Origin of the sequence: Arthrobacter ginkgonis, from assembly GCF_039540195.1 — a bacterium.
Lineage (GTDB): Bacteria > Actinomycetota > Actinomycetes > Actinomycetales > Micrococcaceae > Zafaria > Zafaria ginkgonis.
Genome location: NZ_BAABEO010000012.1, coordinates 168,796 through 226,466, shown reverse-complemented (window position 1 = coordinate 226,466; position 57,671 = coordinate 168,796). Strand labels below are relative to the sequence as shown.

Sequence of the window (57,671 nt, the reverse complement as noted above, 5' to 3'; positions counted from 1 at the left end):
CCGCAAGCCCGGCGGAGGTGGACCGGTTCGCCGCGGGGGGCGTGGTCCTGCTGGCCCTCGCGGTGGTGGCCTGGTGGCTGCTCGCTTGGGCCGCGGCCGTGGCCTCGGCCCTCCTGCACCGGGCAGGGCGTCCGGCAGCGGCGCGCCGGGTGGGCCGGTTGAGTCCGCGGTCCATCCGGAGGGTGGCAGCCGCCGCGCTGGGGGTCCACCTGGTCCTCGCCCCAGCGGCCCACGCCGATGCTCCGTTCCACGCCCCCGTTCCGGTCCCCGCCGCCGTTCCGGTCCCCGCGGTCGGGGCGGAAGCCGCGGCCGGCGCGAAGTCGACGGAATCGGGGGACGGCGTCCCGGACCCCCGGTGGACGCCGGAACGCCCGGCTACGCCCCTGGAGCGGGTGCTCGGCGGCGGACGGGACGGTGCCGCCCGGGAGGCGGAAGGCGCCGCGCAGGAGGTGGTGGTGCGGGCCGGGGATTCGCTGTGGTCCGTCGCGGCCCGGAGCCTGGGCGGGCACGCCACCGCAGCCGAGATCGCCCGGGAATGGCCCCGCTGGTACCGGGCCAACCGCGCGGCCGTGGGGGAAACCCCGACCTGCTGCTGGTCGGAACCGTCCTGGTCCGGCCCGGCGGCACCCCCAGTCCGGAGCAAATGCGGCAGGAGCAAAAGCGGCACGAGCATCCGCGGCAGTAGGACCTCGATTCACCAACACCCTGTCGTCAAAGGGGCACCGCCAAGACCCTTCAGAGAGGAACCCGCCATGAGCGCTTCGCCCGATGCCTCCCACCCCGAGGCCGGCCCCAACCACCCCACTCCGAACCAAACCCGGCCAAACCACACGGACTCCAACCACACCGGCCAGGCCCGCCCCATTCCGCACGACTCCGGCCCGGCGCACCTCGCCGCACGGCCGGCGGGCCCGCAGGTGCCGCGGACGGCGGTGCGCAGGTTCGCCGACGTCGTGCCGCTGCGCCGCACGGACCCGCCGTCGGCCCGATCGGCGGCCCCGTGGCCGGGTCCCCACCGGGTTCCCGTCCCGGCCGGTCCGGTCCCTGGCTCGGTCCCTGGAGCAGCACCGGCCCCTGGTGCCGGGCAGGCCGAGGCCGACCGGGCGGAACAGCGCCAGGTCGCCCAAGTGGTGCACATGGTGGCCCAGGCCGTGTTCGAGTCGCTGGCAGGGGCGCGGCCGGTCCACCAGCTGGCCCGTTGGCTCGACGCGGAGAACTTCGAGAAGCTGCGCCTGCGCGTGGAACTGACCCGGGCGGCCAGGCCGGCTCGCACCGCCGGTGCCCGCGGACCGGTCGTCCGGCGGACGCGGGTGTGCCGCGTGGCGGAGGGATGCTACGAGGCCGCGGTTGTGGTGGCCGAGCCCGAACGCGTCCGCGCCGCCGCCCTAAGGATCGAGCGGCGGCGCGGACAGTGGAGGGTGTGCGAACTGGAGATCGGCTAGCCGCTGGCGACTAGCCGATCTCCTGCCCCTCGCTTCGTTCGGGGTGGGGCCCTCGGCCGCTAGCGACTAGCGTCCTCCCACCCCTCGCTTCGCTCGGGGCGGGGCCCTCGGCCGCTAGTCTTGCTTGCCCTTCTGGGCGCGGCGCTCGGCGCGGCTGGGCGGGGTGGTGCGCTCGGTGTGGGTCTCGGACTCGCCGTCCTCCGTCGGGGCGGTGTAGCGCAGGGTCGCCGGCTTGGCCGGAGCCTCCAGGCCCGGGGTCTTCAGCGTCGGGGCAAGCGTGGCCGCCCGGCCGTCGGTGACTCCCGGCAGCGAAACCGCGGTCGGGGCGGCGACCTGGACCTCGGCGTTGAACAGGTAGCCGATGCTTTCCTCGCGGATGGATTCCATCATGGTCTGGAACATCAGGTAGCCCTCGCGCTGGTATTCGACCAGCGGGTCGCGCTGCGCCATCGCCCGCAGGCCGATGCCCTCCTTGAGGTAGTCCATCTCGTAGAGGTGTTCCTGCCACTTGCGGCCCAGGACGGAGAGCACCACGCGGCGCTCGAGCTCGCGCATGTTGTCGTGGCCGATCTGCTCCTCGCGGCTTTCGTAGGCCACGCGGGCGTCGGAGAGGATCTCCTCGTGCAGGAACTGGGAGGTCAGCTTGCCCTTGCCACCGGCCTCGGCGACCACTTCGTCAATGGTCAGCGTGATCGGGTAGAGCTGCTTGAGATTGGTCCAGAGCTGCTCCAGGTCCCAGTCGTCGCCGTGGCCCTCCGCGGTGGTTTCCTTCACCATGGCGGTGACGACGTCCTCGAGGAAGTGCTGGACCTTCTCGTGCAGGTCGTCGCCCTCGAGGATCCGGCGGCGGTCCCCGTAGATGGCCTCGCGCTGGCGGTTGAGCACGTCGTCGTACTTGAGCACGTTGCGGCGCTGCTCCGCGTTGGTCGATTCCACCTGGGCCTGGGCGGTCTCGATCGCCTTGGACACCAGCTTGGATTCCAGGGCCATGTCGTCGGGCATCCCCGGGTTGTTCATGATGCGCTGGGCGGCGTTGGCGTTGAAGCGCCGCATCAGCTCGTCCGTCATCGACAGGTAGAAGCGGGACTCGCCCGGGTCGCCCTGGCGGCCGGAGCGGCCGCGCAGCTGGTTGTCGATGCGGCGCGACTCGTGCCGCTCGGTGCCCAGCACGTACAGGCCACCCAGGGCGCGGACCTCTTCGGCCTCGGCCTCGACGGCCTTCTGCGCGGCGGCGAAGACCCCGTCCCAGACGCGCTCGTACTCCTCCGAGTTCTCCTCCGGGTCCAGGCCCTGCCGCTCCATCTCGGCGACGGCGAGGAACTCGGCGTTGCCGCCGAGCATGATGTCGGTGCCGCGGCCGGCCATGTTGGTGGCCACGGTGACCGCGCCCTTCTTGCCGGCCTGGGCCACGATCGCGGCTTCGCGGGCGTGCTGCTTGGCGTTGAGGACCTCGTGCCGCACGCCTTCCTTGGCCAGCTTGCGGGAGAGGTATTCGCTCTTCTCGACGCTGGTGGTGCCGACCAGGACGGGCTGGCCGGAGGCGTGGCGCTCGACGATGTCCTGGACGACGGCGTCGAACTTGGCGATCTCGTTCTTGTAGATCAGGTCCGACTGGTCCTTGCGCTGCATGGGCCGGTTGGTGGGGATCTCCACCACGCCGAGCTTGTAGGTGCCCATGAACTCGGCGGCCTCGGTCTGGGCGGTGCCCGTCATGCCGGAGAGCCTGCCGTACAGGCGGAAGTAGTTCTGCAGGGTGACCGTCGCCATCGTCTGGTTCTCGGCCTTGATCTCGACGCCTTCCTTGGCCTCGATCGCCTGGTGCATGCCCTCGTTGTAGCGGCGGCCGGCGAGCGTGCGGCCGGTGTGCTCGTCCACGATCATGACCTGGCCGTTGATGACGACGTAGTCCTTGTCCTTCTTGAACAGTTCCTTGGCCTTGATGGCGTTGTTCAGGAAGCCGATCAGCGGGGTGTTCGCGGACTCGTACAGGTTGTGGATGCCGAGGTAGTCCTCAACCTTCTCGATGCCGGACTCAAGCACGCCGATGGTGCGCTTCTTCTCGTCGACCTCGTAGTCCTCGGCGGTCTCGAGGCGCTTCACGATGCGGGCGAACTCGGCGTACCAGCGGTTCACGTCGCCGGAAGCCGCCCCGGAGATGATCAGCGGGGTGCGGGCCTCGTCGATGAGGATGGAGTCGACCTCGTCGACGACGGCGAAGTTGTGTCCGCGCTGGACCAGTTCGTCGCTGGACCAGGCCATGTTGTCGCGCAGGTAATCGAAGCCGAACTCGTTGTTGGTCCCGTAGGTGATGTCCGCGTTGTACTGCGCGCGGCGCACCGCGGGCTCCTGGTTGGCCAGGATGCAACCGCTGGTCAGGCCCAGGAAGCGGTACACGCGACCCATGAGGTCCGACTGGTACTCGGCCAGGAAGTCGTTGACCGTGACCACGTGCACACCCTTGCCGGTCAGCGCGTTCAGGTAGACGGGGCTGGTGGCGACCAGGGTCTTGCCCTCACCGGTGCGCATTTCGGCGATGTTGCCCAGGTGCAGCGCCGCGCCGCCCATCATCTGGACGTCGAAGTGGCGCAGGCCCAGGGTGCGGTCGGAGGCCTCGCGCACGGCGGCGAACGCCTCCGGCAGCAGGGCGTCCAGGGTGGTGCCGTCCTGGTAGCGCTGCTTGAACTTGTCCGTCTCGGCCCGCAGTTCGGCGTCGGACAACCCCCGGAACTCGTCCTCGAGGACGTTGATCGCGTCGGAGTATCCGCGCAACAGCTTCAGGGTCTTCTTGTCGCCGGTCCGCAGGATGCGTTCAAGCAGTGATGCCACGTGGGAGCTCCAAATCTCAGGCGCAGGAATTCTGGCTACGTCAGTCTACTGTGACTCACGATCGGTGCCCGGCGTTGGTTCCGCTGCGCGTCGCCGCCGCGGCCGCCAGCGCCGCGGCGAGGTTGCCGTTCGGCTGGACGACGACGCCGTCCAGCCCCAGCCATTCCGCCATCAGCCCCAGTTCGGCGGCCAGTTCGACGGCGGTGTCCGGCTCGGCGTCCGGCTCGGCGAACGCGCCGCGCACCTCGAGGCGGCCCGCACCGCGGTCGGCCCTGAGGTCCACCCGCGCGGCCATGCGGTCGCGGAGCAGGAACGGCAGCACGTAGTAGCCGTGGACCCGCTGCGCGGCGGGCACGTAGATCTCAAGCCGGTAGCGGAACCCGAAGAGGTCCTGGAGCCGGCGCCGTTCGAACACCATCGAGTCGAAGGGACCCAGCAGCGCCCGGCCCGCCGCACGCCGGGGCCTGGCGGCCGCCGGGTGGAGGTAGCGCGGTCCCGGCCAGCCCTCAACGGTGGCCGTCTCCAGGTCCCCGCGGGACACGAGCCGGTCGGCGGCCGCCGTGGCGGCGCGCACCGGGAGCCTGAAGTAGTCCGCCAGGCACCGTGCGGAGGCGATGCCCAGCGCGGCGGAGGCGGCCAGGACCAGGCGTTCGGCGGCCTCGTCCGGGTCCGGCAAGGTGTCGCCGCCGGCGGGCAGGACCCGGCCGATGGGGGCGTACCGGCGTTCGAACTGGGAGGTGCGGCCCACACTGCCGACCTCGCCGGCGGCAAAGAGGATTTCCAGGGCCCGTTTGGCGTGGTTCCAGTTCCAGCCCCAGCCGCTGCCGTCCCTCGGCCCGGCGTGCCCGAGGTGCTCGGCGACCTGGCGGGCGGTCAGCGGAGCGGAGGCTTCGAGGAGGGCGAGGATCGCGTCCCCCAAGGCGCGCTGCAGGGGACCCTCGGCGGCCCACTCCCCCATCCAGCGGCGGCGCTGCCACGCCCGCAGGTCGGCGAAGTGCCCGGGCCTGACGAAGCTGGCTTCGTGGGCCCAGTATTCCACCATGCGGCGCGGGGCCACCTCGGCGAGACGGTCCAGCAGGGCGGTGTCGTAGGGTCCCAGGCGGGAAAACAGGGGCAGGTAGTGGGCCCGGGTGAGCACGTTCACCGCATCGATCTGGAGCAGTTCCAGCCGCGCAAAGGTCCGGCCCACCGACCCGGCTGTTGCCGGGCCGGCGGGCCGTTCCCTGTGCAGTCCCTGGGCCGCGAGCGCGATGCGCCGGGCCTGTGACAGGGTCATCCGCGCACTGCCCGCAGGGGTCATGCGCCCTCGTGCGGCCTAGGCATCGACGGTCTGGTCCTTCCGATAGCCCCGGGTCTCGACCGATTCTTCGGTGCACTCGGAGTCAAGGGTGATGACGCCGTAGGACCAGCCCTTGCGGCGGTAGACGACGGAGTGCTGGCCCGTGGCTTCGTCAACGAAGAGGTAGAACGGGTGGCCGACCATCTCCATGCGGTCGACGGCGTCGTCGAGGCTCATCTGGACGGTGGGGAAGACCTTGCGCCGGATCTCGACCGGGCTGCCGCCCTCCGCGGAGGCAGCGGCCTCCGCCTCTTCCTCGAGCTGGCCCTCCTTGACCGCGACGTGCAGCGGAACGTTGGGGTTGGCGGGCTCAAGCGTCGAGGTGGCCTCGGCGACGCCCGCGGGGGTGCGGGATCCGTGGTGGACCTTCCGGCGGTCGCGGGCTCGGCGCAGCCGCTCCAGGAGCTTGGCGAAGGCGATGTCAAAAGCAGCGAACTTGTCCGGGGCCGCGGCCTCCGCCCGGATTGCCGGGCCCAGCACGACCACCGTGAGCTCGACGGTGAACTGGGTGTCCGCCAGGCGCGCCTTCGATTCCTTGGTGACCTTCACTTCCAGCCACTGGACCTTGGACGCGAGCTGTTCGATCTTCGCCACCTTGTCGTCCGCGTACTCCCGGAACCGGTCCGAAACGGTCAGGCCTCGTCCGCTGAACTTCATCTCCATGGTGTCCTCCTAGATTGCTCGGGTGACACAACAGCGGCCGAAAGGTCCTCCCTCCAGCCGCTGAAGATGGGTGCTTATCCCCTTGGTTGGGGAGCCCATACTTCACCGTATGTCGTTGTCCGCAGGATGCAAGCACCTTCCGCAATGTTTCGCGCTCGCCGTCAGCGAAAGCGCCGTTCCGGGTCGGCGCGTGGGACGGGTGTGGCGGCAGTGCCCCGCGGGGCGGGTGTGGCGGCCACGACCACCACCGCCGCCACGTGGGCTCCGGCGGATTCCAGGGCCCGCCACGCGGCCGCGGCGGTGGCACCGGTGGTGAGGACGTCATCGACCACCACGCAGACCCGGCCGCGCAGCTCGAGGCCCTTGCCGAGACAGAGGGAGCGGCGCAGCTCCAGGCGGGAGGCGCCGCGGGCGCGTGCCCGCCGCCCTCTGGATTTCTGGCCGACCGATTTCTGGCCAACCGTGCGCAGGAACGGGACCCCGGCCACCCGCAGCACAGGGGCAACGTGGAATTGCGGCGGCAACAACCCCCGCCGGGACACCCAGCGCAGCAACACGGCCACGGGCGCGTACCCGCGCCGTGCCTGTGCCGCCGCGGTACTGGGAACGGGCACCACCAGGACCGGGACCGCGGTTCCGGCCAGCGGCGCGGCGGCCTGCAGGGCTCCGGCGAGCGCGGGGCCCAGGACACCGGCGAGGCCGATGCGCTGGGTGTTCTTGAAGGCCAGCAGGGCCGCGGCAAGTTCGTCGCGGTAGGTGCCGGCGGCGACGGCCGGCAGCGGGACCCCGTCATCCAGCAGCGGCAGCGCCTCCGCGGCGTCCTCGGCGCGAAAGGGCCGGACGGTGGCTGCCCGGACGGCGCCGCGGCAGCGCGGGCACAGGACCGTGTCAGGGGCCGTGCAGCCAACGCAGTCGGTCGGGGAGACCAGCGCGAGGCCGGCCCGCAGCGCGGCGGCGGCCCCGGTCCATGGCGCCCAGTTCCAGCACCGGTCCAGCCGATCGGTCCACCACCGTGCTGTCCACCACCGTTCCGTCCCCCGATGTTCGGCCATGCCCCATCGTCCGTCCGCCGCGATCGGCGGCGCCGGTCCGCGGCTGCGAAGTGTGGATGCCCCGCACCGGTCGGAGACCTGTGGGGGCTATCCCGCGTAGGAGAGGTTGCTGGCCTGGCGTCCCTGGGCGCTCCAGGAGTTGCCGACGCGGGAGTAGATGCCCTCGGGCGTTTCCGCGTACACCGGGCGGCGCTCGCCCGGGCCGGCGGAGAGCCCGATCATGCCCTGCAGGGGCAGGAACAGTTCGCTGGTGCCGTCCAGGCCGATGCGTTCGGCGGTAACCGCCTCCTCCGCGTTCGCCCGCATAACGATCACCGAGATGTCCGAATCCCACACGGCCCGCGAAACCGGGACGGCGGTAGGGACCTCCAGCGGATCGGTGAATCCGCGCGGAACCCCGTCGCTGTCCCGGATGATGCCGCCGATGTAGAGCCCGGTATCCCCGCCGATGCGGGCCACGACCGCGACGCGGGCCCCGTCGCGGGAGACCCGCAGCGAGAGCACCTCGGCGTCGTCAAGCCAGCCGGCGGCGACCTCCCGGGCCGGCCCGTCGAGCGCGGTGCTCGCGGGCACCGCCATCACGTGCGAGTGGGATCCGCCGGCAACGGTCCAGGTCCATCCGTACGTGTCGATGCTGGGTGCCACCAGGTCCACGCCACGAACCGGGGTGGAGACGCTGCCGGTTTCGTCCACGGTGAAGAGCCGGGTGCGCCCGCCGTCCAGGAACGCGTACCGGTTGCCGCCGGGACCCATCGCCGGGTCGCGGGGCTTGTGGCCGGAGATGTCCGGCACCCCGCCCACCGGAACGATGCCGTCGCCCTGGTAGTAGACCAGGGCCCCGCCGGCGATCGCGATCTGGGTGTCCGCCACCGCCGGATCCACGATCGCAGCGGTGAAGCCGGGCGCCTGCGCCCCGAGGCCAACCTCGCGCTGGTTCACGGTCATGGTTACGGACGTGACGTTGTTGAGCCGGCTGAGGGTGAGCTCGAGCTGCTGTTGCATCTGCTGGCGGCGCAGGTCGGACGCATCGACGAAGACGCTTTCGGCCAGGTCCACGGTCGCCCTTCCGGCGTCGATGGGCACGGCGGGCCGCGTCAGCGCGGCATCCTCCGGGAAAGCGCTGTAGGCCGCGTTGCGCAGGTAGGGGGCCGGGCCGGCCAGCAGCGATTCGACGATGGTGGCCGCAAGGCCCTGCCGGTTGGCGAACCAGCGGACGTCCGGGACCGCGTAGGCATAGGTGGCATCGTAGAAATACAGGAGATGGGGAGCAAAGAGCACCGAGAAGTTGCCCGTCTCCACCAGGGTCCCGTCGGGGGCCTCGACGATGCGCCATTCGCCGTCGACCTGTTCCAGGCGGACCTCGGCCGAGCGCGTGGAGTTCGCCGGCAGGTCGGTGCGCAGGCCGTGCTCGCCGATCACCGCGGTGGCCTCGACCTGGACGGTGTAGCTGCCCTCCTGGACGTTGTCCACAATGCTGGGTTCGGAGTCGTACACGAGCGTCTGTTCTACCGGGCGCCACTCCCCCGCGAAGGCGGGGGCGAGGTACTCGCGGGCGATCCTGTAGTCGTCCGCGGGCGCGATGCCGGCACGGTAGAAGCCTTCAATGATCTCCTCCGGGGTGGCGCCGTTACGGGGGCCGGGAGGGTTGAAGATGTAGATGCCACCCCCGGAGGAGCCGTTGCCGGGGGCGATCGATCCCACGGGGCCGGAGGTCGGAATGGCCCCGCAACCGGCCAAGACCAATACGACGGCGGCCAGGACGGCGGCCACGGCCAAAAGGACGCTGCCCGGCCGCCCGCTGACGGGCCTAGTCATCGGTTTCCCCTTCCGGTGCGGGGCGGGCCTGGGCTGCTCCGGCGGCCTCCGGTTGCTGCGGCTTCGGGACCACCGCGATAACGCCGGTGGCCGGCGGCACCTCCGACGGGGCCGGGCCGGCCTGGGCCAGCGGAAGCGGGGACGCGGTCAGGGTGCCGCCGCGGTGCCGGGGCAGGGTCAGCCGGAAACACGACCCGTCCCCGGGTTCGCCCCAGGCCTGCAGCCAGCCGCTGTGCAGGCGGGTGTCCTCGGTGGCGATGGACAGCCCCAGCCCGCTGCCGCCGGTGGTGCGGGCGCGGGCCGGGTCCGCGCGCCAGAACCTGTCGAAGACGCGGGAGGCGGCTTCCTCGCTCATGCCGATGCCGTGGTCGCGCACGGTGACGGCGACGCCCTGTTCGTCCGCGCCGATGTTGATGTCGATCGGGTTGCCTTCGCCGTGCTCGATGGCGTTCATCACCAGGTTCCGCACCACCCGTTCGATGCGGCGCGGGTCCATGTCCGCAATGGCGGTGCCTGCCTCGTTGTGGATGCGGATCGCGGAACCGAGCAGGTCCGCGTGGGGCTGGGCCGCCTCGACCGCGCGGCGGACCAGCGGGACCAGGTCCACCGGCTCGGCCTCGAGGACGGCCACGCCCGCGTCGAAGCGGGAGATCTCCAGCAGGTCGTTGAGCAGGGTCTGGAAGCGCTCCACCTGGTTGTAGAGCAGTTCGGCGGAGCGCCGGTTGATCGGGTCGAAGGCCTCGCGCGCATCGTGGAGGACTTCGGCGGCCATGCGCACGGTGGTCAGCGGGGTGCGCAGTTCGTGGGAGACGTCGGAGACGAAGCGCTGCTGCATCATCGACAGCGTCGCCAGCTGGGTGATCTGTTCCTGGAGGCTGGCGGCCATGCGGTTGAACGAGATGCCGAGGCGGGCGATCTCGTCCTCCCCGCGGACCTCCATGCGTTCCTCGAGGTGTCCCGCGGCGAACTTTTCCGAGATGTCCGCGGCGCTGGAGACCGGGCGGACCACGGTGCGGGTGACGTACCAGGCGATGCCGCCGTTGACGATCAGCAGCAGCACGCCGGCGATGGCCATAACGCGGTGGATGAAGTTCAGCGAATCCTGCACCGGCAACAGGTCGTAGACCAGGTACAGGGCGTATTCGCGGCCCGGGGGCAGCGTCACCTTGGTCCCGAACGCCAGTCCGGGACGGTCCGCCCCCTCGCCGGGCAGGGCGATCGACTGCCACTGCACGCCGCTGTTTTCCTGCACGGCCGTGGACAGCTCCTCGGGAATGACGCGGGGGGTGAGCGTGGTGCTGCTGGACGTCGTGCCGACGTAGATGTTCTCCGAGCTGGGCAGCGGGGTCAGCAGGAAGTCGCGCTGGACGCTGGTGCCGTCGCCCTCGACCAGCCGCAGGGTGTCATTGACCAGCGTGACGGTGCTGGCGCGGTCCGTGGTCGCTGCCGATTCGAAGTTCGACTTGACCATGGACAGGGTCCGCACCGATTCGCTCTCCAACTGGCGGAAACGCTCCTGGAAAAGCCCGGCGGCGATCTGGTTGGACAGGAACAGCCCGATGGCCAGCAGCGCCAGGCCGGACAGTAGCGCAGACGAGGCCACGGTGCGCACCTGCAGCGAGCGGCGCCACTTGGACGCGCCGCGCCGCCACCATCCCCGCAGCCGCTCCGCAAGGCGCGGCCCCGCGGCGCCGTCCCCTGCGGGGCCGGACCCCTCAGGGGTGGATACCCGGGGGCCGGATGCGGCGGGGGCGGATCCTGCGGGGCCGGATCCCTCGGGGCTGGACTCCGGGAACGGCAAGGTCAGCCCTGGCCGGCCTTGTAGCCGACGCCGCGCACGGTGAGGACGACCTCGGGATTCTCGGGATCGCGTTCCACCTTGGAGCGCAGCCGCTGGACGTGCACGTTGACCAGCCGGGTGTCGGCGGCGTGGCGGTAGCCCCAGACCTGTTCGAGCAGCAGTTCGCGGGTGAAGACCTGCCACGGCTTGCGGGCCAGGGCCACGAGGAGGTCGAACTCGAGCGGGGTCAGCGAGACGGGGTTGCCCTCACGGGTCACCGAGTGGCCGGCAACGTCGATGGACAGGTCCCCGATGCGCAGCGTTTCCGGGGCGCGCTTCTCCCCGGGACGGAGGCGGGCGCGCACGCGCGCCACCAGCTCGGCGGGCTTGAACGGCTTCGGCACGTAGTCGTCGGCCCCCGACTCGAGGCCGCGGACGACGTCGGCGGTGTCGGATTTGGCGGTGAGCATCACGATCGGGACATCGTCCTCGGCCCGGATGGCCCGGCAGACTTCGATCCCGTCCATGCCCGGGAGCATCAGGTCCAGCAGCACCAGATCGGGCTTGACGTTGCGGAACGTCTCCAGGGCCCGGGCGCCGTCGTAGCAGAACACCGGTTCGAAGTCGTCGTTGCGCAGGACAATGCCGATCATTTCGGCCAGCGCCTCGTCGTCGTCCACGACCAGAATGCGCGCCTTCATGCTTTCCTTTCCCCTTCCGTTGCCGTCGGCACGGAGGTGATCTCCTTACTAACTCTATAGGCAGGACAAACCCGGGACGCGCTGGCACCCCGACGGCGGCCCGGACACCGATCACGCTAGGGTGGAAGAACCACGCGACGTACCGAGGGGGCGCATCGTCTTGTCCGACCATCCGAACACACCAAACGAACCGCCACTAGGGCCGATGTGGACTCCACCCACCCCGCCCGCTTCCCCGGCACCGACCGCGAAGCAGTCTCCCTCCGCCCCCGCGTGGGGCCAGGCTCCCACACCGGCGTGGGGCCAGACTCCGGCACCCGCGTGGGGCCAACCATCCGCGCCCGCCTGGGGCCAGGCCCCGAACCAGCTGCCGCCGGGTTACCTGCCTCCGCCGAAACCGGGCGTCGTTCCGCTGCGCCCGCTGGGCCTGGGCGAACTGTTCGACGGCGCCTTCCAGGCGGTCCGGCGCAACCCCGGCGCGACGCTGGGGCTCTCCGTGCTGGTGCAACTGGTGGTGGGGGTCGTCGTTTCCGTCGCCGGCCTGCCGCTCTTCTCCGTCCTCTACTCCCCCGAGTTCCTCGACCCCGAGGCTCCCGTGGACTCGGTCTTCACCGACGAGCTCGGCGGTTCCGTGCTGGCCTTCGTCCTGGTGTCCCTGGTCGCGGGCCTGCTCTCGGGCTGCCTGATGGTCCTGGTCCAGGGCCTGGTCACGGTACCGGTGCTGCGTGCGGCCCTGAACCGGAAGACCGGGTTCGGTCAAACCTTCACCCTGTCACGGCCGTCTCCCGCCCGTCTGGTCGGGCTGGGCCTGCTCGCCGCCGCCGTCGGCCTGGTGGTGCTCGCGCTCGCCGTCGGCCTGGCCGTTGGCGCCGCGATCGTGGCCGACGGCGCCGGAGCGGCGCTGGCGATCCTGGCCATGGTGGCCGTCGGAGTCCCGCTGGCCGTCTGGATCGGCGTCAAGTTCGTCTTCGCGGCCCATGCCCTCGTCGCCGAGGGCCTCGGGGTCTTTGCCGCCCTGGGCCGGTCCTGGCAGCTCACCGGCGGACGCTGGTGGCGTTCCTTCGGCATCCTCCTGCTGGCCGGAGTGGTGGTCAGCGTCGCCACGAGCCTGATCACCACCCCGCTGGGCTTCGCGGCCGGTATGCTCGGCGCCTTCATCGATCCCGCGGACCCGGAGTCCCTGGCCCGGTACCTCGCCGGACTGGGCGTTGTCTCGACCCTCCTCGGTGCGGTGGCCGGAGGCCTGGGCGCCGGCTACCTGTATGCGGTCACCGCCCTGCTCTACACGGACCTGCGGATCCGCCGCGAGGGCTTCGACCTGGTCCTGCTGCGTGAATTCGAGGCCGGAACCGACCATGGCATCCCGGGCCGGCAGGCCCCGGGGGCCGGGCCCCAAGGGGCGCGCTGACGCATGTCCCCGTCCGCCTTCCGCGTCCTCCCACACTCGCAGGGGGCCTACCAGCCCGACGCCGACGATGCCCGCAACCAGCTGGCCGAGGAACTGGCCCGGGCCGAATACGCCCAGGCCCGGCCCAACCCCCTGCTGGGGTTCCTCCACGACCTCTGGCAGGGATTCCTGTCCTGGTTCGAGGGGCTCAACGGGCTCGGACCGAACCTGGGCACCGCCGTCGTGCTGGCCGCCGCCGTCGCACTGGTCCTGCTCGCGGTGGCCGTGATGCGCCCGCGACTGAACCGCCGCGCGCCGGTTCAGGAACCGGGATTGGGCCTGAGTCCGCGCCTGACAGCCGGCGATTACCGGGCCCGCGCCGAGCGCGCCGCCGCGGGGGGCGACTGGTCGACGGCGTACGTGGAGCGGTTTCGCGCCCTGGTGCTGGCCGCGGAGGAACGCACGCTGCTGGACCCCCAACCCGGGCGCACGGCCTTCGAGGCCACCGGTCGGCTCGGCACCCTCTTCCCCGAACAGGGCGCGGCCCTGGCCCGGGCGGCCACCCTCTTCAACGCCCTGCGCTACGGCGACCACCGCGCCACGTCCGCCGAGCATGCCGTCCTCGCCTCCCTCGACGACGCCCTGGCCGCCGCCCGCCCCTCCGCAGGCCTCGGCTCCCCGCTCCCGGCGGCACCCCGATGAGCGCCCGGCCGGACACCCCGATGGGCACCGCGCCCGCGCGTGCGGTGGCGGACGCCCGCCGCGAAACCGCCCCGGCGCCGGCCACTGCGAAATCCGTCGCGCGCCGCCGCTGGCGCCGCTCCCGCCTCTGGGTGGGCCTGCTCCTGCTGGCGCTGGCCGTGGGGGCGTTCTACGCGGCCACCGCCACCGGCGAGGACCGCACGCCCCTGGGGCCGCGGAACGCGGCACCGGACGGTGCGATGGCGGTGGCCCAGGTGCTGGGCCACAACGGTGTGCAGGTCTCCCCCGTCCCCACCCTGGACGCGGCGCTGGCCGCGCTGGAGGAGGCCGAAGACGGAGCCACGCTGCTGCTCGACGACCGCGACGCGATTCTGGACGCCGACCAGCTTGGCCTCCTGGCCCGGGCCTCCGGCCGCACCGTGCTCATCCAGCCGGGCCAGGCGCAGCTGAAACCGTTCACGGACCGGATCCTGCCCGCCGGCGTCGTGCCGGACGCCGCGGCGCCCGCCGGAGCCGGCTGTGACCTGCCGGTTGCGGCACAGGCGCCCCGCGCGGCCGCCAGCGGGCTGATGTACCGCGCGGACACGGGCTGCTACGGCCAGGAAACCGGGGCCGGGACCGCCTACGGGTACGCCGTGGACGGGACCACCACCGTCTTGGGCAGCACGGATTTCCTGGACAACGCCCACGTCCTGGACCACGGGCACCCGGCCCTGGCGCTGTGGACCCTGGGCGCGGAGCCGACCCTGGTCTGGTACAAGCCGGGCTACTCGGACCTCGCGGTCGCCGAGGCGCCGGCCAGCCCGTTCGAACTGTTGCCGGACTGGGTTGGCCCCGCCACCGGCTGGCTGTTCGTGGCCGCAACGGCCGCGATGCTGTGGAGGGGGCGGCGCCCCGGACCGCTCGTGGAGGAGCCGCTGCCCGTCGTCGTGCCCGCCGCCGAGACCGCGGAAGGCCGCGCCCGGCTGTACCAGGACGGGCGGGCGGTGGGAGCCGCCGTCGAGAGCTTGCGTTCGGCGGCGCTGACCCGGATCGCCACGCGCCTGCGGCTGGGACCCGCGGCCACGGCCGAGGACATCGCCGCCACGCTGGAAACCGCCGGGTACCGCCCCGGGCCGGCGCTGCGCCGGCTGCTGTTCCCCGCCCATGTGCGCACCGAGGCGGACCTCGTGGCGTGGGCCCAAGACCTGCACACCCTCGAAAAGGAGATCGGTATCCCGTGAGCCACTCAGCGAACGACACCGCGTATGGAACGGACCTGCACGCAGCCGCCCGGCAGGCGCTGCTGGACGTCCGCCGCGAAGTGGCCAAGGCCGTCGTCGGCCAGGACGCCACCATCACCGGGCTGCTGATCGCCCTGCTGTCCCAGGGGCACGTGCTGCTGGAGGGGGTGCCCGGCGTGGCGAAGACGCTGCTGGTGCGCAGCCTCAGCGCTGCGCTGAGCCTGGACACCAAGCGTGTGCAGTTCACCCCGGACCTGATGCCGGGCGACGTGACCGGGTCCCTGGTCTACGACGCGAACACCGCCAGCTTCAGCTTCCGCGAGGGCCCGGTCTTCACCAACATCCTGCTGGCCGACGAGATCAACCGGACCCCGCCGAAGACGCAGGCCTCGCTGCTGGAAGCGATGGAGGAACGCCAGGTCAGCGTGGACGGCGTGTCCCGCCCGCTGCCGGAGCCGTTCATCGTGGCGGCCACGCAGAACCCGGTGGAGTACGAGGGCACCTACCCGCTGCCCGAGGCGCAGCTGGACCGTTTCCTGCTCAAGCTGACCATGGAACTGCCCGAGCGCGACGACGAGATCGAGATCATCCGCCGCCATTCGGCGGGGTTCAATCCGCGCGACCTGGCCGCGGCGGGCGTGTCGCCGGTCGCCTCGGCCGCGGACCTGGCGGCCGCCCGCGCCGGGGTGCGCCAGGTGCACGTGGCCCCGGAGGTCATCGGCTACATCGTGGACATCGCCCGGGCAACGCGGTCGGCGCCGAGCTTCCAGCTGGGCGTGTCCCCGCGCGGGGCCACGGCGCTGCTGAACACTTCGCGGGCGTGGGCGTGGCTGTCGGGACGCGACTTCGTCTCCCCCGACGACGTCAAGGTGCTGACCCTGCCCTGCCTGCGCCACCGGGTGGGGTTGCGCCCGGAGGCGGCGATGGACGGCGTGGGCGCCGACGACGTGCTGCGGGCGATCCTCGCCACCGTCCCGGTCCCCCGGTAGGGCGGGCAGGAACGTGGCCCTGACCCGGCGTTTCGTCTGGCTGGCGCTGGCCGCAGTGCTGTCCGTGGTGCTGTTCCCCACCTGGTGGACGGTGCTCTGGACCGCACTGGCCCTGTGCGCCCTGGCCCTGCTGGATGCGCTGCTGGCGCCGTCCCCGCGCACGCTGGTGGTGGAGCGCGAACTGCCGCGCAGCGTCCGTCTGGAGGAATCCGCCCCGTCCCGGCTGCTGCTGGCCAACACCGGACGACGCCGGCTGGCCGGTTCGGTGCACGACGGCTGGCAGCCCTCGGCCGGGTCCGCGACGACGTCGTTCGCACTGGACATCCCGGCGGGCGAACGGCGGGCCTTCACCACGGAGCTGGTGCCGCGCCGCCGCGGGGACCTGCACGCGGTCCATGCGACGGTCCGCAGCCAAGGGCCGTTGGGGCTGGCGGCCCGCCAGCTGACCCTGCCCGCGCCGGGGACGCTGCGCGTGCTGCCGCCGTTCCATTCCAAGCGGCACCTGCCCTCGAAGCTGCAGCGCCTGCGCGAGCTGGACGGACGCGCCGCGATCCAGGTCCGCGGGGCCGGCACGGAATTCGATTCGCTGCGCGACTACGTGCGCGGGGACGACGTGCGCTCGATCGACTGGCGGGCCACCGCCCGCCGCCAAGGCGTGGTGGTGCGTACCTGGCGGCCCGAACGCGACCGCCGGGTGGTCCTGGTCCTGGACACCTCGCGCACTTCCGCGGCCCGGGTGGAGGACGAACCGCGACTGGACACCGGAATGGAGGCGGCCCTGCTGCTGGCGGTGCTGGCCGAGCGCGGCGGGGACCGCGTGGATTTCCTGGCCTTCGACCGGCGGGCACGGGCGCGGGTGGAATCGGTGGCCAAGGGCAGCCTGCTGACGCAAATGGTGGAGGCCATGGCCCCGCTGGAACCTGAACTGGTGGAAGCCGACTGGTCGCGGATTCCGGCCCAGGTGCAATCGATTTCCAGCCATCGGGCCATGGTGGTGCTGCTGACCTCGCTGGATTCCGGTGCCGTCGAGGAGGGGCTGCTGCCGGTGCTTCCGGCACTGGTGGCGCGGCATGTGGTGGTGGTCGCGGCCGTGCGCGACCCGGAGCTGGAGCGGCGCCGGACCTTGCGCGGAACGGCGTCGGAGGTGTATCGGGCGGCCGCTGCCGAGCGGGCCCTGCAGCAGCGCGAGACGCTCAAGGCGGAGCTGCGGAGCATGGGTGCTGAGGTGGTCGACGCGCCTCCGCAGGAGCTGCCGCCGGCGCTGGCCGACGCGTACATCCGGCTCAAGGCGGCCGGACGGCTATAGGTGGGGCTGCGATCCGCGGACCAAACCGATCAACGGCCCCGTGACATCAAGCACTTGGGCGGAGCGCCCACAGGCCGAACCGTGACCGTGATCTGCGGGAACGGCCCCCCATGGAAGCCCCTTTGGCATCAGCAAGCCAAGCGCGTCAGATGCTGACGGGGCGGTAATCGCTGGGGCGGGGCGATAGGTCCGCAAGCTATCCGCTGGAGCGGTTGCCGGTGGCGCGGCCCGCAGCTCCACCGCTCTCCCCTGCTCCTCCTGCGGTCCACCGCCGGCGGCGCCGGCGGGACCGGCACCGACGCCGCCGGCATCCACGGCGAGGGCCACCGGGCGGCCGAACTGAACGGCCACGGGCCCATCGACGACGCCTCCGCCCGGCGCCTCGCCGCCCAAACCCCCACCTGGACCCGGCTCTACGCCACACCCGGCTCCCTGGCCGTGGTCGGCATGGACCACCACCGCTACCGCCCCACCCCCGCCCAACGCCGCGCCCTCTGGGCCGCCGACCAAACCTGCCGCTTCCCCGGCTGCCGGCGCAACGCGCTGGCCTGCGAACCCGACCACGTCCACGAACACCACCACGGCGGACCCACCACGCTGGGCAACCTCGCCAGCCTGTGCCGCAAGCACCACACCTACAAGACCCTCGGCCTCTGGGAAACCCGCATCGGAGCGGACCGCACCCTCGAATTCACCTCACCCGCAGGCCGCACCTACCGCACCGAACCACCCCTGCCCTGGCACACGGACCCGCCCGACCCGCCCGGCAGGCCAAATCCGCACCAACCCCCACTGCGACGGCACGAAGCCCCGACCTCACGAGACGAGCATGGGAACTCCGCACTGTCCGGCGAGCGCCCGCCCAAAACCGACCGCGAACCCGGGGCCGCGCTCCGCCGCACCGGATGGGACTCCCCCGACACCGACGACGGCAGTGGCGAGACGCCACCGTTCTGAACCCACCATGGTCCGACCACACGATTCCGGCACAGCCCTCCCTTAGCGGGGCAACTGACGCTGGGTTTGGACCCCGGGTGGGGGCTACTGGGCTTGGGCCTCTAAGGTTTAACCTCTGGAGTTGTGCTTCTACGCTTCGGCCAGGACCTGGTTCAGCGCATCCACCGTCTGACTCAGGGTGGTGAGCACCTTCCGCAGCGCCTCCGGGGAGGTTTCGGCGAAGCCAGTGGTGGGCAACAGGGTCAGCGCCCCCAGGGACGCATCGCCCAACCCGAGCTGACGCCACGGCCGGAGCACACGCTCAACGGCCTTGACGACGCCCGGCGGCGTCTTCCCGGGATCCAGCAGGCCCAGCCACAGTTCCAGCCCGCCCTCAACGAGCCCTGCACTGCGCTCCCAGCCGCGGGTGTCCAGTGCCGTCACGGGCAGGTAGACGCCGTCCGCACCGGCGGAGGCCACGTCGTCGCACACTTCGGGCACCCCGACCGGTCCGACGCCGGGGGCCAGCACCACGGTGGTTGCGCCAGCTCCACGCAGGGCCTCGACAACCTCGGACCAGGCCCGAACAGCTTCGTGGCGCGGGACCGAGCGCAGACTGCGGTAGCCGCTGACGGTCGGAATCGTTCCGGCCAGGACGTCGGCCAGTTCGGGTTCCTCGACAACGACGGTCACGTGGGGCCGTCCGCTGGTGCGCAGGACGTCCGCAACGTGCCGCGCCGCGCCGGAAGCGAGGGAGTGGACCAGGTCGCGCCGGGCTCCGTGATCGATCAGCGCCCGTTCGCCGTTGTGCAGGTGCAGGTTCGCTGCGAGGGAGAACGGCCCGCGCAGCTGGATCTTCAGCGCGTCGCCGGGGCGCTCTTCGGTGCCAATGACGTCCGCCTGCACGCCGAGGTCGGTGGACAGGGCCGAGACCGCGCGACGGTGGTCCAATCCGGGGCGGTCGACGAGGCGCCAGCCGAACGACTGCACGTCCACGTACAGGTCCTCCAGCATGCCCGCGGTGCGGCCGACGGCGTCGGATCCGACGCCGCGCCCGGGGAGTTCCACCAGATGGGGCAGGTTCGGTTCGCCGAGTTCGCCCCGGACGATCCGCACCGGCTCAATGGGGTCCACACCCGGCATCGGACCGTGCGCCGTCGCCTGGACCCGTGCCGGGATGGCTGCTTTTACGCCCGCCGTGGTGTTGGCCTGGGCGTCGAGGCTCAGGACTGCCTGCTCTGATGCGCTGCAGCCGGTGCGGCGACCTCGCCGTTGGCGTGGGATTCGGAGATGGCCTGGTGGTGGCGGATGACCTCGTCGATGATGAAGTTCAGGAACTTTTCGGCGAAGACCGGGTCGAGGTGGGCTTCGCGGGCCAGCCGGTGGAGGCGCTGGATCTGCTCGGCCTCGCGTCCCGGATCGCTCGGCGGCAGCTTGTGGCGGGCCTTGAGGTACCCGACCCGCTGGGTGGCCTTGAACCGTTCGGCGAGCAGGTAGACCAGCGTCGCGTCGAAGTTGTCGATGCTGCTCCGGATTCCCAGCAACTCTTCCATGACGGCGGGATCGACCTCGCCGGTGAGGGAGCTGGCGGTCGGGTCGAATTCGGGGCCCGTCTCCGGGGCCGTTTCCATCTGATCGCTCATGATGACCAAGTCTACTGGCCGAGGGACCCGCGCCGAGCGAAGCGAGGGGTGGGAGGCGGGTGGACGCTACTGGCCGAGGGACCCGCGCCGAGCGAAGCGAGGGGTGGGAGGCGGGTGGACGCTACTGGCCGATGGACCCGCGCCGAGCGAGCGGGTCCCCGGTGGGGCTGTGTCAGTCCGTGGTGCCGCGCAGGGCCTCCCGCCGTCGGGCCTGTTCCTCGGGGTCGGGGACGGGCAGCGAGGCGATGAGCCTGCGCGTGTAGGGGTGCTGCGGGTCGCCCATGACGCGGCTGCCGACGCCTTCCTCGACAAGCCTGCCGCGCAGCAGCACGCCCACCCAATGGGAGAGCATGTCCACAACGGCCAGGTCGTGGCTGATGAACAGCGCGGCGAACCCCAGTTGCTGCTGGAGTTCGCGGAACAGTTCAAGCACCTTGGCCTGGACGGACACGTCGAGGGCTGAGGTGGGTTCGTCGGCGATTAGCAGGCGGGGGTGCAGCGCCAGTGACCGGGCCAGGGAGGCCCGCTGCCGCTGTCCGCCGGAGAGTTCGTGCGGGAAGCGGTCGGCGTATGCGGCGGGCAGCTGCACCGATTCGAGGAGTTCCCCGACCCTGCGGCGGATGGCGGCGGCATCGCCCTGCCGGTGCACGAACAGGGGTTCGGCGACACAGTCTCCGATGGTCAGCTGCGGGTTGAAGCTGGCCGCGGGGTCCTGGAAGACGAATCCGATGTCCTTGCGCAGCGGCTTGAAGGTTCGCTCATGGAACCCGTGCATCTCGTAGCCGAACACCTTCAGGGACCCGCCGGTCACCCGGTTCAGGCCGGCGATCGCCCGTCCGATCGTGGTCTTGCCCGAACCGGACTCCCCCACCAGCCCGTACACCTCCCCGGCCGCGATGCTCAGGCTGACACCGTCCACGGCCTTGAACCCCGGGGCCCCGAGGCGCCCCGGGAACTCGATGCTCAGCCGGTCCGCTTCCACCAGCAGTTCCTGCCCGGAGCGGTCCCGCTCCGTCATTCCCGCCGAGGCGGAATGACGGCCCAGGTGGGGCACGGCCGCGAGCAGGTCCTGCGTGTACTGCTCGCGCGGATGGGCAAAGAGCTCGCCGACCGGCGCCTCCTCCACGACGTCCCCGCGGTACATCACCATAACGCGGTCCGCGAGGTCGGCGACCACCCCCATGTTGTGGGTGATCAGGACGATCGCGGTGTTGTACGTGTCCCGCAGTTCGCGCAGCAGGTCCAGGATCTCCGCCTGCACCGTCACGTCCAGGGCGGTGGTGGGCTCGTCGGCCACGATCAGCGCCGGGTTCAGCGCCAATGCCGACGCGATCACCACGCGCTGTTTCTGCCCGCCGGAGAACTGGTGCGGGTAGTAGTCGACCCGATGCTCCGGGTCCGGGATGCCGACCTTGCGCAGCGCCTCGATGGCCCGGGTGCGGGCCTCCTTCTTCGAGACCTTGCCGTGGGCCCGGATGCCTTCGGCGATCTGCCACCCCACCGTGAAGACGGGGTTCAGCGCGGTCGATGGCTCCTGGAAAATCATCGCCACGTCCGGCCCGCGCAGGGCGCGCAGGTCGGCGCCGCTCAGCGCCACCACGTTGTGCCCGCTGACCAGCACCGCGCCCGTGCTGCTTGCGGTCTCGGCGAGCAGGCCCAGCACGGCCCGCGCCGTCACGGTCTTGCCGGACCCGGATTCGCCGACGATTGCGACCACCTCCCCGGGAGCAACGCTCAGGCTGACGTCGCGGACGGCCGCCACGTCGCCGGCGTCCGTCGCGAAGGTGACCGCCAGGTTCCTGATGTCCAGGACCGGACCGCCGGTCCGGTCCGCGTTCGCTTCCGTTGCCGCGCTCATGCCGCCGTTTCCTTCCCGGCCGCACCGGCCGCCGTCGTGCCGTGCCGGCCGGCCTTTGACCGGCCGGCCTTGCGCCGCCCGCGCAGCCGCGGGTCGGCGAGGTCGTTCATCGATTCGCCCAGCAGCGTCAGGCCCATCACGGTGAGCACGATCGCCATGCCGGGGTAGATGCCGGTCCACCAGATGCCGCTGGTGGCGTCGGACAGCGCACGGTTGAGGTCGTACCCCCATTCGGCCGCCGCCGTGGGTTCGATGCCGAAGCCCAGGAAGCCGAGGCCGGCGAGGGTGAGGACGGCCTCGGAGGCGTTGAGCGTGAAGATCAGCGGCAGCGTGCGCGTGGCGTTGCGGAAGATGTGCCGGCCCATGATCCGCCACGAGGAGGCCCCGACGACCATCGCCGACTCCACGAACGGCTCGGACTTCAGCCGGATGGTCTCCGCGCGGATGACTCGGAAGTACTGCGGGATGAAGACCACGGTGATCGAGATCGCGGCGGCGAAGATGCCGCCCCACAGGCTGGACTGGCCCTGGCTGATCACGATCGACATGACGATCGCCAGCAGCAGGGACGGGAAGGCGTAGATCGCGTCCGCGACGACCACGAGCACGCGGTCCAGCCACCCGCCCAGGTAGCCGGAAACCAGCCCGAGCGCGATGCCGGCGAAGATCGACAGCACGACGGCGACGACGATCACCGCGGCCGACGTCCGGGCTCCCCACAGCGTGCGGGAGAGGACGTCGTAACCGCCGACCGTGGTGCCCCACGGGTGTTGGGGACTGGGCGGCGCCTGCGTGGGGAAGGGGCCGGCGGCGTCGAAGGTCTGCGCGAACCCGTAGGGGGCGAGCAGGGGCGCGCAGATCGCCACGAACAGGAAGACGGCGGTCAGCACGACGCCGGCGATGAGCATGCCGCGCTGCAGGCCAACGCTCATGCGCAGGTGGGACACGACCGGCAGGCGGCTCCAGAAGGAGCCGCGGGCGGGCTCGGCGGGTGCGGTGGTTGCCATGTCAGTACCTCACCCTCGGGTCGAGCAGCGCGGCGATGACGTCCACGATGAAGTTGGTGACGGCCACGATCACCGCCAGCAGCATGACGATGCCCTGCACGGCGACGAAGTCGCGGGCCGTGAGGTACTGGGCCAGCATGAAGCCCAGGCCCTTCCATTCAAACGTGGATTCCGTCAGCACGGCCCCTCCCAGCAGCAGCGCGATCTGCAGGCCCATCACGGTGATGATCGGGATGAGCGCGGGCTTGAAGGAATGGTGGGTGAGCAACCGGTATTCGGACACTCCGCGGGAGCGTCCGGCCTCCACGTATTCCCTGCCGAGGGTGCCGATCACGTTGGTGCGGACCAGCCGGAGGAAGACCCCGGCGGTGAGCAGGCCGAGTGCGACCGCCGGCAGCACCGCGTGCCGCGCCACGTCGCCCAGGGCCTCCCAGTTGCCGGAGCGGATGGCGTCCAGCCAGTAGATGCCGGTGGGCGCGCCGAGGTTGGCCAGCGCCAGTTCGCTGTCGATGCCCGCGCGGCCGGCGATCGGCAGCCAGCCCAGCCCCACCCCGAAGACGAGCTTGAGCAGCAGGCCGGCAAAGAACACCGGGGTCGCGTAGAAGAGGATCGCGGCGACCCGCAGCACCGCGTCCGGCCACTTGTCCCGGAACCGGGCCGCGAGCAGCCCGAACGGGATGCCCACCAGCAGGGCGATGACCAGCGCGTTCAGCGCCAGTTCGAGCGTTGCGGCGCCGTAAGTGAGCAGGACCTCCGTGACGGCCCGGTTGTCCGTGAGCGTGCGCCCGAAGTTCCCGGAGAAGACCTGTCCCAGGTACTCGAGGTATTGCACCAGCAGGGGGCGGTCGTAGCCGGCCTCGTGGATGCGCTGGGCCAGCTGGTCGGGCGTGAGGCGCCCGCCCATGGCGGCAGTGATGGGGTCGCCGGTGATGCGCATCAGGAAGAACACCAGGGTGACCAGGATGAAGATCGTGGGAAAGATCAGCAGGAACCTCACCAGCAGGTAACGGCCCAGGCTTCCGCCGGCCTTGGTCCTGCTGCGGGCCGCCGTGGCGGTGGGGTCGTCGGCGGCTTCCGGAAGTTCGATCAGGGATGACATCGGGCACCTCCCTCATAGCCGGCGGGACGCGGCGCGCCCCGCCGGCAACGCTTGTGACTACTGGGCTCGTGACTACTTGGACAGCACGCCCAGGCGGAACTTGAAGGAGGCGTCCAGGGTCTGGTCCACGCCCTGCACGCCGGCGCCGGCCACGGCGACCTGGGCGCCCTGGAGCAGCGGCAGCGTCGAGAGGTCCTTGGCCACCGCCGTTTGGATGTCCTCGATCAGCCCGGTTCGCTTCGCCTGGTCGACCGTGACGCGCTGCTCGCTGATCATCCGGTCGACGTCGGCGTTGAAGTAGTTGTTGTTCAGGAAGTTGTCCTTCGCGAAGAACGGCGAGAGGTAGTTGTCGGCGTCCGAGTAGTCGGGGAACCAACCCAGCTGGTACATCGGGTAGTCGGTGATGCGCGACTTCTGGTAGGTGACCCACTCGGTCGATTGCAGGTTCACCTTGAACAGGCCGCCGGTCTCCAGCTGGTTCTTGATCATCGCGTACTCGTCGCCCGAGGACGGGCCGTAGTGGTCCGGGTTGTACTGCAGGTTCAGGGTGACCGGGGTGGTGACGCCGGCCGCCTCAAGGACGGCCTTGGCCTTGTCCAGGGACGGGCCGCCATTGTCGCCGTAGAGGTCCTTGAGCGGTTCGATCGCACCGGTGAAGCCGGCCGGCACGTAGGAGTACACCGGGGTGTAGGTGTCCTTGTAGACCTGGGTGGCGATCGCCTGGCGGTCCACCAGGTGGGCGGTGGCCTGGCGCACGGCCAGGGCCTTGGCCTCGTCCGCCTCCGGCGTCGCGGCACCGAAGGGGATGGTGTCGAAGTTGTAGACGATGTAGCGCAGTTCCCCGCCGGGGCCCTTGTGGACCTTGACCTTGCTGTCCTTGCCGAGGCTTTCTACGTCGGTCGGGGTCAGGGAGCGGTAGGCGACGTCGATGTTGCCCTGCTGGATGTCCAGCTTCAGGTTGTTCGAGTTGGCGTAGTACTTCATGTTGACCGTGGACGTGGCCGGGGCGCCGAGCAGGCCTTGGTAGCCGTCGTAGGCCTTGAAGGCGATCAGCTCGTTCTTCTTGTAGCTGTCGATCGCGTACGGGCCCGCGAAGGCCTTGCCGGCAACGATCGAGTCGTCGTCGAGGACCGCGTCCGCGGGGAACACCTCGTCGTCCACGATGGGCGCGACGGGGCTGCCCAGGACCTGGGCGAACGTCTGGTCGTTGCCCTGCTTGAGCTTGAAGACCACGGTCGTGGGATCCGGGGCCTCCACCGAGTCCAGGTTCCCGAGCAGCGAGGAGGGTCCGTTGGGGTCGGCGATCTTGACCTGGCGGTCGAACGTGAACTTGACGTCGGCGGAGTCGAGGTCGTTGCCGTTGGCCCATTTCAGGCCGGGCTTCAGTTTCACCGTGTACTCGGTGGGGGTGGTGAACTCGGCCGATTCGGCGATGTCGGGCTCCGGGTCCGGGCTGCCGGGGGCGGAGTTCATCAGGAACGGGAAGATCTGGTTCATCACCACGAACGACCCGTTGTCGTAGGAACCCGCCGGATCCAGCGAGGTGACCTTGTCTGTGGTCCCGACCGTGATCGTCCCCCCGGCGGCCGTCCCGCTCGTCGCGGTGGTGCCGGAAGGCCCGGTGCAGGCGGTCAGCGCCAGGGCGGATGCGCCCATGACCGCCGCAGCGAACCGAAGCCTGGTTGGTGTGCTGGTCATCGATTTCCTCCATGTCAGGCAACGAGTGAATGGGACCACGCTGACGTGAGCCGATTCAACCAGACAGGACACGGATGGAACAGGGCCCGAGGAGACGGGACCCGAAGGGAACAGGGTCAGCCGGCGGCGCCCTGCCAGGCGGCGCTGCGCGTCGAGTCGATGGTCGCCTGGCCCAGCACGCGGGTGCCCTGGTACAGGACCATGGTCTGTCCGGGGGCCACCCCCCGCAGCGGTTCCACCAGCGACACGGCCAGTTCGGGGCGGCCGTCCGCGCCGGCTTCGACGCGCGCGCGGGCCGGGACCGGGTCGCCGTGCGCCCGCACCTGGACCATGCAGTCGAACTCCTCGCCGGAGCCGGCCGCGGGGATCGGCAGGCCGGCCCAGCTGACCTTGATGCCGCGCAGCACGTCCACGGCGAGCAGCTCCTGCGGTCCCACCACAACCGTGTTGTCCTTGGGACGGATCTCCAGCACGAAGCGCGGCTTCCCGTCCGGGGCCGGGCGGCCCAGCCGCAGGCCCTTGCGCTGGCCGACGGTGAACGCGTGGGCGCCCGGGTGGGTGCCCACCACGGTGCCCTCGTGGTCCAGGATCTCGCCGTCGGCCATCTCGATGCGCTCGGAGAGCCAGCCGCGGGTGTCGCCGTCAGGGATGAAGCAGATGTCGTGGCTGTCCGGCTTGTTCGCCACGGACAGCCCGCGGCGCTCGGCCTCCGCGCGGACCTCGGCCTTGGAGGGGGTGTCCGCCAGCGGGAACAGGGAGTGCTTGAGCTGCTCGTGGGTCAGCACGCCCAGCACGTAGGACTGGTCCTTGGCCCAGTCGGCGGCGCGGTGCAGTTCGCGGTTGCCGTCGGCGTCCTCGATGACCTTGGCGTAGTGGCCGGTGCACACGGCGTCGAAGCCGAGCGCAAGGGCCTTCTCCAGCAGCGCGGCGAACTTGATGCGCTCGTTGCAGCGCATGCACGGGTTCGGGGTTCGGCCGGCGGCGTATTCGGCGACGAAGTCCTCGACCACGTCCTCCTTGAACCGCTCGGAGAAGTCCCACACGTAGTACGGGATGCCGAGCACGTCGCAGGCGCGCCAGGCGTCGCGGGAGTCCTCGATGGTGCAGCAGCCCCGGCTGCCGGTGCGCAGCGTGCCGGGCATCCGGCTCAGCGCCAGGTGCACGCCGACGACGTCGTGCCCGGCCTCCACGGCGCGCGCCGCCGCCACCGCGGAGTCGACCCCGCCGCTCATTGCCGCCAAAACCCTCATGAAATGAAACCCGTTCCCGCTGTTCGAATGCTGCTTTCGTGGCCGGCCATGCCGGCCTTCCGCGCCCGCGCGTAGGCCTCGGGCAGCGCGGCCACCAAAGCGTCAACGTCGGGGCCGGTGGATGTATGCCCGAGCGTGAAGCGCTGGGACCCGCGCGCGGTCTCCTCGTCCCGGCCCATGGCCAGCAGGACGTGGCTGGGCCGGGGCACCCCGGCGGTGCAGGCGGAGCCGGTGGAGGAGGCGATGCCCAGCATGTCCAGCATGAACAGCAGCGAATCCCCCTCGCAGCCGGGGAAGGTGAAATGGGCGTTGCCGGGCAGGCGCGTGCCGGCGTGGCCGGCGTCGTCCGGGCCGTTGAGCACGGCCTCGGGGACCGCGTGCACGACGCCGGCGACCAGCCGGTCGCGCAGCGTCGCCAGCCGTTCGCTTTCCGCGGGAAGGGCCGCGACGGCGTCGTGTGCTGCCCGGGCGAACGCGGCGGCCGCGGCGGTGTTGAGGGTTCCCGAGCGCAGCGCGCGCTCGTGCCCGCCGCCGTGCTGGACCGGGACAAGGGCCACGTCGCGGCGCACGAAGAGCGCGCCGATGCCAACGGGGCCACCGATCTTGTGTCCGCTCACGGCCATCGTCGCCAGCCCCGAGGCGGCGAAGTCCACCGGCACCGAGGTGAAGGCCTGGACGGCGTCGGAGTGGACGGGGATGCCGTGGGCGGAGGCCAGCGCAACGGCCTCGGCGATCGGCTGCACGGTACCGACCTCGTTATTGGCCCACATGGCCGTCACCAGCGCCACCGACTCCGGGTCGCGGCCGATCTCGGCACCCAGCGCCTTCAGGTCCAGGCGGCCCTCGGCGTCAACGGGGATCCAGACGGCTTCCGCGCCCTGGTGGGCCTCGAGCCACTCGACCGTGTCCAGCACCGCGTGGTGCTCGACCGTGCTGCACAGGATCCGGCGCCGGCGCGGGTCCGCGGTGTTCCGCGCCCAGTAGAGGCCCTTGACCGCCAGGTTGTCCGCCTCGGTGCCGCCGGAGGTGAAGATCACCTCGGAGGAATGGGCGCCCGCCGCGGAGGCCAGGGTCTCGCGGGCGTCCTCGACGGCCATGTGGGCACGCCGGCCGGCCCCGTGCAGCGAGGACGGGTTGCCGGTGCGGGCCAGTTCGCGGGTCATCACGGCCAGCGCGGCCGCGGACATGGGGGTCGTGGCGGCATGGTCCAGGTAGACGGGTTCGAGGTGGACGGGGGTGTTCGCGGGCACCCGCCAATTCTACCGGGCTCGGGGCCTTAGCCGTCCGGCACGTAGCGCTGCCGGAAGGATTGGGACGGGATCACCCAGGACTCGCCGGTGTTGGCCCGGGCAATGTAGTCGCCCGAGCGAGCCACCGCCAGCCCTTCCAGCGTCATGATGGCCTCACTGTCGTTGGACACGTGGGCGAAAATGCTGCCGACCCGCTGCCAGCGGTCCGCCTCGACATGCTGGTAGGTCCTGGTGAATTGCTCCGCCTTCACCGTCCACTGGTGCCGGTCGGCGGACTCGACCCACCAGTCTCCTGCATCTCCCCGGAGCTGGTCCCCGTTCTCCGTGCTCCATTCCCTGGGCTCGGTGAGCGGTGTCGCCGTGACCTCGCCCACCCTGAGGTAGCGGGCCCACCCGCCCTCGTCCTGCGCAACGTGCTTAAGGCGGTAGGGCCGGAAGCCCAGCAACGCCAGCAGTTCCAGGGTGTCAAAGACGCTGCTGACGTCCTTCTCCCGGTCGGGGCCGTCCAGTTGCTCCCACGGCACTAGGTTCGGGTGGCGTTTGGGCCGGTCGGAGCGGCCGCCGCGGGTCCAGCCGTGGGCCAGGAGGTATTCCATCCAGGATTCGTGCTCCAGCCGGGCAAGCCGCTGGATTTCGTCCTGGCTCAGGCATGCCGGCCGGCTTCCGTTGCCGGGGGCCAGGTCCGCGGGCGACCAGTCGATGCCCAGCGGGGCCATGGCACGCATCAGGGTAAGGATGGGACGCACGTTGTTGGCCTGATAGAAGGCGGAGAGCTCATCGAAGGGTTTGCGGGACTCGGTGAGCTCGGCCCCGGCCGTGGCGTGCTGTAGACGATATGCCTCGTGTTTCAGCCTGGCCATGCGGCCCCAGAGGCCCGAACCGACCCCCACGTCCAGGCCCAGCGTGGGGCCGACGGCGAACAGCCGGCCAAACAGCGGCTCGGCCGGATTTCCCGGTTCCGATTCACTTGCCCGGAAAATCAGGTGGTGCGGGCATTTGGCGGCCAGCCGCTGCGGCAGGTCGGAAACCGGGAGCTCGGCTGGGTCGGCAACGACGACGCAGGCGTTCGGCTCCGCGGCAAGTTTCCGGGCCAGCCGCTGAAGATCCGGCTGTCCCGCCACCGGTTCCACCGGATGCCGAAAGGTCCAGCGGCCGAACCGGGCCTGGAACAGCTCGAAGTCTTCGATGACATCCCGTGCCTGCGGGTCCCACACCCGCAGGCACGGGATGGTGTCGCCGGGGCGCTCCGTGAAGATCGCGGCTTCGCGGTCACGCACGGCAAATTCGGACAACAGGGCCTGGACCAGCCGGTTGGAACCGAATACCCACACGGTGCTGCATCCCGCGTCCAGGATCGAGTCGGCCATGGACTGCGCCATGGCGCCCGGAACACTGATGGCATCGGCCATCCAAGGTTGGGCGGCGTGCAGCTGCTCACGCCGGAACGCATCGCCACGCCACAGGTCATCGATTCGCACATAGGCCCTGACCGGAACCCGGACCGCGGCCTCGGCATCGTAGGCCAGGCCCTTCCGGACGGAGCGGTACTGCGCGATATTCCTTCCGGCGTCGTCCGACAGGAAGTAGACGGCGTCGATGATGCGGCGCTTGCGCCCGAAGGCAGCGGACCGCTCCTGCGGGTCCGCCGGGTCGCCATCGACGACGACGATGCCGGCCTTGCGGCACCGGAACGCCAGCGCCTCATCGATGCCGGAGTCGATCAGAACCACCAGGCTGCCCTCGGGGGCCTCGGTGGCGATATCGGTCAGGACGCCGAAGGCGTCCATGCCGGTGAGGCTCCCGGAAACGCCGGTCACCAAGGTGATCCGGCCAGCCATGCGTGCCCGCACCCGATCCGCATAGCGCGGGAAGACCGAGCGGACGAGCCCTACCACACCCGCCGACACGGCCAGCCAGCCCAGGACACGCGCCAACTGGAGGGCGGTCGGCGGACGGGCCGGACAGGAACCCGCCAGGTCACGGCCGAAGGGCTGGTCGAGGCCCCCGGAAAACAGCCTCAAGGTTTCGGCCAAGGGCGCCCAGAAAGGAGACATGCCCGGATAGCAGCGCCAGTAGGCCGCTATACCCAGCGCCACGGCGGCGCCTCCCAGCGTGGTGACCAGCCACGCGTGGCTTTTGCGGGCTTGGGAACGGCTGAGGGCTTCCACGAGCCAGGCTCCGGCCAACACCGCAGCTGCAGCAAGCGTGATGAGTAACGGCGATGTCGGATCCAAGAAGGGCCCGGACTGTTCGTGGGGGAAAAAGGCGGCACCGGCAAAGGCGATCGCGACGCACACTGCCAGCACCACCCCGCACAGAACGGCAGCGGCCTTGAGCGCCGGCAGACGGTAACGCGAAGACCGCCAAGTGCTGCGCAACGATCGGGTCCTGATAATACGTGAGGCCTTCACCGTCTTGCTCCCGTCTGCGATGTCGGGATCAACCGGCGGCAGGGACGTCCGGTATCGGCAAGTCCGGACAGACCCTGACGTAGTCGATATCCGGGGACACCCACTCGCTCCACTGTTGATGGCTGGGGTTCCGGGTGAGTTTGGCGCACAGCTGCGCGGACAAGTCCTGGCCGGGTTTGTCGGCAATCACCGGCCACCGCCGCAGCGTCCCGTCTTCGCTGCCGGAAACGATCCAGTCTCCATCCGGGCTGAACGCCACGGAGGTCACCTCCCGCTGATGTCTCGCCAGCGGTTCGCCGACCGGTTCGCCCGTGGCGGCATCCCACAACCGCACCGTCCCGTCTGCGCCACCGGAGGCGATCCGGCTTCCGTCCGGACTGAAGGCCACCGCCAGCAGCTGTGTTCCTCGACGCTGCTGTCCGCTCGGCCATCCGAGCGGTGCGCCGGCGACGGCGTCCCACAGCCGCACCGTACCGTCCAAGCCGTCAGAGACGATCCGACGCGCGCCCGGGCTGAAAGCTACCCCCCGCACCTCCCCGAAGTGGCCTACGAGCGGCTCGCCGACCGGTGTGCCGCTGATTGCGTCCCACAACCGCACCGTGCCATCCGCGCCCCCCGAGACGATCCGGCTCCCATCCGGACTGAACGCCACCGCCCGCACCGTGCCCGCATGCCCTACGAGCGGCTCGCCGACCGGTGTGCCGCTGGTTGCATCCCACAACCGCACCGTGCCATCCACGCCCCCCGAAACGATCCGGCTCCCATCCGGACCGAACGCCACCGCCCACACGTCGCCGTCGTGCCCGGCCAGCGGCTTCCCGACCGGCGCGCCGCTGGTTGCATCCCACAACCGCACCGTGCCATCCACGCCCCCCGCAACGATCCGGCTCCCATCCGGACCGAACGCCACCGCCCACACCGTACCCTCATGGCCCACCAGCGGCTCACCGACAGGGTCGCCCTTGGCGGCGTCCCACAACCGCACCGTGCCGTCGCTCCCGCCCGAGGCGATCCTGCTCCCATCCGGACTGAACGCCACCCCCCACACCTCGCCAACGTGCCCGGCCAACGGCTCATTGACCGGTTCACCGGCAACAACGTCCCACAACCGCACCGTGCCGTCCTCGCTTCCCCAGATGAGCTGGGTCCCGTCCGGGCTGAACGCAACCGCCCACACCGGGCCGTCGTGCCCGGCCAAGGGATCACCGACCGATGTGCCGAGGGCTGCATCCCACAACCGCACCGTGCCGTCCGCGCTACCGGAAGCGATCCGACGCCCGTCCGGGCTGAACGCGACCGCCCATACCGAATCGTCATGCCCGGCCAGCGGCTCACCGACCGGATCGCCGGTGGCGGCATCCCACAACCGCACCGTCCCGTCGCTACCGCCCGAGGCGATCCTGCTCCCATCCGGACTGAACGCCACGTCCCATACCGTGCCGTCATGCCCGGCCAGCGGCTTACCGACCGGATCGCCGGTGGCGGCGTCCCACAACCGCACCGTGCCGTCGCTCCCGCCGGAGGCGATCCGTCGGTCTTGGTTGACCGCCACTGCCCACACCGGGCCTTCGTGCCCGACCAAAGGCTCCCCGACCGGATCGCCGGTGGTTGCATCCCACAACCGCACCGTTCCATCCTGGCCACCGGAAACAATCCTCTTCCCGTCCAGCCCGAACGCCACGGAGGTCACCCACCCCGTGTGCCCGGAGAGCGGCTCGCCGACCGGTTCGCCGGTGGCGGCATCCCACAACCGCACCGTCCCATCCGTGCTGCCCGAGACGATCCGACGCCCGTCCGGGCTGAATGCCACCCCCCACACATCGCTCGTGTGTCCGGAAAGCGGCTCGCCGACCGGTTCGCCGGTGGCGGCATCCCACAACCGCACCGTTCCATCCGTGCTGCCCGAGGCGATCCGGCGCCCGTCCGGGCTGAACGCCACGGAATTGACCTCGGAGTCGACTTCCACGATGCCTCGCCCGCCATACTGCAAGAGGAGTGCCTCCATCAGCGCGTCCTCCCCCTCGGGCATCGGCTTCACCGCCTGCGCGGCCAGGATCTGCTTCACTGCCCGCAGGCTCCCACCGGACACGTCGCCGGCCAGCATGGAGCGGGATTCGGAGACCAGCCGCAGGACGGTCGCCTCGCGGGAGCGGTCATCGGCCTCGGTCGCGGAAATCCCGACAAGATATAGCGAGACCCCGGCAACCAGCCCCAGACCCACCGCAACGACCGCGATCGCCGCGGTGGCGGCGAGGACAAGATGCAACACCCGCGACCGTTTCCGAAGGACCGTGGCGTGGGCTTCGGCCTCCACCTGCTTCTCCCGCGCGGCCTGCAGTTCGGCCTCATGCCGGCGTTTCTCGGCCATCAGCCGGTCCTGCTCACGCTGCCGCGAGGCCAGCAGGAATTCCCGGCTGGGGTTGAGCCGTTCGCGGAAGCCTGGTTTCGCGGCCAGGGTCTCGGCGTCCGCCAGGCGCATGCCCTCCAGCAGCCAGGCCTCGTTGCGCCGGCTGTGTTCCCAAGCCGCGGCCGCGCGCTCCAGGCTGTCCGCGTCCTTGAGGTCCTCCCGTTCCTCGCCCAGCCAGTCGGCCAGCTCGCGCCACTGCCGCAGCAGGCTTTCCAAGGTCACTTCGACGACGCCTTCACCGCCCCGCACGTCCCGGACCAATAGGCGCTTCTCCACCAGGGCGTCGATGAGCGGGCGGGCTTCCTCGGGCAGGTCGGCCCAGCGTGCGACCCGGCGCATCGGCTGGTCGTTGTCCGGATTGATGGTGGCCAGCCAGGGGATGAACGCCGAGCGAAGCAGTTCCAGCTGGCGCTGCCGTTGGACGGTGCCGGTGGCCAGCAGGCTGTCAATTTCGGTCTGCACCACGTGGGGCAGGCCGCCCATTTTCAGATACTCGTCCAGCCGCAGATCCCCGTCGCCCCCATAATCCTGGTACAGCCGCGCAAGCGTCAGCGACAGCAGCGGCAAGGTGTCGGCCCCCTGCCCGCATTCCTCCAGCAACCTGTCCACGAGCGCCGGCTCCACCGACAACCGTTTCCCCGCTTGGCCCGCCCTCGCGGCGGGACCGAGGATGACTTCCTTGAACTGCGCCCGCGGCATCGGCTTTAGGTCATCGAAGACAACGCCCTGCAGCTCCGCCAGTTCCGGCGCGGTCTGAAGTGCCTCGTAGCGGTCGGCCCGAATGGTGCAAGCGACGATCATTGTCTGCTCGGTGCCCCGGTGGCAGAGTCGCCCCAGCAGGTCGAGGAACAGGGGCCCCTCCGTTCCGGCGTCGGCATTGAACAGCTCTTCGGCTTGGTCCAACGGCAGGACCAGGGTGGGCGGCGGCGTGTTCGGGGGGACCTCGAGGAGTTGCTCGAACGCCTTCTGGCGCGCCTCCAGCAGCCACTGCCGCAACATGTCCGGATCGGAAAAGCAGGCCTCCTTGAGTTCACCCAGCGTCGGGCGCTCCAGCCCGAGGCGGGTACGCAGGGCATGGACGGCCTGCCCCAGGCCCTGCTCGCCGGTCAGCGCATTGCGTTCGGGACGCACAATGTCCAGCACCAGGAACTTCCGGTCCTCACGCCGCAACCTGGGCAAGAGCCCCGCCCGCAGAAAGGAGGATTTGCCGGCACCGGAGGGGCCAAGAATCACAAAAAGCGACTCGACGCCGGCAGTCCGCATGCCGCGCAGCGCATCCATGCCCCGGACAATCTGTGCGTCCCGGCCGAAGAACACTGCCGCATCCACTTCCTCCAGCGGCTCCCAGCCCCGGTAGGGCGCACGGTCCGGGTCGTGGGACGGCGGCCAGGCGAAGTGCTCGGCGCCAATCCCGGCTTTCCGCAGCGCCCCGTACAGGCGATGCAGCCCCTCGGTGCGGAACCGTACCTGCCCGGCTCCTCCCTCCGCCGCAACCACCGTGTCCGGGCCTTCACCAAAGAGGTCGCAGTACTGCCACTCCCCGGTGGTGCCGCCATCGGCCACGGGCTCGAGCCGCGCGCAGAGGATGCGTTTGTTCAGTGACTCCGCCAATCGGAACTCTGCCTTGCATTCGTAGGAAGCCTCCCAGTTCGCCGAAAGCAGGCAGATCACCACTTCGCATCGGGCATTGGCTTGCCTCAGTGCATTGCGCCAGCCTTCGCCCGGACTGATGCCCGTCTCCGGGTCCACGTCCAGGAAGATCTCCCCAGCAAGGCTCGGATCGTGCACCACCAGCCAGCGCTTCAGCGCTGTGGCCTGTTGAACGTCCCGGCTCGAATGGCTCAGGAAAATGCGGGACATGCCATGACTCGTTGCTCAGAAGCGGCGTCCCGGCCTTCGATTCCCTGCGGCGAGTGCCTGTTCGCTTCCCCGGCGTCCTGCTCGCCCTGTCCCCTGACCACTTCCCTGACCACGAGCATGGCGCAAACTCCCTGCCGGCAACCTTGATGTGTTGTGGCCCCTCTGCGGCCCGTTATACGCCTCAGCCCCATGGGTGTCCATGCCGGCGCCTGGACCGAGGATCACTGCCGCGCCTGCATCTGCCCCGCGCATCTGCCCCCCCCGCCGCGCGAATCGGACGGCGGGGGCAGTCTTTCCCCTACCCCGATTTCGCGCATCGGCCCCGGACAGCGTTGAATCCTAGGCATGAAGGCGGTTGTGTATCTGGTCCTGGCCACCCTGTTTTGGGCGGGCAACTACGTGGTCGGCGAGACCGCCGTGAAGTCGATGGAGCCGCTGGCCCTGACCTGGTGGCGGTGGGCCTTCGCCGTCGTGCCGCTGCTGGTGCTGGCCCACGTGGCCGAGCGTCCGGACTGGCGGGCCGTGGCCGCCCGCTGGCGGCTCCTGCTGCCCATGGGGTGCCTGGGCATGGGCGCCTACGCCCTGTTCCTCTACGGCTCGCTGCAGTACACCACGGCCGTGAACGCGGCCCTGATCAATGCGGCCAATCCGGCACTGATCGTAGTCTTCGCGGTGGTGCTCCTGCGGGCCCGCCCGGGCTGGCGCGGCTGGGCGGGGGTGCTGCTTGGCCTTGCGGGGGTCCTGCTGGTGCTCAGCGGCGGAAGCCTGGATCACCTGCTGGCGGTGCGGTTCAACAGCGGGGACCTGCTGATGCTCGGCGCGATCACGGTGTGGGCGCTGTACACGGTCCTGGGCCGGCGCGTCCGGCTGCCGGCCATCGCCTCGACCGCCGCCCAGGTGGTGTTCGCCCTGGCCGCGATGGCGCCGTTCGCCGCCGTGTTCGGGGTGCCGTTGCCGGCCGACACCCCGGGGTGGGCCTCGCTGGGGTTCATGGTGCTGTTCCCCTCGATCGGCTCCTACCTGCTGTGGAACGCCGCGCTGCGGACGGTCGCCCCCAGTTCAGCGGGAATGTTCCTGAACCTGATCACGGTCTTCACCGCACTGGCCGCGGTGCTGCTGGGCCAAGCCCTGACGCCGGCGCAGGTGCTCGGCGGAGTCCTGGTGCTCGGCGGCATGGCGCTCACCAACCTCAAGCCGCGGGCCAGGAATCAAGCCCCGTCGCCGGTCCCTGCCGCCTGCCCCGCCGAAGCCGGGGCCGGGGACCGGGCCTGACCTAGTATCCGGGCAGTTCGGGCATGGGGTTGATCCGATCCCCGTGGAGGTCCAGCCGCGATCCCGGGACCACCGTGCGCACCTCGAGCCCGGGGGCCGCGGAGAGTTCGCGGACCAGTTCGGTGCTGCCGGCGACGATCGTGCTGTCCTCGTACAGTTCGCTGGACACCAGCCACGCGCGGTCGGCCGGCCACGCGAGGTTCGGGGACTGGCGCTCCTCGATGTGCCCGTACCGCTTCCAGAGCGGGTTCGCCAGGTCCTCCATGCTGCCGCGGAAGACGTAGTAGGAACGGTAGCCGCCGGCCAGGTCCAGGGTGGGGCCACCGATCACCTCGGGGCCGAAGGCAGGCTTCTTCGCCTCCTCCTCCAGGGCCCGCTGCCCGGCCAGCACCGCCGGGTCGGCCTCCCCCTCATCGGCCGCCGACAACAGGGCCACCGCGTCGCCGCCGTGGATGAACGCAAAGCCGTTCCACAGCCCCAGGTAGACCTCCTCGGGGGTGGAGGTGTGCCGGGCCAGGATTCCGGCGAGCGCCGCCAGGTCCGGCTGGGGCATGCCGGTGCCGCTGGGGGGCTCGCCCTCCCACGCGTCCTCCACCAGCATCTCCCCGTATTCGGAGAGCCCGGACACCGCCGTGAACTGGGCCTCCCCGTGCAGGACGGTGCCCCGCGCGGCGGCGACGTCGGCCCAGCGGACCGGACGGCCGTCGTCGTCCGCGGCCGGATGGAAGATCCGCGCATAGGCGGCGAAACCGGTCGGCACCTGGCCGGCGACGGTGGAGGCGGCCTCCGGGCCGGCGACGGTGGAGGCGGCCTCCGGGCCGGCGGCCGTCCGGGCCAGGTCCTCGACGATCCAGCGTCCGGGCTCCGGGCCCGCGAATTCCAAGCTCATGCGCCCAACCCTACCGGTGCGGTGGGGCCGGTAGGATTTTGCCGTCGGCACCGTACAGGACCACCGTTTCCGGGCACCCGTTTCGGGCAGCGGGCCGACCCCACTGGCACCAGGAAAGGGGCGCACGCCGTGTCGCAGGAGCGGACCCACTACGAGGTGCTCGGGATCCCCGTGAACGCCGACGCCGCCGCGGTCAAGGCCGCCTACCGGCGCGCGGCCCGGGCCACCCACCCGGACCACGGCGGGGACGCCTCCGAGTTCCGGCTGGTCTCGCTGGCCTACGAGACGCTGTCAGACCCCGCGGCCCGCAGCGCCTACGACCGCAGCTACGGCGGCACGTCCGCGTACCGGCGCCCGGCCTCCGACGACGCCGGAGCCTACCGCGCCGGCGCCGAGACGGTGGTCCGGCCCGGGCAGGCGCGCCCCACGGCGACCGACGAGACGGTGTACGTCCCGGCGTTCGCGCCGGGCACCGTTCCCGTGCTGGACCAGGCCACCGCCGCCCAGCGCATGCACGGCGCGCCCCGCAAGCGCGGGGTCTTCGGCGCGCAGGCCCGGCTGGCCCGGGAGGCCCGCACCGTCCAACTGCTCTCCACCCACGTGCTGGGGGCGCTGCCCTCGGCACGCCTGGTCAACGGGCTGCACTCCCCCGCCGACCGCGGCTACCTGGACCACGCCCTGCTGGCCGGGTACCGGCTGGCGCTGGTCGACTCGATGATGCTCCCGCGCGGAGTCTACCGCTGGGACGGGACCAGCCTGCTCCGGGACGGGAAGGGCATCGATCCGCCGCGGCTGGCGCCGGCCGTGCGGCGCATGCAGGAGATCTTCCCGGAGCTGAACGTGACCGGCTGGACGGTGATCCTCTCCCCCGACGGGAACCTCCACGAACCGGTCATCGACTACGCCCGCGGGGCGGACCCGTCCTCCACCGCCGCCGTGCACGTGGTCAACGGGGCGAACCTGGTGCGCGAACTGAAGATGTTCCTGGGCACCGGCCCGGCCCCCAACGTGGTGGACGTCCCGGTGCTGGCCCGGCTGCTGGGCGGCATGTACTGATACCGGCATAGGATGGGGGCCGTGTTCCGCATTCTTTTCTTCACGCCCGAAATCCCCGGCAACACCGGCAACGCCATCCGGCTGGCCGCGGTGACCGGCGCCGAACTGCACCTGGTCGAACCGCTCGGCTTCGACTTCGAGGACTCCAAGCTGCGCCGCGCCGGGCTCGACTACCACGACCTGGCCGTGGTCACCGTGCACAAGACGCTCGAGGACGCGTGGGAGGCCCTGGCCCCGGAGCGCGTGTTTGCCTTCACCTCCGACGGCGAGGAGCTGTACACCGACATCGAGTACCGCGCCGGCGACGTGCTTATGTTCGGCCCCGAATCCGTGGGACTGCCCGCCGCCGTCAAGGCCGACCCGCGCGTGACCTCGCGCGTCCGGCTGCCCATGCTGGAAGCGCGGCGTTCGCTGAACCTGGCCAATTCCGCCTCGATCGCGCTCTACGAGGCGTGGCGGCAGCACGGCTTCGCCGGAGCCGTGGTCAAGCGGTCCGCGTTGTAGGTCCGTGGGGAGCTTCCGTGCCGACATCCCGGAAGCGTTCAGGTAGGTCAATTATGCTGGTGGGGCGCCCCCCTGCGTTCGCCCTAAGTAAGAAACGAGTACCATGCGCCGCACCAACCCCGCAGATTTCCCCTCCGAGCCCGCCGGGGAGGAGAACCCTGATCAGGCTCCGGACCTGGGACTGGACCTGATCGAGGAGCTTGCCGAGGACGACGGCGGACGCCGCAGCAGGCCCGCACGGAAGTGGCTCCTGGTGGCCGTCGCGGCCGCCGTCCTGCTGATCGGCGGCATCAGCCTTGCCCTGTCCCTGGCCCCCCGGGACCTTGCCGCGGAGGTCGCCAAGGCCTCCGACCGGGTCGAGGCGACGGTGGAGATCGAGGGTGGCGGAACCGCCGTCGTGGCCGTCTCCGCCGACGCCGACGCCGGCACCGTCACGCTGTCCGGACTACCGGCCCCGCAGGACGGCTCCGACTACCAGCTCTGGGTGCTGGCGGCGGATTCGGGCAACCCGAGCTCGCTGCAGGTCGTCTCCCGCGACGAGCTGGACACCACCGCGGCCTTCAAGGGCCTGGACGCCATCGAGGGCCTGTCGCTGACCGTGGAGCCGGAGGGCGGATCGGCGGGGCCGACCTCCGCCGCCGTGGTCACGGTGGAGCTTCCCGAATCCAAGTAGTTGCAGGCCAAGTAGCGGCCAACACGACGAAGGGCCTCCCGGGCGCGCGGTGCGCCGGGAGGCCCTTCGTTGTCCGGAGAGGTTTGTGACAAGGGCGGCGGGCTAGAAGCCCGCGATGGCCTCCGGCGGGTTGACGGCGACGACGTGGAAGGACTCGGCGAGCCGGCCCTCCCCCAGTCCGCCGGCGGCCGCACGGTCGCGGGCCTTGTCTTCCACGAAGGCCTCCATCTTGGCGATGTCGGGATGCTGGGTCAGGTGGTGGCGCAGGGCCTCCATCTTGCGGTCGAAGGTCTCCGTGACGTCCACCCAGTGGTTCTCCCGTTCCGCGGGGCCCGCGTAGAGCCACAGCCAGGGCAGCTTGTAGGCGGACAGGCCCTCCGCCTCCAGCTCCGGGTAGGCGAACGGGTTCTCCACCGCCGGGTAGACGGAGCGCACCACGGCCTCGCCGCAGGCGAGGTGGTCGGGGTGGGAGGACTGGATGCGGTCCCAGTTCCGTTCCGGGTGCATGGCCAGCACGACGTCGGGACGCACCTGGCGGATGAGCGCCACCACGCGGCGCATCACCTCGTGGCTCGGCTCCAGGTAGCCGTCGCGCTCACCGAGGAAGTGGACGTGCTCCACCCCGACGGTGAGGGCGGCCTGGCGCTGCTCCGTGTGGCGCAGCGCGGCCATCTCGGCGTGGTTGTCCTTCGCGAAGCCGCCGGCGTCTCCGTCGGTCATGATGCAGTAGTGCACCTCGGCGCCCGCCGCGGTCCAGGCGGCGACGGTGCCCGCGGCGCCGAAGTCCAGGTCGTCGGGGTGCGCGGCGAAACACAGCACCCGGCGCACGGGGTGGAGGTCGGGATCGAAGCCCGCCATTACTCGCTCCGCCGGCGCCTGATCTCGGCCGCGGCCTGCGGCAGCACCGTGGCGAGGTCGCCGACGATGCCGAAGTCGGCAATCTCGAACACCGGAGCGTCCTCGTCCTTGTTGACCGCGACGATCACCGTCGAGGTCTGCATGCCGGCCTTCTGCTGGATGGCGCCGGAAATGCCGGCCGAGACGTACAGCTGCGGGGAGACGGTGGTGCCGGTCTGCCCCACCTGCGCGTCATGCCCGATCCAGCCGGCGTCGGTGGCCGCGCGGGAGGCGCCGACGGCGGCGCCGAGCGCGTCCGCCAGTTCCTCCACGGGGCCGAAGTCCCCGTCCACGCCGCGCCCGCCGGCCACGACGATGCGGGCCTCCTGCAGCGCCGGGCGCCGGCTGGCGGGCTTGGCGGCGGTGCCGGTGACGCGGGCCGCGGGTCCGGGCTCCCCGGCGTCGAGCGCCACCACCTCGGGGGCGCCGCCGGTCGGCTCCGCCGGATCGATGCTGTTGGGCTTGACCGTGACCACCGGGATGCCGTGCACGGCGCGGGCCGTGACGGTGTAGGAGCCGGCGAGCACGGGCTTGGTGACCGTCAGGTCCGGCGCGATGCCGATCGCATCGGTGATGACGCCGGAAGAGAGCTTGATGCCCACGCGGGCGGCGATCTCCTTGCCCTCCCCGGTGTTCGGCAGCAGCACGGCGGCGGCGTCGGCGGCCCGCGCGGCGGCGGCGACGAACGCGGCCTTGCCGGCGACGAGGAGTTCGTCCGCCCCGTCGGTGCCGATGTAGACGGTCGCGGCGCCGTGGGCGCCCAGGCCCGCGGCGGCGTCCCCGGCGGGGTGCGCCTCTGTGGCCGCGACGGCGGCGACGGGCGTGCCCAGCCCGGCGGCCAGGGCGAGCAGTTCGCGCTGCGCCTTGGTGGGTTCGGCGGCGGGCGTGTCGATGTAAACCAGGATGTTGGCCATGGGGGTGGTCCTTCTCGTCGTCCTAGAGCAGCTTCTGGTCGGCCAGGAAATCCACCAGCCGGATGCCGGCGTCGCCGGTGTCCTTGATGACGGTTCCGGCCTGGCGCGGCGGGCGGGCCTCGGCGGAGAGGACCCGGGTCCAGGAACCGGCGGCGCCGACCTGGTCCGCGGCAACGCCGATCTCGGCGAGGGAGAGGGTCTGGATCTTCTTCCTCTTGGCCGCGATGATCCCCTTGAAGTTCGGGTAGCGCGGCTCGTTGGCCTGGTCGGTGACGGAGAGCAGCGCCGGCAGCGGCGCCTGCACCGTCTGCGATCCGGAGTCGCCGTCGCGGCGGACGGTGAGGGTGCCCGCACCGTCCAGCTCCACCCGGGAGGCCAGGGTCAGCTGCGGCAGGCCCAGCCGTTCGGCGAGCTGGGACGGCACCAGCGAGGTCTCCCCGTCGGTGGAGGACATGCCGGTGACGATCAGGTCGAAGGCGCCCAGGTGGCGCACCACTGCCGCCAGCGCCAGCGAGGTGGCGGCAGCGTCGGAGCCTGCCAGCGCGGGATCGGTCAGGTGCACGCCGTCGGTGGCCCCCATCTGCAGGGACTTCTTGACGGCGTTCGCGGCTGCCTCCGGGCCCATGGACAGGGCAGTGACGGTGCTGCCGCCCTTCGCGCCGCCGCGGGATTCGGCCAGCTGCAGGGCCGCCTCCACCGCGTACTCGTCAAGCTCGGACAGGATGCTGTCCTGGCGGCCGATGGTGTGGCCTGGGCCGGAGAGGTGCCGGTCCAACTGCGCGTCCGGGACGTGCTTGACCAGAACCAGGATCTTCAGCGGCGTGCCGGTTGCGTCGCTCATTGCTGCCTTTCCTCGGGGAACGTGGCCGCTCGGGCCACGGTCCATGCTATCGCCCGGGCCGGCCCCCGGCGGGGATGGGCTACTCCGTGACTTCCGAAACCGTCACATCGACGCTCTGTGACTGACCATTACGCGTGAAGTGCACCGTGGCCTGGCTGCCGGTCGCGTATTCGCGGATGGCGGCGGTCAGTGACAGGCTGTCCTCCACGCTGCGGTCGCCCACGCCCGTAATGATGTCGCCCTGCTTCAGGCCGGCCTTGGCGGCGGGCGATCCATCGCTTACGCTGCGGACCTCGGCGCCGACGCTGAAGGAGGTGGCGCCGGAGGCGGTGTCGGCCGCCTTGGCCTGGACCGTGACGCCCAGCAGCCCGTGGGTGGCCTTGCCGTTGGCGATCAGGTCGTTGGCGATGCGCTTGGCGTAGTCGATCGGGACCGCGAAGCCCACGCCGATGCTGCCGCTGTCCTCGGAGGCGGTGGAGCCGGAGGAGGCCGAGGCGATCGCGACGTTCACGCCGATGATGTCGCCGTTGATGTCCACCAGCGCACCACCGGAGTTGCCGTGGTTGATCGCGGCGTCGGTCTGGATGACGTTGACCGCGATCGAGCCCTGGCTGGAGGAGGTGTCCTGCTGGCCGGGGAACTGGAAGTTGAACTCGTCGTCGTTGCTGTCCTGCGATCCCTCCGCGGTGGTGTCAGGCACGGCCGAGGAGGCGATGCTGATGGTCCGGTTCAGGGTGGAGACGATGCCGTCGGTGACGGTCCCGCTCAGGCCCAGCGGGGCGCCGATGGCGATCGCCGCGTCACCGACGTTGAGGGAGGAGGAGCTGCCCAGCGTGGCCGGGGTCAGGTTGGGTGCCTCGATCTTGATGACCGCCAGGTCGGAGAGCGGGTCGGTGCCGACAACGGTGGCGTCGTGGACCTGGCCGTCGCTGGTGCGCACGGCAATCACCGGGTTCGCCACCTCTCCCCCGAGCGTCACCACGTGGGTGTTGGTGAGGATGTGGCCGTCGGTGTCCAGGATGATGCCGGATCCGGAGCCGGACGCGTTCCCGCCACTGACCTCGATCGTGACCACGCTCGGGGACGCCTTCGCGGCGGCCGCCGTCACGGCCGTGACGTTCTCCGGGTTGTTGATGACCACCTGCTGGCCCGAGGCCGTGGTGAGGCTGGCGGCGCCGGAGCCGTTGACGGCGTATCCGGTGGCCACTGCGGTCCCGCCACCGACCAGGGCGGCCGCCAGCATGCCGGCAATCAGCACGGGTGCGCCGAAGCGGCGCGGCTGCTTCTTCGGAGCGGGTGACGGGGCAGCCGGCTGGGCGGGCTGCCCGAAGCTGCCAGTGCCGGTGTTGCCGGTTCCGAAACCGCCGGGGATCGGCGCGGTGGCGTTCCATGAGGAATACGGCGGCTGGGATGCGCCCGGGGCCTGGGGCGGGGCGTCCGGACGCGGAGGCACGGCAGGGCCGGCATCGGTGCCGATGGGGGTGGTGCCGTTGGTCTCGCTCATGGCTTTTGGGGTCCTTTCTGGGGTTCCTCGCAACGCTACTATGCCAAGTCAGGCTGTGCCGAGCGCCAGCATTTCCTGAACGTTTGCTGTGGGACCGCCGAATATCCAGTGGACCTGCCCGGGGCCCGGCTCCAGCGCCCGCGCCTACGCGCCATCGGCGGTGGACGCGCCATCGGGGCGCCCATAGACTCGTGATCGACAGCCCCGCGCGCGGGCCGGACCGGCGCGGGTCGTCCACGATCCCGAAGGATGACGCATGGAATCCACAGTCCCGAGGCAGGCAGTCCCGAGACAGGCCAGGGCACGGAGAAGGTTCGTGCCCTGGCGGGCGGCCGCCGTTGCCGCGGCCCTGCTGCCCGCCGTCGTCTTCGCCCCCGCGGCGGCGGCGGATTCGCCCGTCACGATTCCCCCCGGGGAATTCGTGGTCGACCAGGCCGGGGTCCTGGGGTCGGACCGGGGCCAGGTGGAACAGGCCATCGAGGACCTGCGCGACAACGCGGGGCAGACGCTCTTCGTCATCTACGTGGACAGCTTCACCAACCCCAGCGACATGGACGCCTGGGTCGAAGAGGTCGCCCAGACCAAGGGCATGGGCAGCACGGACTCGGTGCTGGCCGTCGCCGTCGAAACCCGCCAGGCCCGGTTCAAGTCGGACAACGCGGGCCGCATCGCGCCCTTCGACGAGGAGATCTACCGCGAGTACATCCTGCCCAACCTTGCCGAGGACCGGTGGGCGGAGGCCGGCGTTCAGGCGGCCGCGGGCATCCAGGACGCCACCGACGGCAAGATCTCCGGCGGTTCCGGCTCGGGGTCCAACGGATCATCCGGGTCCGCTGCCCCCTGGATCATCGGCGGCGTCCTGGTCGCCGGCGGGGGTGCCACCGTCTGGGCGCTGAGCCGGCGGCGCACCCGGCAGCCGGTGGGCGCCGGCGTCGGCCACGGGCCCGGGCCCGGGCCCGCCGAGCCGGTCGATCCGCTCGCGGGGCTCTCCGTGGAGGAACTGCGCCAGCGCAGCGGAAGCCTGCTCGTCGCGGCGGACGACGCCATCCGTTCCAGCGAGCAGGAGCTCGGCTTCGCCCAGGCCCAGTACGGCGACGACGCCATCCGGCCATTCGCCGAGGACATCGCCGCCGCCAAGGCGCACATGAGCGAGTCCTTCAAGCTGCAGCAGCAGCTCGACGACCACATCCCGGACACCGAGGAAGAGCAGCGCACGTGGCTGGGCGACATCATCCACCGCTGCGAAGCCGTCAACGAGAGCCTCGAACGGCACCGGGCGGACTTCGAGCAGCTGCGCGAGCTCGAGCGCCGCGCCCCGCAGGCGATCGCCTCGCTCAAGGGGCAGGTCCCCGCGCTGCGTTCCCGCCTGGCCACCGCCGAGGGCACGTTCGCGGCCCTGGCCCAGGAATACGCCGAGTCCGCGCTGGCGCAGGTCCGCGACAACATCGCCCAGGCCGGCGACCGCCTGGACTTCGTCGGGACCGCCGTGGCGGACGCCGAATCCAAGCTGGCCGCGCAGCAGACCGCCGAGGCCGCCGTCGCCATCCGCGCCGGCGAAGAGGGCCTGCACCAGGCCGGCGTCCTGCTGGACGCGATCGACCGGGCCGGCAGCGGCCTGGCGGACACGCGGGAGGCCCTGGAGAGCGCCGTCTCCGCGGCGGCGCAGGACCTCGCCCAGGCGCAGGCGCAGGTCGCCAGCGGCCGGGACCCTGAGCTGTCCGGCCCGGTGGCCGCCCTGTCCCAGGCCCTGGCGGAGGTGGGCGCCCGGATCCGGGCGGGCCGGATCGACCCCGTGGAGCTGCTGCGCACCGTGGAACAGGCGCGGGCCCGCATCGAGGCCCCGCTGGCCGGGATCCGCGACCGCCAGGAACAGGCGCGGCGCGCCGCCGAGCAGCTCCACTCGGCGATCCGTTCGGCGCAGGCGCGCATCCAGGGCACCAACGACTTCATCCGGGCGCGGCGCGGGGGCGTGGGATCGCGGGCCCGCACCCGGCTGGCCGAGGCCCAGCGAAACCTCGACGAGGCGTTGCGCCTCTCCTCCAGCGACCCGGTCTCCGCCCTCCAGTACGCCAACCAGGCGATCCACCTGGCCGACCAGGCCGCCTCCGAGGCGGAGAACGACATCAACGGCTTCGGCGGCGGGGGCTTCGGCGGAGGCGGTTTCGGCGGAAATCGCGGCAGCGGCCTCGGCGGCGCCATCCTCGGCGGGATCCTGATCGATTCGATCCTGCACGGCGGCCACCACGGCGGCGGCGATGGCGGCCACGGCGGCGGATTCTTCGGCGGAGGAGGCTTCGGCGGCTTCGGCGGCGGGGGCGGCGGAGGAGGAGGCTTCGGTGGCGGCGGGTTCGACGGCGGAGGCGGCGGCGGAAACTTCTGACGCGCCCGGCGCCGAGGGCGGAACGGAAAAAGGCGTTGCGCCGGCCCGAGGGTCGGCGCGCGGATAGGCAACCCTAGTGAACTGGAAGGTGACCCATGGTAAAGCAGTCAATCTTTGGACGGATCGCTCAGCTGGCCAAGGCCAACGTCAACGCCATCATCGACTCGGCCGAGGACCCGCAGCTGATGCTGGACCAGATGGTCCGCGACTACACGGACAACATCGCTGAGGCCGAATCCGCCGTCGCCCAGACGATCGGCAACCTGCGCCTGCTGCAGGAGGACCACGCGGAGGACGTGCAGACCGCCGCGGACTGGGGCAACAAGGCACTGGCCGCTTCCCGCAAGGCCGACGAGTTCCGTGCCTCCGGCTCCACCGCCGACGCGGAGAAGTTCGACAACCTCGCCAAGGTCGCCATCCAGCGGCAGCTGCAGTCCGAGGGCGAGGCCAGGACCGTCGAGCCCACGATCGCCTCCCAGGAGGAGATCGTCGAGAAGCTCAAGAGCGGCCTCCAGGCGATGAAGTACAAGCGCCAGGAGCTGGTCTCCAAGCGGGACGAGCTCATCGCCCGCGCCAAGTCGGCGCAGGCGCAGTCCCAGGTCCAGGACGCCATCAAGAGCATCGACATCATGGATCCCACCAGCGAGGTCTCCCGCTTCGAGGAGAAGATCCGCCACGAGGAGGCCCGCGTGCGCGGCGCCAGCGAACTGGCCGCGTCCAGCCTCGACGCCCAATTCGAGTCGCTGGAGGACCTCGGCGAGCAGACGGAGATCGAGGCCCGGCTGGCCGCGCTCAAGTCCGGCGGCCAGGCGGCCCTGGGCAGCGGCTCCTAGCCGTACATCCAGCTTTGCGACCGGCCCCCTTCGGCGCGACGGAAGGGGGCCGGTCGCCGGATCCCGCGTTAAAGCACTCGAGGTCCGGCCGGAATTTCTTCCGGCCGGACCTCGATCTCGTTGCGGGGAGAGGATTTGAACCTCTGACCTCCGGGTTATGAGCCCGGCGAGCTACCGAACTGCTCCACCCCGCGTCGGCAAGACAAAACTATACAGACATCGGCGGGTATGTACAAATCGGCGGTCCGGTCGTATATTTCCGCCCTTCCAATCCCCCTCCGTTCGGTCCACCAGGGACCGGGCCCGGAGGGGGCGGGGCGGGTTGCTACTGCCCCGGTAACTGGTGCCAGAACTGCATGTTGCCGGTGACGCAGGAGACCTCTCCGGTGCCGGTATTCGTGGTGGCGGACGAGCCGTCCATGGAAACCTGGCAGCCCAGCGTTGCCGTGCCCTCGGAATCGACGGACAAGGAGGCGTAGGGCAGGCCGGTGAAGGAAACGTCCCTTTGCCAGTCGCCGTTGATCTCTTCCGTCACCGTCTCGGTTCCATTGAAGTACGCCACTGTGCCCGGCCGGTCCGAGGTCACGACGTAGCGAACGGTATGCGTTCCGATGATCTGGTTCGCGAAGTAGGCGACCATGATCGTGACGATGCCCGCAATGAGCATCCCTGCGGCGCCGAGCACGATGCCTGCAATGGCCAAAGCCTTCTTTTGCCTTTTCCGCAGGGCGATCACGCCGAAAACGATGGCGAGGGGGCCGGCCAGGAAGCTGAGGACGCCGATGACGGGAACGGAGGCCTCAAGGAACGAGATGGCGCCGATGACCAGCGCCGCGATGGCCAGCCCCATCGGCGGGGGCGCTCCCGCTGCATGGTCATGGCCGGTCAGGCCGGGATGCCGGGCCTGGAGATCCTGGACGGCTCCTTGGCTTTCCGGCACGGGGCGGTCGTGCGGATCCGTTGCGGCCGGGGTTTCGGGCCGGGACGATTGGTCGGACATGTCGAACCCTCCTAACGAGTGGTTTGCCTAGTCAATTCGATGCCGCGCTCAACTGCCGGCGAGCCGAGCGGTCCGCCATGAGGCGGGCCGGGTTGCCGCCGTAGATCCCGTTTTCCGGCACTTCCTCGCCTTTCATCAGGAAGGAATCCGCCTTCAGCGCGGAACCGTCGCCCATCACCACGCTGTAGTGGACGAATGCCTTGGTACCGATGGTGCAGTCGTTGCCGATGCTGATGGCGGCCAGCTTGAAGGCCCCGTCCTCCATCGAGTGGCACTGGACGCAGCTTTGGGCGTTGAGCGTGCAGTAATCGCCGATGGTGACCAGCGTCCGCTCCGGTATTTCGATGCCGTCGTCAAAGACCTTCTTGCCAATCTTCACCCCCAGCAGGCGCCAGATGAGCGGCTTGAAGGGAGTGCCGTTGAAGAGTTGGACCAGGCCTTCCGCACTGAGCTTCCAGAAGCGTTCGTGCCGCCAGAACTGCGGCTGGTAGATGGAGCAGAACATCGGGACCATGGGCTTGAAACCCAGCGACATGCGCTCCACCAGCGCGGCGACGGCAATGGCGTAACACAGCAGGACGGCGGCGGCGGCCATCACCGCCCAGGCACCGAACTGGAAGAGCAGGCCCAGGGCCACGGCCCCCACCACCAGGCCCACGTAGAAACCGATCCACCGGACAAGCAGGAACAGCGCCAGGGTCACCGCGTTATGCATGTTCTTCAGGGGAAGCCGTTCCCGCAGTTCCTCCTCCGACTTCATCTCATCGAAGGTGCTGTCGCGTTCCACCGAGCGGGGGATCTCGAAGGGCGGGGAGCCGAGCAGGCCGGTGTCCTCCCGCAGCGGGCCGTCGATGGGAACCATCACTTTGGTGCCAAAAAGGCAGTTGTTCCCCGTGCGGGCTCCCGGAGGATACGGGATGTCGTTGCCGAAGAAGCTGCTCGCCCCGAGGGATACCGGGGAAATGCGGAATGACGTGCTGGAATAGTCCGCATTGATGATCGAGAGGGCATCGGAGACCATGGTTCCGCTGCCCACCGTGCACAGCAGGGGGTTGTCCTGCTTGAGGGCGACGCCGAAGTTCGAGCCGGTCTGCACCAGGCCGGGCTGCTTGTACCCGATCAGGCCCAGGTAGTGCACGACCAGGGAACTGTCGCCCGAAACCCGCATGAAGAACTTGATGTTGGTCAGGCCCACGATCCACCGCTGGATGACGAAGCGGATGCCGAACAGCGGGTAGACCTTGCCGGGGGCCAGGAAGAGGTTGAGCAGCCGGGGAATGAGGGCCACCGCGACCAGGCCCGCGGCGAGGCCGGGAAAGAACACCGCCGCGGAGATGCCCAGGAGCTCGATGTACAGGGGCCACCGTGTTGCCGTCAGCAGGCCCGTGGACAGGAACGGCGGCAGGACCAGGGCCAGGGTGGCCATCGCCAGAGGCAGCACGATCGCGAACCGGGTGAAGACCGTCCAGAAGCCATAGAGCACCCGACGGCGCATGACTCCGTCCGTGACCGGTTCGACCGTCCGGTAGTTGGCCGACGCCGGCTGGGCCGGGGAGCCGTGCCAGCTCTGGCCGGCCGGTACCGACTGGCCCCGGTGCAGCGAGGAGGCATGCCCCAGTTGGGCTCCGTCCCCCATGGTCGTGTCGATCTCCAGAATGGTGTGTTCACAGATGAGGACGTTGCTGCCGATGGTCACCGGCCCGGTTTGGATCCGGCCTGAGACCGCCCGGTAGCAGGTGAATGACGAGTCCTTGGCGGCCATGGTCCACTCGCCGACGGTGAGCAGGTCCGTGCACACCGGCACCGCCGAGAAGAGGGTGACGCCCTTGCCGATCTTCGCTCCCAGGGCCCGCAGGTACAGGGAGAAGACCGGGGTGCCGGCGAACATCCGCAACGGATTGAGGTTCACGAGGTTCTTGATGAACCAGAAGCGGACATAGGCCATTCCCCAGATCGGGAACTCCTGGACCTTCCAGCGGCCGACGATGATCCACTTGAGCAGGATGGGGACGATGCTGAACACCAGGAAGGCGCCGATGCCGAACACGATGGATTTCTCAATCACAATGACGGGGTAGGCGTCCTCGATGATCCAGAAGAAGGCACCGATCACCAGGGAGATCATGACGTAGCTGTAGCCGGCCGCGATCAGCAGTTGAACGGCCCCGCAGAGCACGTGCCGCGCCGTCGAAACCCGGTACGCCGGCACGGTCTCGGCCGGTGCCTCCTCGGCCGGCGCCTCGAGCGCGCGCGCGTCCAGCACGGTGGCGAGCGCCTCGATGGTCGGCGAGAGGTAGATGTCACGCATGGCCGGCGGTTCCGGGAAGCCGGATTTGCGCAGCTGGGCCGAGAAGTTGGCCATCAGCAGCGAGTTGGCTCCGAGGTCCGTGAAAAAGTGCGCGGTGGCCGAGACCTTCGCCACGCCCAGCACGGATCCCAGGCATTGGGCGAGCAGTTCTTCGGTGGGCGTGGCCGGGGCGGTGAACTCCCCGCCTTCGCTGCCGGTGATGCGGGAGCGGGTGGGAACCGGGAGGTTCTTGCGGTCGGCCTTGTCGCTGGGCAGCATCGGGATCTTGTCCAGCTGCTCCAGGTAGGCCGGCACCATGTAGGCCGGCAACCGTTCGCGCAGGTGTTCGCGCAGGTCACGCGGGTCGGGGTCGACGGCTCCATGGCGCAGGGTGTACCAGGCGGCCAGCTCGACCACGCCGGGTGCCGGCTGGTGGGTGTCCACCACGGCCTGGGCGATGGCCGGGTGCTGGAGCAGGACGGATTCGATCTCGGTCAGTTCGATGCGGTAGCCGCGGATCTTCACCTGGGTGTCGATCCGGCCCAGGTATTCGATGGTGCCGTCCTGGGTGAACCGGCCCAGGTCGCCGGTGCGGTAGATGCGCCCCGAGGGATTGTGGGGGATGCCGAGGAAGTCGGGGATGAAGGCCTTGGCGGTCTGTTCGTCCCGGTTGACGTAGCCGCGGGCCAGGCCGATGCCGGCGATGCCGATCTCGCCCGTCTCGCCCGGGGGCAGGGCCCGGGCCTCGTCAGTGTCCAGGATGACGGCGGTATAGGACGGCAGCGGCGTCCCGAGGGTCACCGGCTTGTCCGGGTGCACCACGTCCCAAGTGGCGGTGACGGTGGCCTCGGTGGGTCCGTAGACGTTCAGGAAGCGCCGCCCCGGGCGGTGCCAGCGGGCAACGAGGTCGCGCGGGCACGCTTCGCCGGAGACCAGCAGGAAGCGCAGGTCCGGCAGGTCCTCGTCGAGCGTGGCCAGCAGGGTGGGCACGCAGCACATGGCGGTGATCTTCATCTCGCGCAGGAACTGGCCCAGGTCCATGCCCAGCAGGCTGGTGCCGGCCGGTTTGGGCACCAGGGTGGCCCCGACCATCCAGGGCACCCAGATCTCCTCCATCGAAAAGTCGAAGGCGATGGTCATGCCCTGGTAGACACGGTCACTTGCCCGGTAGCCGTAGGTCTCGGCCGCGACCTGCACGAAGTTGCAGATGCTCGGGTGCTCCACGGCCACGCCCTTGGGACGGCCGGTGGAACCTGAGGTGTAGATGATGTAGGCCAGCTCGTCGGGGCCGCCGTCGCTGTCGGCGGTCACCGAAAGCCGCGCCGGGTCCTGGCCGGCGACCTGTGCGTCCTCCTCGTCCAGGCAGACGACCCGCGCCCCGGTGCCGGCAACCCGGTTGCGCAGTCCCGAGAGGGTGAGGACGAAGCCGGCACCGGCGTCGGAAACGATGTACGCCAGCCGGTCATCGGGAAAGCCCGGGTCCAGCGGCACGAACGCGGCCCGGGCCTTCAACACGGCCAGCAGCGCGACGTAGGAACGCACCGGCTGGTCGAAGAGCAGGGCCACCCGGTCCCCCGGACGCACCCCGCACGCGGCCAGGTATCTGGCCAGCCGGTTCGCCCGCATATCCAACTGCCCGTACGTCAGTGAGATTTCCGGACCGTCCACCGCCAGCCGATCCGCCAGCGCATCGCACCGCAGCTCGAACAAGCCCTCCAGCCGTTGCCCCGCACGCCACCGCACCCCGGCCGGGACCCCCGGCAGCAGTACCCCGACCGGAGCCGCCGGCCCGTCCGCCGGCCCATCTGCGGGCCATGCCAGCCGATGGCGCCCTCCGCCGCCCGGTCCCGGCCTCGTGGCAGGCATCCGTAGGTTCGACTGGTGCCGGCCCCGCCGTCCTGCCGGCGCGCTCATGTCCACGCCCCCGTTTGGATCCGGGCCACCCATTCCGGTGCGCAGCCGATTGCCTCATGTCGTGCGGTCATGGCGGTCCCCTTACCCCCAACGGTGCCGGCCACGGGTGGCCGCACCTGCCCCAACTAGATGTGTGCGAGATTTCCAACCAGGTGTTTGCGAATGCTCCCTGCCATTGGAAGCCATCGGGCGTTAAGGAAGTGTTATTCCTGTGTTATTGCTGTGTTGTGGCTGTGTTAACGAGCGGCGGCCCGGAACCGGGCAAAGATCGCGCAGCCGAGGCAGAACCCCGCGAAGGCCTCCAGTGCGGCGGCCGCCAGCAGCGCGGCCAGGGTCACCCACGCGGCGGTCTCCAGCCCCGCCGTGAACAGCACCGCGGCCGCCAGACTCACCACCAGGCCCACGCCCTGGGCGAAGCGCTTGGGCGGACCGGGCACCAGCCGCGTGCGGCCCAGCCGGGGAGCGATCACCCGGGTGGCCAACAGCGCGAGCGGGGAGAACCGCGGCCCCCACAGCACCCGCAGCAGGAAGCCGAACGCCAGCACCCACAGCAGCCACCCCGCCCCGGTGGCGGCGATGGCCAGGCCGAAGACCAGGACCAGGGCCGCGGTGAGGCGCGCCGCGTATTCGTTCACGGGGTTGGGGAAGGCGAAGAACCGCCCCAGGGCGGGGGCGCCCATCGGGCTAGAGGCCCTGCGGCCAGGATCCCCCGACCATCTGGAGGAACTCCCCCTCGGAGAGGATGGAGATCGGCGTCCCGGTCTCCTGCATGCGCAGCACGCGCTGGGCCTTGGCGGTCAGGCGCCCGGTGCGCAGGTCGGCTGCGGCGAAGCCGTCGCCGACCACCAGGACCGTGGTGGAGCGGGTGACGCGACTGGCCGTGTGGGCTCCCGCGTTGGCCGCCCGGTTCTTGGCGTCCTGGCGGCTGATGGCCAGGTTGCCGGTGAACACCACCAGCTCCCCGAACAGCGGATGGGCCGGGTCGGCTTCCGGGTTGGGGTCGGGGTTCTCCCCCTCCTGCGGCCACAGGGCCCAGTCCTGCCGTGCCGGCACCTGGTGCCCGGCGCTGCGCCAGCCCTTCGCGCCCGCCGTCGCCTTGGACAGCGGGTCCCCGGGGGTGTAGGCCGGGGCGTGGCCGAGGGCCACGCCCAGCTCGGCGGCGACGGCCGCCACCGATCCGCCCCCGTGCCGGCGGCCCAGGTCGATCATGATCCCCGCGCAGGCGCGCGCGTCAGCTCCGGCGTCGTGGTGGTTTTCCAGCGGCGAACCCGCCGCCTCGGCCACGAACGGCAGCGAGTAGGAGGGCAGCGAATAGCTCTTGCGGGACAGCTTCACGGTGCAGGCGAACTCGTAGGCCGGACCGGACAGCTCGGAGACCTCCAGGGCGGAGCGGATCACGCCCAGGTCGAAGGCCGCGTTGTGCGCCACCAGGGTGTCCGTGCCGATGAATCCGGCGATCTGGCCGAACACCTCCCCGAAGCGCGGGGAAGCGGCCACCGCCTCGGGGGTGATGCCGTGGATCTGCACGTTGCGCGGGTCGAAGTGGTCGTAGCCCTCCGGCGGGCGCATGAGCCAGTACCCCTCCTCGACGATCCGCCCGTCGCGGACCCGGGTGAGGCCGACGCTGCAGGCGGAGCCGCGGAATCCGTTGGCCGTCTCGAAGTCGATCGCGGTGAAGTCGTATGCCATGCCCGCGGCGCTCACTCGGGGGAAACGTGGGCGGCGCGCTTGGCGCGGGCCTTGCGGATCTTGTTGAAGACGAAGAACGCCAGGTAGAGCACCACGGCAACGATGACGATCTTCTGGAAGACGCCGACGTACTCCTCCACGAGGTGCCAGCTCTCGCCCAGGTAGAAGCCGGCCAGCACGAAGATCGAGTTCCAGATCAGGCTGCCCAGGCTGGTGAGTCCGATGAACTTCCACTGGGGCATGGCGGTGACGCCAGCCGGGATGGAGATCAGGCTGCGGAAGATGGGGATCATGCGGCCGAAGAACACGGCCTTGGCGCCGTGGCGGTCGAACCAGGACTCCACCTTGTCCACGTCGTTGACGTCGACCAGCGGCAGCTTCGCGAACAGCCACCGGGTGCGTTCGCGGCCCAGCGCCCGGCCCACCCAATACAGCGCGACGGCGCCGAGGATCGACCCCAGGGTGGTCCAGAACAGCGCCTCGAAAAGGGTGAACGAGCCGCGGCTGGCGGTGAAGCCGGCCAGCGGCAGGATGACCTCGGACGGCAGCGGCGGGAACAGGTTCTCCAGCGCGATCGCCAGTCCGGCGCCCGGGGCGCCGATGACCTCCATCAGCCCCACCGCCCAGTCCGCGAGGTCGGTGAGGAAGCCGCCCGATGCGGCAGGGTCCTGGGCAGCTTGGGTCATGATCGTCGTATTCATCACCATCCAGTGTGCCCTACCCGGCTGGAGGTTGGCCGCACGGCCTGAGGGCGTGTGGCCAACGACTCACGCCGGCTACCCGGCCTCGGGCCGGTCGTCGGTGTCCTCCGGCGCCGCGGCTCCCAGGGCGGCGACAATGTGCGGCAGCAGCGCCCGGAACGCCTGGCCGCGGTGGCTGATGGCGTTCTTTTCCTCCGAGGTGAGCTCGGCGCAGCTGACGTCCAGTCCGGCCGGCCGCAGGATCGGGTCGTAGCCGAAGCCGCCGCTGCCCCGCGGCGCGGTCAACAGGGTGCCCTCGAGGCGGCCGGATTCGACGTGCTCCGTGCCGCCCGGCACGGCCAGTGCCGCGGCGCAGACGAACGCCGCCCCGCGGTGCTCCTCGCCGATGTCGGAGAGCTGGTCCAGCAGCAGCTGCAGGTTGGCGGCGTCGTTGCCGTGGGTCCCGGCCCAGCGGGCGGAGAAGATCCCGGGCGCGCCGCCAAGGACGTCCACGGCCAGGCCGGAGTCATCGGCAATGGCGACCAGCCCGGTGGCCTCGGCCACGGCGCGAGCCTTGAGCAGCGAGTTCTCGGCGAAGGTCTTCCCGGTTTCGGCGACGTCCGGGGCGCCTGCGGACTCGGCGTCGATGACCTGGGTGTCCACGTCCAGACCGGGGACCTGCCCGCGCAGCAGGTCGCGCAGCTCGCGCAGCTTGCCTTGGTTGCGGGTGGCCAGTACCAGCACGGGGGCGCCGCTCATGCCGTCTCCGCCAGCGTCTCGCGCTGGATGCGGGACAGTTCCGCGGTCCCGGCCAGGGCCAGGTCCAGCAGTGCGTTGAGTTCGTCGCGGTCGAAGGGCGCGCCCTCGGCGGTGCCCTGCACCTCGACAAACTGTCCGCTGCCGGTAACCACGACGTTCATGTCGGTCTCGGCGCGCACGTCCTCGACGTAGGGCAGGTCCAGCATCGGGACGCCGTCGATGATGCCCACGCTCACGGCGGCGACGGTGTCCTTGAGCACCTGCGCGTTGGCCTTGACGATCTTCTTCGCCCGGGCCCACCGGATCGACTCGGCCAGGGCGACATAGGCGCCGGTGATGGCGGCGGTGCGGGTGCCGCCGTCGGCCTGCAGGACGTCGCAGTCCAGCACGATCGTGTTCTCGCCCAGGGCCTTGGTGTCGATGATGGAGCGCAGCGAGCGGCCGATCAGCCGGGAGATCTCGTGGGTGCGCCCGCCCACCTTGCCCTTGACCGACTCGCGGTCGGAGCGGGTGTTGGTGGCGCGCGGGAGCATCGCGTACTCGGCGGTCACCCAGCCGCGGCCCTCGCCCTTGAGCCAGCGCGGCACGCCCTCGGTGAAGGAGGCGGTACACAGCACACGGGTGTTGCCGAACTCGATCAGCGCGGAGCCTTCGGCCTGGGCGGACCAGCCGCGGGTGATGCTGATGGGACGCAACTGGTCGGGGGTGCGCCCGTCGGCACGCACGGCGGAGGAAGGAACGGATTGCTGAGTCATGGACCCAAGTCTAGGCGCCGAGGGGCCCCGGCCGAGCGCAGCGAGGTTGGGGAGGCGCCGACGACGCTTTGGGGCGCCGGCCGAGCGCAGCGAGGTTGGGGAGGCGCCGACGACGCTTTGGGGCGCCGAGGCTAGGTGCCCGGCGGATTGGGGACGGCCCGGACGGACCCGGTCTTCGGATCGCCCAGCCGGTCCCCCGTCCACACGCCGTAGGTCACCCCGGAGACCGCCACGGCGATCGAGCCGTCGTAGACCTCCTTGGCCTCGTCGACGACGGTGTTAATGTCCGTCCAGACCGGGATGTGCGTCAGCAGCAGGCGCCGCGCGGCCGCCTCGGTGGCCATCTGGCCGGCCCGCTTGCCGGTCAGGTGCACGCCGTCGATGGCGTCGTCGCGGCCCTCCTCGAACGCCGCCTCGCAGAGGAACATGTCCGCTTCGCGGGCGGACTCGACCAGCTCCGCGCAGGTGTCCGTGTCGCCGGAGTACGCCAGCACCGAGGTGCGGATGCTGCCGTCGGCCAGCGGCTCGGTCGCCTCCACGCGCAGGGCGTAGGCCTCCTCGATGGGGTGGCGCACCGGGTAGGGGGTGATGGTGAAGGGGCCGATCCGGACCGGCTCACGCGGCGTCCAGGAACGGAAGTCGAAGTCCTCGTGCATGCCCGGGTCCAGCGGCAGCCCGTAGGCGGTGGCGATCCGGTCCGCGGTCGCGGCCGGGCCCCACACCAGCATGCGGTCGCGGCCCCATCCGGCAGGATCCCAGTGGATGGCCACGTGCAGGCCGCACAGGTCCATGCAATGGTCCGGGTGCAGGTGGGACACGAAGATGCCGTCGAGGTCCTTGATGTCGGCGTAGCGCTGCAGGACGCCCAGGGCACCGCTGCCCAGGTCCAGCAGGATCCGCCACGGCCGCTCGCCGTCGTGCGCCGTCACCAGGTAGCAGGAGGCGGGTGAGCCGGGCCCCGGAAACGATCCGGTGCAGCCGATGATGGTCAGCTTCATGCGAGTCCTCCCGGGACGCTGGCGGCGCTGTCCGAGCGCGGGCTGAAGGGCGGGTCCGCGGGCCGCGGGCCGCCGCTGCGGGCCTTGGCCCGGGCGATCATCTCGGGGGTGACGCGCGCCAGGGACCCGGTGGGATAGCGGGCGGACACGTGGTCGACCTGCTCGACGCCGAGCACCTCGGGGCCCAGGAAGCGGCGGGCGAGCACCTCGAACGAGGCGGCGTCCCCGGTGGCCATGAAGTGGTGGGTGGGCTCGGTCCCGCCGGGACGGGACAGGCCGTTGCGCAGCAGGGCCCCGTAGACGTCCTTGGCCGTCTCCTCGGCGCTGGAGACCAGGGTGACGCCGTCGCCCATCACGTAGGAGATGATGCCGGTGAGCAGCGGGTAGTGGGTGCAGCCCAGGACCAGGGTGTCCACGCCGGCGCGCTTGAGCGGGGCCAGGTACTCCTCGGCGGTCTCCAGCAGTTCCGGCCCGGTGGTGATGCCCTGCTCGACGAACTCGACGAAGCGTGGGCAGGCCGCGGAGGCGATCTCCAGGTGGGGCGCGGCGGCGAAGGCGTCGTCGTAGGCGCGCGAGCCGACGGTGGCGAGGGTGCCGATCACGCCGACCCTGCCGTTGCGGGTGGCGGCGACGGCGCGGCGCACGGCCGGCTGGATCACTTCCACCACGGGGATGCCGTAGCGGGCGGTGTAGCGTTCGCGGGCGTCGCGCAGCACCGCCGCGGAGGCCGAGTTGCAGGCGATGACCAGCAGCTTCACGCCGGAATCGACGAGTTCGTCCATCACGCCCAGCGCGTTGGCGCGGACTTCGGCGATCGGAAGCGGGCCGTAGGGCCCGTTGGCGGTGTCGCCGACGTAGAGCGTGGACTCGGAGGGGAGCTGGTCGATGATCGCACGCGAGACGGTGAGGCCGCCGACGCCGGAATCGAAGATTCCCAGGGGCGCCGCGGCACGCGGCGAAGTCGCCGTCTCCGCGGTGGGGCGCGGGCCGGAAGCAGTAGTCATGGTCTACCGAGAATACTGCGTCGCGGCCGCCCCGCCGTACATGGCGTCCCGGGGGGCGGCCGTGTCCGGGACCGCGCTCACAGGGTCTGCAGCAGGGCCTGCATCAGGGATTCCTGCAGCCAGGTGACGAAGTTGTAGACCAGCGCCAGGTACTCCTCGACGGTGTCCGCCCCGCTCC

General features: G+C 70.8%; 45 protein-coding genes and 1 tRNA gene (2 of these 46 only partly in view). 13 read left to right on the top strand and 33 right to left on the bottom strand.

Annotated features, from left to right (window positions below):
• Positions 1–1,442 carry the 3' portion of an Rv3235 family protein gene (locus ABD912_RS10710; protein ID WP_345150685.1) on the top strand. 250 nt of this gene lie to the left of the window's left edge, so 1,442 of the gene's 1,692 nt are visible here — the last part of the coding sequence; its start codon lies beyond the left edge, outside the window; the stop codon is at positions 1,440–1,442.
• 114 nt (positions 1,443–1,556) lie between these two features.
• Here the strand turns inward: ABD912_RS10710 and secA are convergent, their stop codons facing one another.
• From secA to mtrA, 7 genes are all read right to left on the bottom strand, one after another.
• Positions 1,557–4,268: a preprotein translocase subunit SecA gene (gene secA / locus ABD912_RS10705; protein WP_345150684.1), complete on the bottom strand. Its 2,712-nt coding sequence runs from the start codon at positions 4,266–4,268 to the stop codon at positions 1,557–1,559.
• Positions 4,269–4,323: 55 nt separating this feature from the next.
• Complete coding sequence (locus tag ABD912_RS10700; protein WP_345150683.1) at positions 4,324–5,544, bottom strand: winged helix-turn-helix domain-containing protein; 1,221 nt, start codon at positions 5,542–5,544, stop codon at positions 4,324–4,326.
• Positions 5,545–5,583: 39 nt separating this feature from the next.
• Positions 5,584–6,270: a ribosome hibernation-promoting factor, HPF/YfiA family gene (hpf, locus tag ABD912_RS10695; protein WP_345150681.1), complete on the bottom strand. Its 687-nt coding sequence runs from the start codon at positions 6,268–6,270 to the stop codon at positions 5,584–5,586.
• 161 nt (positions 6,271–6,431) lie between these two features.
• Positions 6,432–7,322, bottom strand: coding sequence for a phosphoribosyltransferase family protein (locus tag ABD912_RS10690; RefSeq protein ID WP_345150680.1), 891 nt, complete (start codon positions 7,320–7,322; stop codon positions 6,432–6,434).
• 87 nt (positions 7,323–7,409) lie between these two features.
• Entirely contained in the window at positions 7,410–9,137 is a 1,728-nt protein-coding gene (locus ABD912_RS10685) for an LpqB family beta-propeller domain-containing protein (protein ID WP_345150679.1), read from the bottom strand.
• Positions 9,130–10,938, bottom strand: a complete 1,809-nt coding sequence (gene mtrB / locus ABD912_RS10680) for an MtrAB system histidine kinase MtrB (RefSeq protein ID WP_425548049.1) — start codon at positions 10,936–10,938, stop codon at positions 9,130–9,132. Before mtrB ends, ABD912_RS10685 begins: the two co-directional genes overlap by 8 nt.
• A gap of 2 nt (positions 10,939–10,940) precedes the next feature.
• Positions 10,941–11,618 carry an MtrAB system response regulator MtrA gene (mtrA, locus tag ABD912_RS10675; RefSeq protein WP_345150677.1) on the bottom strand — a complete coding sequence of 226 codons (678 nt, stop codon included), beginning with the start codon at positions 11,616–11,618 and terminating at the stop codon, positions 10,941–10,943.
• Positions 11,619–11,823: 205 nt separating this feature from the next.
• Here mtrA and ABD912_RS10670 point away from each other — a divergent pair, with 205 nt between their 5' ends.
• From ABD912_RS10670 to ABD912_RS10645, 6 genes are all read left to right on the top strand, one after another.
• Positions 11,824–13,026 carry a glycerophosphoryl diester phosphodiesterase membrane domain-containing protein gene (locus tag ABD912_RS10670; RefSeq protein ID WP_345150675.1) on the top strand — a complete coding sequence of 401 codons (1,203 nt, stop codon included), beginning with the start codon at positions 11,824–11,826 and terminating at the stop codon, positions 13,024–13,026.
• 3 nt (positions 13,027–13,029) lie between these two features.
• Positions 13,030–13,707 carry a DUF4129 domain-containing protein gene (locus ABD912_RS10665; RefSeq protein WP_345150674.1) on the top strand — a complete coding sequence of 226 codons (678 nt, stop codon included), beginning with the start codon at positions 13,030–13,032 and terminating at the stop codon, positions 13,705–13,707.
• Positions 13,704–14,930 carry a DUF4350 domain-containing protein gene (locus ABD912_RS10660; RefSeq protein ID WP_345150672.1) on the top strand — a complete coding sequence of 409 codons (1,227 nt, stop codon included), beginning with the start codon at positions 13,704–13,706 and terminating at the stop codon, positions 14,928–14,930. Before ABD912_RS10665 ends, ABD912_RS10660 begins: the two co-directional genes overlap by 4 nt.
• Entirely contained in the window at positions 14,927–15,919 is a 993-nt protein-coding gene (locus tag ABD912_RS10655) for an AAA family ATPase (RefSeq protein ID WP_345150669.1), read from the top strand. Before ABD912_RS10660 ends, ABD912_RS10655 begins: the two co-directional genes overlap by 4 nt.
• Positions 15,920–15,932: 13 nt before the next feature.
• Positions 15,933–17,225, top strand: a complete 1,293-nt coding sequence (locus tag ABD912_RS10650) for a DUF58 domain-containing protein (RefSeq protein WP_345150667.1) — start codon at positions 15,933–15,935, stop codon at positions 17,223–17,225.
• A gap of 447 nt (positions 17,226–17,672) precedes the next feature.
• Entirely contained in the window at positions 17,673–18,182 is a 510-nt protein-coding gene (locus ABD912_RS10645) for an HNH endonuclease signature motif containing protein (RefSeq protein WP_345150664.1), read from the top strand.
• Between the two features lie 129 nt (positions 18,183–18,311).
• Here the strand turns inward: ABD912_RS10645 and ABD912_RS10640 are convergent, their stop codons facing one another.
• From ABD912_RS10640 to ABD912_RS10595, 10 genes are all read right to left on the bottom strand, one after another.
• Positions 18,312–19,304, bottom strand: coding sequence for a uroporphyrinogen decarboxylase/cobalamine-independent methonine synthase family protein (locus tag ABD912_RS10640; RefSeq protein WP_345150662.1), 993 nt, complete (start codon positions 19,302–19,304; stop codon positions 18,312–18,314).
• An 80-nt stretch (positions 19,305–19,384) separates the two neighbouring features.
• Entirely contained in the window at positions 19,385–19,804 is a 420-nt protein-coding gene (locus tag ABD912_RS10635) for a chorismate mutase (protein ID WP_345150660.1), read from the bottom strand.
• Between the two features lie 172 nt (positions 19,805–19,976).
• On the bottom strand, positions 19,977–21,662 hold the full coding sequence (locus ABD912_RS10630; protein ID WP_345150658.1) for an ABC transporter ATP-binding protein: 1,686 nt from the start codon (positions 21,660–21,662) through the stop codon (positions 19,977–19,979).
• Positions 21,659–22,669 carry an ABC transporter permease gene (locus tag ABD912_RS10625; protein ID WP_345150656.1) on the bottom strand — a complete coding sequence of 337 codons (1,011 nt, stop codon included), beginning with the start codon at positions 22,667–22,669 and terminating at the stop codon, positions 21,659–21,661. Before ABD912_RS10625 ends, ABD912_RS10630 begins: the two co-directional genes overlap by 4 nt.
• Before the next feature lies 1 nt (position 22,670).
• Positions 22,671–23,768 carry an ABC transporter permease gene (locus ABD912_RS10620; RefSeq protein WP_345150654.1) on the bottom strand — a complete coding sequence of 366 codons (1,098 nt, stop codon included), beginning with the start codon at positions 23,766–23,768 and terminating at the stop codon, positions 22,671–22,673.
• Between the two features lie 72 nt (positions 23,769–23,840).
• Positions 23,841–25,466 (bottom strand): ABC transporter substrate-binding protein, encoded by a 1,626-nt coding sequence (locus tag ABD912_RS10615; protein ID WP_345150652.1) that lies wholly within the window; start codon positions 25,464–25,466, stop codon positions 23,841–23,843.
• A 116-nt stretch (positions 25,467–25,582) separates the two neighbouring features.
• A complete protein-coding gene (gene mnmA / locus ABD912_RS10610; protein ID WP_345150650.1) occupies positions 25,583–26,716 on the bottom strand; it encodes a tRNA 2-thiouridine(34) synthase MnmA in 1,134 nt (377 codons plus the stop codon).
• Positions 26,713–27,903 carry a cysteine desulfurase family protein gene (locus ABD912_RS10605; protein ID WP_425548052.1) on the bottom strand — a complete coding sequence of 397 codons (1,191 nt, stop codon included), beginning with the start codon at positions 27,901–27,903 and terminating at the stop codon, positions 26,713–26,715. The genes mnmA and ABD912_RS10605 overlap by 4 nt, the downstream gene beginning before the upstream one ends.
• A gap of 89 nt (positions 27,904–27,992) precedes the next feature.
• The gene (locus ABD912_RS10600) at positions 27,993–30,134 is read right to left on the bottom strand and encodes a RyR domain-containing protein (RefSeq protein WP_345150646.1); all 2,142 of its coding nucleotides are present in this window, start codon (positions 30,132–30,134) and stop codon (positions 27,993–27,995) included.
• A gap of 271 nt (positions 30,135–30,405) precedes the next feature.
• The gene (locus tag ABD912_RS10595; protein ID WP_345150643.1) at positions 30,406–34,644 is read right to left on the bottom strand and encodes an nSTAND1 domain-containing NTPase; all 4,239 of its coding nucleotides are present in this window, start codon (positions 34,642–34,644) and stop codon (positions 30,406–30,408) included.
• Positions 34,645–34,989: 345 nt separating this feature from the next.
• On the opposite strand from ABD912_RS10595, the gene ABD912_RS10590 reads away from it, so the two are divergent.
• Entirely contained in the window at positions 34,990–35,916 is a 927-nt protein-coding gene (locus ABD912_RS10590) for a DMT family transporter (protein WP_345150642.1), read from the top strand.
• Position 35,917: 1 nt separating this feature from the next.
• On the opposite strand, the gene ABD912_RS10585 is transcribed toward ABD912_RS10590, so the two are convergent.
• The gene (locus ABD912_RS10585) at positions 35,918–36,805 is read right to left on the bottom strand and encodes a hypothetical protein (protein WP_345150641.1); all 888 of its coding nucleotides are present in this window, start codon (positions 36,803–36,805) and stop codon (positions 35,918–35,920) included.
• Between the two features lie 129 nt (positions 36,806–36,934).
• Between ABD912_RS10585 and ABD912_RS10580 the strand changes: the two genes are divergently transcribed.
• The 3 genes from ABD912_RS10580 to ABD912_RS10570 all read left to right on the top strand — a co-directional run bounded on the left by ABD912_RS10580 (position 36,935) and on the right by ABD912_RS10570 (position 39,038).
• A complete protein-coding gene (locus ABD912_RS10580; protein WP_345150640.1) occupies positions 36,935–37,861 on the top strand; it encodes a J domain-containing protein in 927 nt (308 codons plus the stop codon).
• A gap of 21 nt (positions 37,862–37,882) precedes the next feature.
• Positions 37,883–38,365: a tRNA (cytidine(34)-2'-O)-methyltransferase gene (locus tag ABD912_RS10575; protein ID WP_345150639.1), complete on the top strand. Its 483-nt coding sequence runs from the start codon at positions 37,883–37,885 to the stop codon at positions 38,363–38,365.
• A gap of 103 nt (positions 38,366–38,468) precedes the next feature.
• A complete protein-coding gene (locus tag ABD912_RS10570; protein ID WP_345150637.1) occupies positions 38,469–39,038 on the top strand; it encodes an anti-sigma factor in 570 nt (189 codons plus the stop codon).
• Positions 39,039–39,140: 102 nt separating this feature from the next.
• Here the strand turns inward: ABD912_RS10570 and ABD912_RS10565 are convergent, their stop codons facing one another.
• From ABD912_RS10565 to ABD912_RS10550, 4 genes are all read right to left on the bottom strand, one after another.
• Positions 39,141–39,896: a PIG-L deacetylase family protein gene (locus ABD912_RS10565; RefSeq protein WP_345150635.1), complete on the bottom strand. Its 756-nt coding sequence runs from the start codon at positions 39,894–39,896 to the stop codon at positions 39,141–39,143.
• Positions 39,896–40,849 carry an electron transfer flavoprotein subunit alpha/FixB family protein gene (locus tag ABD912_RS10560; protein ID WP_345150634.1) on the bottom strand — a complete coding sequence of 318 codons (954 nt, stop codon included), beginning with the start codon at positions 40,847–40,849 and terminating at the stop codon, positions 39,896–39,898. Before ABD912_RS10560 ends, ABD912_RS10565 begins: the two co-directional genes overlap by 1 nt.
• A 22-nt stretch (positions 40,850–40,871) precedes the next feature.
• Positions 40,872–41,690 carry an electron transfer flavoprotein subunit beta/FixA family protein gene (locus ABD912_RS10555; RefSeq protein WP_345150633.1) on the bottom strand — a complete coding sequence of 273 codons (819 nt, stop codon included), beginning with the start codon at positions 41,688–41,690 and terminating at the stop codon, positions 40,872–40,874.
• A gap of 79 nt (positions 41,691–41,769) precedes the next feature.
• Positions 41,770–43,194, bottom strand: a complete 1,425-nt coding sequence (locus ABD912_RS10550) for a S1C family serine protease (RefSeq protein ID WP_345150632.1) — start codon at positions 43,192–43,194, stop codon at positions 41,770–41,772.
• 256 nt (positions 43,195–43,450) lie between these two features.
• On the opposite strand from ABD912_RS10550, the gene ABD912_RS10545 reads away from it, so the two are divergent.
• Together ABD912_RS10545 and ABD912_RS10540 are read left to right on the top strand one after the other, a co-directional pair.
• Positions 43,451–45,574 (top strand): TPM domain-containing protein, encoded by a 2,124-nt coding sequence (locus tag ABD912_RS10545; protein ID WP_345150630.1) that lies wholly within the window; start codon positions 43,451–43,453, stop codon positions 45,572–45,574.
• 95 nt (positions 45,575–45,669) lie between these two features.
• Entirely contained in the window at positions 45,670–46,407 is a 738-nt protein-coding gene (locus ABD912_RS10540) for a PspA/IM30 family protein (protein WP_345150627.1), read from the top strand.
• A gap of 120 nt (positions 46,408–46,527) precedes the next feature.
• Here the strand turns inward: ABD912_RS10540 and ABD912_RS10535 are convergent.
• The 11 genes from ABD912_RS10535 to ABD912_RS10485 form a co-directional block, all read right to left on the bottom strand.
• Positions 46,528–46,601 (bottom strand) — tRNA-Met (locus ABD912_RS10535).
• Positions 46,602–46,732: 131 nt separating this feature from the next.
• Entirely contained in the window at positions 46,733–47,407 is a 675-nt protein-coding gene (locus ABD912_RS10530) for a DUF4190 domain-containing protein (RefSeq protein ID WP_345150625.1), read from the bottom strand.
• Positions 47,408–47,438: 31 nt separating this feature from the next.
• Entirely contained in the window at positions 47,439–51,404 is a 3,966-nt protein-coding gene (locus tag ABD912_RS10525) for a Pls/PosA family non-ribosomal peptide synthetase (RefSeq protein ID WP_345150622.1), read from the bottom strand.
• Positions 51,405–51,844: 440 nt separating this feature from the next.
• On the bottom strand, positions 51,845–52,288 hold the full coding sequence (locus tag ABD912_RS10520; RefSeq protein ID WP_345150620.1) for a DUF4395 domain-containing protein: 444 nt from the start codon (positions 52,286–52,288) through the stop codon (positions 51,845–51,847).
• Between the two features lie 4 nt (positions 52,289–52,292).
• Positions 52,293–53,297, bottom strand: coding sequence for a 3'-5' exonuclease (locus tag ABD912_RS10515; protein WP_345150619.1), 1,005 nt, complete (start codon positions 53,295–53,297; stop codon positions 52,293–52,295).
• Between the two features lie 11 nt (positions 53,298–53,308).
• A complete protein-coding gene (locus ABD912_RS10510; protein WP_345150617.1) occupies positions 53,309–53,998 on the bottom strand; it encodes a DedA family protein in 690 nt (229 codons plus the stop codon).
• Positions 53,999–54,073: 75 nt separating this feature from the next.
• Positions 54,074–54,736 (bottom strand): RdgB/HAM1 family non-canonical purine NTP pyrophosphatase, encoded by a 663-nt coding sequence (gene rdgB, locus ABD912_RS10505; protein WP_345150615.1) that lies wholly within the window; start codon positions 54,734–54,736, stop codon positions 54,074–54,076.
• Positions 54,733–55,491, bottom strand: a complete 759-nt coding sequence (rph, locus tag ABD912_RS10500) for a ribonuclease PH (protein ID WP_345150612.1) — start codon at positions 55,489–55,491, stop codon at positions 54,733–54,735. The genes rdgB and rph overlap by 4 nt, the downstream gene beginning before the upstream one ends.
• A gap of 131 nt (positions 55,492–55,622) precedes the next feature.
• A complete protein-coding gene (locus ABD912_RS10495) occupies positions 55,623–56,489 on the bottom strand; it encodes an MBL fold metallo-hydrolase (protein ID WP_345150611.1) in 867 nt (288 codons plus the stop codon).
• Positions 56,486–57,493 (bottom strand): glutamate racemase, encoded by a 1,008-nt coding sequence (gene murI, locus ABD912_RS10490; RefSeq protein WP_345150610.1) that lies wholly within the window; start codon positions 57,491–57,493, stop codon positions 56,486–56,488. Before murI ends, ABD912_RS10495 begins: the two co-directional genes overlap by 4 nt.
• A 77-nt stretch (positions 57,494–57,570) precedes the next feature.
• A protein-coding gene (locus ABD912_RS10485; RefSeq protein WP_345150609.1) for a DUF2017 domain-containing protein crosses the window boundary here: on the bottom strand, positions 57,571–57,671 show its 3' end. The gene runs 469 nt beyond the window's last position; 101 of the gene's 570 nt are visible here — the last part of the coding sequence; the start codon falls outside the window, past its right edge; its stop codon occupies positions 57,571–57,573.

Excerpts from the sequence above, each read along its gene's own strand:
- ABD912_RS10635 (WP_345150660.1), bottom strand. The coding sequence starts at position 19,804 with ATGAGCGATCAGATGGAAACGGCCCCGGAGACGGGCCCCGAATTCGAC.
- ABD912_RS10690 (WP_345150680.1), bottom strand. The coding sequence starts at position 7,322 with ATGGCCGAACATCGGGGGACGGAACGGTGGTGGACAGCACGGTGGTGG.
- ABD912_RS10585 (WP_345150641.1), bottom strand. The coding sequence starts at position 36,805 with ATGAGCTTGGAATTCGCGGGCCCGGAGCCCGGACGCTGGATCGTCGAG.
- ABD912_RS10665 (WP_345150674.1), top strand. The coding sequence starts at position 13,030 with ATGTCCCCGTCCGCCTTCCGCGTCCTCCCACACTCGCAGGGGGCCTAC.
- ABD912_RS10520 (WP_345150620.1), bottom strand. The coding sequence starts at position 52,288 with ATGGGCGCCCCCGCCCTGGGGCGGTTCTTCGCCTTCCCCAACCCCGTG.
- ABD912_RS10630 (WP_345150658.1), bottom strand. The coding sequence starts at position 21,662 with ATGAGCGCGGCAACGGAAGCGAACGCGGACCGGACCGGCGGTCCGGTC.
- rph (WP_345150612.1), bottom strand. The coding sequence starts at position 55,491 with ATGACTCAGCAATCCGTTCCTTCCTCCGCCGTGCGTGCCGACGGGCGC.
- ABD912_RS10685 (WP_345150679.1), bottom strand. The coding sequence starts at position 9,137 with ATGACTAGGCCCGTCAGCGGGCGGCCGGGCAGCGTCCTTTTGGCCGTG.
- ABD912_RS10700 (WP_345150683.1), bottom strand. The coding sequence starts at position 5,544 with ATGACCCTGTCACAGGCCCGGCGCATCGCGCTCGCGGCCCAGGGACTG.
- murI (WP_345150610.1), bottom strand. The coding sequence starts at position 57,493 with ATGACTACTGCTTCCGGCCCGCGCCCCACCGCGGAGACGGCGACTTCG.
- ABD912_RS10605 (WP_425548052.1), bottom strand. The coding sequence starts at position 27,903 with ATGTCCGCGGCCGCGCTGGCCGTGATGACCCGCGAACTGGCCCGCACC.
- ABD912_RS10540 (WP_345150627.1), top strand. The coding sequence starts at position 45,670 with ATGGTAAAGCAGTCAATCTTTGGACGGATCGCTCAGCTGGCCAAGGCC.
- ABD912_RS10620 (WP_345150654.1), bottom strand. The coding sequence starts at position 23,768 with ATGTCATCCCTGATCGAACTTCCGGAAGCCGCCGACGACCCCACCGCC.
- ABD912_RS10640 (WP_345150662.1), bottom strand. The coding sequence starts at position 19,304 with ATGCCGGGTGTGGACCCCATTGAGCCGGTGCGGATCGTCCGGGGCGAA.
- mtrA (WP_345150677.1), bottom strand. The coding sequence starts at position 11,618 with ATGAAGGCGCGCATTCTGGTCGTGGACGACGACGAGGCGCTGGCCGAA.
- ABD912_RS10595 (WP_345150643.1), bottom strand. The coding sequence starts at position 34,644 with ATGTCCCGCATTTTCCTGAGCCATTCGAGCCGGGACGTTCAACAGGCC.
- ABD912_RS10615 (WP_345150652.1), bottom strand. The coding sequence starts at position 25,466 with ATGACCAGCACACCAACCAGGCTTCGGTTCGCTGCGGCGGTCATGGGC.
- ABD912_RS10645 (WP_345150664.1), top strand. The coding sequence starts at position 17,673 with ATGGACCACCACCGCTACCGCCCCACCCCCGCCCAACGCCGCGCCCTC.
- rdgB (WP_345150615.1), bottom strand. The coding sequence starts at position 54,736 with ATGAGCGGCGCCCCCGTGCTGGTACTGGCCACCCGCAACCAAGGCAAG.
- ABD912_RS10495 (WP_345150611.1), bottom strand. The coding sequence starts at position 56,489 with ATGAAGCTGACCATCATCGGCTGCACCGGATCGTTTCCGGGGCCCGGC.
- ABD912_RS10570 (WP_345150637.1), top strand. The coding sequence starts at position 38,469 with ATGCGCCGCACCAACCCCGCAGATTTCCCCTCCGAGCCCGCCGGGGAG.
- ABD912_RS10515 (WP_345150619.1), bottom strand. The coding sequence starts at position 53,297 with ATGGCATACGACTTCACCGCGATCGACTTCGAGACGGCCAACGGATTC.
- ABD912_RS10625 (WP_345150656.1), bottom strand. The coding sequence starts at position 22,669 with ATGGCAACCACCGCACCCGCCGAGCCCGCCCGCGGCTCCTTCTGGAGC.
- ABD912_RS10545 (WP_345150630.1), top strand. The coding sequence starts at position 43,451 with ATGGAATCCACAGTCCCGAGGCAGGCAGTCCCGAGACAGGCCAGGGCA.
- ABD912_RS10555 (WP_345150633.1), bottom strand. The coding sequence starts at position 41,690 with ATGAGCGACGCAACCGGCACGCCGCTGAAGATCCTGGTTCTGGTCAAG.
- ABD912_RS10530 (WP_345150625.1), bottom strand. The coding sequence starts at position 47,407 with ATGTCCGACCAATCGTCCCGGCCCGAAACCCCGGCCGCAACGGATCCG.
- ABD912_RS10550 (WP_345150632.1), bottom strand. The coding sequence starts at position 43,194 with ATGAGCGAGACCAACGGCACCACCCCCATCGGCACCGATGCCGGCCCT.
- ABD912_RS10510 (WP_345150617.1), bottom strand. The coding sequence starts at position 53,998 with ATGAATACGACGATCATGACCCAAGCTGCCCAGGACCCTGCCGCATCG.
- mnmA (WP_345150650.1), bottom strand. The coding sequence starts at position 26,716 with ATGAGGGTTTTGGCGGCAATGAGCGGCGGGGTCGACTCCGCGGTGGCG.
- hpf (WP_345150681.1), bottom strand. The coding sequence starts at position 6,270 with ATGGAGATGAAGTTCAGCGGACGAGGCCTGACCGTTTCGGACCGGTTC.
- ABD912_RS10670 (WP_345150675.1), top strand. The coding sequence starts at position 11,824 with ATGTGGACTCCACCCACCCCGCCCGCTTCCCCGGCACCGACCGCGAAG.
- ABD912_RS10590 (WP_345150642.1), top strand. The coding sequence starts at position 34,990 with ATGAAGGCGGTTGTGTATCTGGTCCTGGCCACCCTGTTTTGGGCGGGC.
- ABD912_RS10565 (WP_345150635.1), bottom strand. The coding sequence starts at position 39,896 with ATGGCGGGCTTCGATCCCGACCTCCACCCCGTGCGCCGGGTGCTGTGT.
- ABD912_RS10560 (WP_345150634.1), bottom strand. The coding sequence starts at position 40,849 with ATGGCCAACATCCTGGTTTACATCGACACGCCCGCCGCCGAACCCACC.
- ABD912_RS10660 (WP_345150672.1), top strand. The coding sequence starts at position 13,704 with ATGAGCGCCCGGCCGGACACCCCGATGGGCACCGCGCCCGCGCGTGCG.